We start from the raw sequence: 57,244 nt of genomic DNA, 5'->3' as shown, positions 1-57,244 counted from the left end.
GACCGACCACCGGGTTCCCCGCGGACGTGAAGGTCGACCTGCTGCGACCGTGAGGCGCGGGCGCTGCGCCCACTACCCTGCTGGAAGGTTCCGGCATCCGGGCGTGACGGGGGAGGGGTGGACGCCATGCGGCCGCTCGACGTGGACGAACCGACGGCCGTGGGCCCCTACCGGCTGCTCGGACGGCTCGGCTCCGGCGGCATGGGCCGCGTCTACCTGGGCCGCAGCGCCGGGGGCCGCACGGTCGCGGTGAAGATCGTGCACCCGCACTTCGCGCTCGACGAGGAGTTCCGCGCCCGCTTCCGGCGCGAGGTCGACGCGGCCCGCCGGGTCGGCGGCGCCTGGACGGCACCCGTCCTGGACGCCGACCCCGACGCACGCGTCCCCTGGGTCGCCACCGCCTACGCGGCCGGCCCCTCCCTCGCCGCGGCCGTCACCGACACCGGCCCACTGCCCGCCCACACCGTGCGGACCCTGGGCGCGGGCCTGGCCGAGGCGCTCGCGGCCGTGCACGAACTGGGCCTGGTGCACCGGGACGTGAAACCGTCCAACGTCCTCCTCACCCTCGACGGCCCGCTCCTGATCGACTTCGGCATCGCCCGCGCCACCGACGGCACGGCATCCCTGACCTCCACCGGCGTCTCGATCGGCTCACCCGGCTACATGTCGCCCGAGCAGATCCTCGGCAAGGGCGTGACGGGCGCGGCGGACGTCTTCTCGCTCGGCGCGGTGCTGACGTACGCGGCGACGGGCCGGCCGCCGTTCCCCGGTGACTCCTCGGCCGCACTGCTCTACAAGGTCGTGCACGAGCCGCCCGAACTGGGCGAACTGACCGGCGGGATACGCGAACTGGCCGAGGCCTGCCTCGACAAGGACCCGTCCGCCCGCCCGGCCCCCGCCGACGTGGCCCGCCGCCTCGCCCCCGAGGGCGCCTCCCGCCTGGTGGCCGGCGGCTGGCTGCCCGGCCCCCTGGTGGAACAGGTCAGCCGCAGCGCCGTCCGCCTCCTGAACCTGGAGACGACCACCGACGGCCCGTCGGGACCGGTGGGCTTCAGCAGCCCTTCGGTGGGGGAGGGGGTGCCGTCGGCCGAGCCGTTCCGGCCGCCGGTGACGCCGGTGACGCCGGTGCCGGGCGGACCGGGCGCCCCGCTCGTTCCCGACCCGCGCGCCGCAACGGAGTACCCTCACCCGCCGACCCAGCCCGCGGCCCCCCGCCCCGAACCCGTCTCCGCACCCGAACCCGGCTCCGCACCCGCACCCGAACCCGTCTTCGCACCCGCACCCGAACCCGTCTCCGCGCCCGGTCCCGGGAGGCTCTCCGTCTCCGTGGCGGCCGCGTCCACACCGGGCCGCGACGGCCGCGGCCGACGCGTGAGCTGCACCGTCGCCCTCGCGGTGGCGGGCGCACTGGCCGCGGTCACCGTCGGGTCGGCCTTCGTACTCGACCTGCTGCCCGGCAACGCGGACGGCCCGTCGGCCTCCGACGGCGGCCACCAGCCCGCGGCGCCGTCCACCGCCGCCGCCGTACCCACCGCGTACCTGGGCACCTGGGAAGGCCAGGCCGCCTCCCGCGACGGCATCTCCATCCCGCTCGGCACGTTCCGGGTGACGGTCGAACAGGCCGAGGTGGGCGAAAAGATCGGCACCCTGCGGCACACCGACATCTTCGGCGGCGTCTGCGACGACGTCCTCACCCTGAAACAGGTCACGAAGAAACAGCTCGTCACCACCTCGGTCGGCGCGAAGAGCAACCGCGACGTCTGCAACCAGGCACGCCACACCGTCCGCCTCACCCCGGTCGGCGACGACCTCCTCTACGAGTCCGACAGCAAGGCCTCCGGCCGCCCCAAGGCCCGCCTGTCGAAGCTCGACTGAGACCCCACGACCGCCGGTCGGCCGTCGCCGCCCGCCACTTACTAATGTGTCTGCGACAGCGAACGGCACCGGGCGTCAGCACCTGCCTCACGGGTGCCACCACGGGGAAGGGCATCATGGAAACACTGCAGCCGGACGATCCTCGCGAACTGGGCAGTTATCGTCTGCTGCGCAGGCTCGGCGCCGGTGGCATGGGGCGTGTCTACCTTGCCCGTTCGCCCGGCGGTCGCACCGTCGCGGTGAAGGTGGTCCGCCCGGATCTCGCGTCGGACGCCGACTTCCGGGCCCGTTTCCGGCACGAGGCGGAGATCGCCAAAGCGGTCTCCGGTCGTTTCACGGCCCCGGTCGTGGACGCCGACCCGGAGGCGGCGCTGCCCTGGCTGGCGACGTCGTACGTGCTCGGTCCCGACCTCACGGACGTCGTCGCCGCGCACGGTGCGCTGCCCGAGCGCACGGTCCGTGCCCTGGCCGCCGGTCTCGCCGCGGCACTGCAGGAGGTCCATGCGGCGGGTCTGGTCCATCGCGACCTCAAACCGTCCAACGTGCTGCTGGCCGCCGACGGCCCCCGCGTCATCGACTTCGGCATCGCCCGCGCCGTCGACGGAAGCCGTATGACGCAGACGGGAGTTGTGGTCGGGTCGCCCGGCTACATGTCGCCGGAACAGGCGCAGGGCCACGACGTCGGTACGGCGGGCGACGTCTTCTCCCTGGGGGCAGTGATTGCGTTCGCGGCGACCGGCCGCGGAGCCTTCGGTGACGGGTCCTCTTCGCACGCGTCGCTGCTCTACCAGGTCGTGCACGGCGAGCCCGATCTGACGGGCGTACCGCAGTCGTTGCTGGGCCTGGTCCGCGCCTGCCTGATGAAGGACCCGGCACAGCGCCCCACGCCGGCGCAGATCGTGGCGTCGCTGGCGCCGCAGGGCGTCGAGCCGGTTCTGCAGGACTGGCTGCCGTCGGCGGTCGCTTCGACCATCGCCACACACGCCGCGGGGATCCTCGACCTCGAAGCCCCCGACTCGGCCCCGGCCGCAGCCGCTTTCGGGCCGGCGCCGACCATCACGGCAGGACCCGCCGCGACGGGTAACGCGGCGCAGACACCCGGCGGTTACCCCAGCGGCCCACCGACCCCCGGCTACGGCAGCGCGCCGACGCCGGGTTACGGCCACCAGCCGGGCGCCCCGACCGCCCCGGCCGGCCCCGCTCACGGCGGACCGGGCACGCCCCTGTCCGGCACGGTGCGGCTCGGCGAGCCGGCCACCGGCCGGTCCCGCCGCCGCGTACTCGGCCTGGCGCTCGGTGCCGCCGCCGGCGTCGCCGCCGTCGGAGGCGGTACGGCCTGGTGGCTCGGGCAGAACGGAAACGGCTCCGACAGCCCGTCCGACGCGGCAGGACGCGGCGGAACGGGCGAGCCGGCCGGGGAGCGGTTCACCACGCCGCCACCCGGCGTCGCGCCCCAGCCCCTGTGGCACAAGACGGCCGCGGAGGACGGCACCAGCCCGCAGGTCCCCCTGCTCACCCACGACGGCCTCCTCCTGGTCAGCGGCGACCCGCTGGTGGCCTACGACGTGAAGACCGGTACGGCACGCTGGTCGAAGAAGGACGCCTGCCGCCCGGGAGAGCCGCTCCTCTTCCGCGGCGGCAAGGTGTACCTGGCGGACGGCGACTACGACGGCGTGCTCGTCGCGCTCGACGTCACGAGCGGCGAGGAGGTCTGGCGGAGCCGCCTGGGCAAGGGCGTCACCGTCGAGTCCACCATCGCCATCGACGACAAGAACGTCTACGTCACGGCGAACGACCACGGCGAGTCCAGGAGCGCCACGCAGTACCGCACGGCCGTCGCCGCCATCAGTCACACCACCGGCAAGAAGGTGTGGCTGCAGAAGCGGGACTGGGGCACCAGGGACTACGACGTCCAGGGCAGTGTCTCCGGCAAGTACCTGGTCTACGCCGACAGCAACGAGAACCTCACGGTGCGGGACACCGCGACCGGCGCACAACTGTGGACCAAGAAGATCGGCGACGACTGGAGTTGGCAGCCCACGATCGCCGGCGGTCTCGTCCTCCTGCCGGGCGAGGAACTGACGGCCGTCGACGCCGACACGGGTGACACCGTCTGGACCCTGTCCCCCGACGGCCGCCGCGGCTTCCGCAATCCCACGGCGATCGACGGCGTGCTGTACGTCAGCGACGACGACGACGGCGTCTGGGCCGTGAACGCCAGGACCGGCCGCCGGAAGTGGCTCTGCGACGACCTGGAGGTCGAAGGCCCGGAGACCTTCCTGCGGGTCGGCTCCTCGCTCTACGGGGCGACCGGCAGCCTGGGCGGAGGCATCGTCGCGCTGGAGGCCGCGAGCGGCACGGTCCGCTGGGTCTACGACGACAACAAGAACAACGGCGAACCGTGGCAGGTGGCCATCTCGGGCAACCGCCTGCTGGCCACCCACGGGCCCGAGGTGTACGCACTGCCGGCCGTCTGACGGCCGGCAGCCGGACGAGGCATCGACCGCATCGGGGACTGTCAGTAGTCTCCGTCAGCTGAAGCGACGAACGCGGCCCCAGGGGCCGACGGGGAGGAAGAACCGCCATGCAGACGCGGGTCACGGTCGTACTGGAAGGCGGTGAGCCGCATGACGTCGTCATCACCACCGAGGACACGGCCACGGCGGGCGACGTCGCCGAGGCGCTGACGACCGCCCTGCGGCAGGCCGGCCGTGCCGTCGGCATGCCCGCGAACGTGGTCGCCATGCCCGGCATGGCGCCGCCGCACACCCACTCGGCGACGGCCGGTGGAACACCGTCCCTGTGGGCCGACGGCAAGCTGTGCGACCCGTCCGCGCCGGCGACGGCCGTCCTGCAGGACGGCATGCGGCTGTCGGTGGACGACTCGATCGGCCCGCTGCTGCGCAAGGGCGAGCCGGTCGGACAGTACGAGCTGAGAGCGGCGGGCGGCCCCTCCTCCGGCCGGGTGATCCGGCTGGGCGTCGGCGCGGCCACCGTCGGCTCGGCCCCCACTTGTACTTTCCCGCTGACGGACGCGTCACTGCCGCCGGTCGCCCTGCGCATCACCATCGACATGAAGGGCGCCGTCACGCTCGCCCCCGAGGGCGGCGCCGATGTACGGCTCGACGACGAGACGGTGACGTCCGGCACGGCCTGGCCACTCGGCGGCGTCGTCCGGGCCGGTGACTCGCTGCTCGTGCTCGACCGGGTGAGCGAGCCGGACGCCCACCTGTCGGCGATGAGCGAGGGCGGTCTCGCCTACAACCGCCCGCCCCGCCTGTCCCCGCTGCGGCCCCGGCGGCGCCTGGTCGTGCCGGTACCGCCGACCAAGGGGGACCGGGCCCGCTTCCAGTTCATCATGGCGTTCATGCCCATGCTGTTCGGCATAGGCATGTACTTCCTCACCAAGCAGATCTACATGCTGCTCTTCTGCCTGATGAGTCCGCTGATGATGGCCGCCCAGTGGATCAGCGAGAACCGCGAGGGCAAGAAGAAGCACAAGACGTCCGTCAAGCAGTACAAGAAGGACCTCGCCGCCCACGAGGCCGAACTCGCCGCCCTCGGCAAGGAGGAGCAGCGCGCCCGGCGCGCCGACAGCCCCGACCCCGCCGAGATCCTGCTGTTCGCCACGGGCCCGCGCCGCCGCCTGTGGGAGCGCCGGCTCACCGACCCGGACGCCCTGCACCTGCGGGTCGGCTCGGGCAACCTCCCCTCCGACGTGGAACTCGTCCTGGGCCGCGGCGGTTCCCTCTACGAGGAGGAGCGGCCGGAGCCCCCCGTCCTGCCGGACGTGCCCGTCACCCTCCCCTTCACCGAGCTGGGAGTGGTCGGCGTCGCCGGCGACCGGGCCCGTGCACTGGCCACCGCACGATGGCTCGGCGTACAGGCGGCGGTACTCCACAGCCCACGGGACCTGTCCCTCGTCTCGCTCGCGTCCACCCCGAACGCCGGTGCCGACTGGCAGTGGGTGCACTGGCTCCCGCACACCAGCCCCGACCAGGGGCAGGACTGCGTCGCTCTGGTCGGGTTCGACTCCGAGGGCATCACCCGACGGGTCAACGAACTGCTCAACGAACTGGCCCGGCGCAAGGCGTCCCGCGAACAGAACAACATGACGGGACAGCTCTACCCGGACCCCAACGTCCTGCTGATCCTCGACGGGGCCCGCCTGCTGCGCCGCGTCCCCGGAGTTCCGCAACTGCTCGCCGAAGGCCCCCAGTACGGCATCCTCGCCCTGTGCATCGACGAGGACGAGCGCCTGCTGCCCGAGGAGTGCCGGGCGGTCGTCGCCTGGTCACCCGACGCCGCGCACCACGTCCGGATCCGCGGCTACGGACTGGAGGCCGCCGGGGACGTCCTGGCCGACCAGGTCACGCCGGAGTGGTGCGAACTGCTCGCCCGCTCCCTCGCACCCGTCCGGGACGTCAGCCGGGACGACGCGGGCAGCGCCCTGCCCACCTCCGCACGGCTGTTGACCCTGCTCGGCATGCCGGACCCGACCGGTGTCGACGTGGAGCGCATCTGGCAGGCCGGCGGCGCCACGACCGCGGCCCCCATCGGTATCGCCGCCGACGGCACCTTCGAGCTCGACATCCGCCGGGACGGGCCGCACGCGCTGGTCGCGGGCACCACAGGCGCGGGCAAGTCCGAACTCCTGCAGACGATCATCGCCTCGCTGGCCGTCGCCAACCGCCCGGACTCCCTGAACTACGTCCTGATCGACTACAAGGGCGGCAGCGCCTTCATGGACTGCGCCCGCCTGCCCCACACGGTCGGCATGGTCAGTGACCTCGACGCCCACCTCACCGAGCGTGCGCTCGCCTCGCTCGCGGCCGAACTGCACCGCCGGGAGAAGATCCTCTTCGACGCCGCGGCCAAGGACATCGAGGACTACAACGACACCCGCAAGCTCCGCCCCGAACTGGAGCCGATGCCCCGACTCGTCCTGGTCATCGACGAGTTCGCGTCCCTGGTCGCCGAACTCCCGGACTTCATCGCCGGTCTGGTCGACATCGCCCGCCGCGGACGCTCCCTCGGCGTCCACCTGATCCTGGCGACCCAGCGGCCCGCCGGCGTGGTCAGCGCGGACATCCGCGCCAACACCAACCTGCGCATCGCGCTGCGCGTGACGGACGCCTCGGAGTCCATCGACGTGATCGAGGCCCCGGACTCGGGCGCCATCGCCAAGTCCACACCGGGCCGCATGTACGTCCGTTCCGGCGCGCAGTCCCTGGTCGGCGTGCAGTCGGCCCGCATCGGTGGCCGCCGTCCCGCAACGGGCGGGACCGGCCCGAAGGCGACGCTGCTGCCCCTGCCCTGGACCGCCTACGGTCGCCCGTTGCCCAAGCGGGCCGAGGCCGAGGACGACGGCACCATGGTCACCGACCTCGCCGTCCTGGTCGACGCGGTGCGGGACGGCGCCCAGCGCATGGGCTTCGGCGAGCAGCGCAGCCCGTGGCTGCCGCCCCTGGCCGAGTCGGTCACGCTGGAGGAACTCGCCGCCTACGGCGCCGGCTCCGCCGACGACCGGCAGGACGTGGCCCCCATCCCCTACGGCCTCATCGACCTGCCGGCGAAGCAGTCCCGAACGCCGCTGGCCCTCGACCTGGTCCACGGCGAGCACACCATGCTGCTCGGCGGTGCCCGCTCAGGCCGCTCGACCGCCCTGCGGACACTGGCGGGATCGCTGGCCCGCACCACGTCCCCGCACGATGTGCATCTCTACGGCATCGACTGCGGCTCGAACGCGCTGCTGCCCCTGATGCGGCTGCCGCACGTGGGTGCCGTGGTGACGCGCGACGAACCGGACCGGGTCCGGCGTCTCATCGAGCGTCTGCTGACGGAGATCGCCCGCCGGCAGCAACTGCTCGCCATGGAGGGCGCGTCCAGCGCCGCCGAACAACGCGCGACAGCAGCCCCGGAGGACCGGCTCCCCTGGATGGTGCTCCTCCTGGACAGCTGGGAGGGCTTCGCCTCCACCTTCGAGAGCTACAACTACGGGCAGTTGCTGGAGTCCGCTCAGCGCATCTTCCGTGAGGGCTCCGCGGTGGGGCTCAAGGTCGTCATGACCGCCGACCGCAGCGGCCTGAGCGGCCATGTCTCGTCCGCCTTCGCCGACCGTCTGGTGCTGCGCTTCGCCGACCCGAACGACTATTCGACGGCAGGGCTCCAGCCCCGCGAGGTCCCGAAGAACATGCCACCGGGGCGCGCCCTGCGCATCACGGACACGGGCGTGGACGAAACCCAGATCGGCCTGCTCACGGCCGACCCCGCCGGCCAGGCGCAGGTGAGGGCGCTGCGCGAGATCGCCGAGGAGGCGGCGGCCCGTCACGGCCGGGTGCCGGCCGGGCGACGCCCGATGCGGGTGGACGCCCTGCCGTCGCGCATCACGGCGTCGGAGGCACTCGCCCTCGACCCCGACTTCGCACCGCCTTCTCCGCTCTGGGCACTCATCGGTGTCGGCGGCGACGAACTCCAGCCGGTCGGCATCGACCTGGAGGAGAACGGGCCGGGCTTCGTCATCGCCGGACCGCCCAAGTCGGGCCGTTCCACCCTCCTGGTGGCCGCCACCGAGACACTGCTGCGCTCGGGCACTCCGGTGCTGCTGGTCGCCCCGCGCCGTTCGCCGCTGCGGGACCTGGAGGGCCGTGAGGGCGTACTGGGCCTGCTGAACGCCGACAGTCGGGAGGACGACCTGGAGGAGCTGGTGGACAAGGCGCCCGACGGCTCGTACGTCGTGGTCGTGGACGACGCCGAACTCCTCTACGACACCCGTCTCGACGAGGCCCTGGAGGCGGTCGTCCGCAAGGGGGCGGACGGCGGGATCGGCCTCATCGCGGCCGGCTCCACCGACAGTCTCTCCGGCCAGTACCGCGGCTTCGCCGTCGAGGCCCGCAAGTCCCGGAACGGCATGCTGCTGACGCCCCAGAGCCCCTCCGAGGGCGAACTCTTCGGCATCCGGCTGCCGTCCAACAGCGGCGGCGGCCCGGCGGGGAGCGGGCTCTTCGTGGCGGGCGGCTCCTTCATGCCGATCCAGGCGGTCATGAACGGCTGACCGACCCGTACGACACGACAACGGGCCCCTGCCACGCCGGCAGGGGCCCGCTGTCATGCCGTGGCCTGCACGGCTAGGACTTGGACAGCCCCTTGCCCTTCGTACGGGGCTGTTCGGGGCTCACGGCGTCTGCGGCGGCAGCGGGCTCGCTCGGCCAGGTGCGAAGAATCCAACGACGGCGGAGCGCCACGGCTGTGGCCAGCGCCAGGCACAGCAGAGCGATGGCCGCGGTGCCGTAGGCGGGCAGATTGGCGGGAGGGTCGGTGACCCAACCGCGCGGCAGGACGCGCGACGGCTCTTCCGGGTCGTACGTCACCAGCAGCGAGTCGCCGGTACGGACGTCGGGGAGCATGCCCGCGTATTCGGACAGCCGGACGCGCGTGCCCTCGTCGGGACCCTGGACGAGGCGTACCTCGACAGACTTGGGCTTGTCATCGACACCGACGACCCGGGCGGCGACGGTGGTGCCGCCGGATCGCAGATCGTCCCGCAAGGAATGTGCCGGGAACCACAGGACTGAGGTCAGCCCGGCGCACACCAGGAACAGACCGGCAAGGGCCAGTACGACGCGCCGCTGCGGAACCACGGGACGCGGTCGGAAGGCGGCGACCCGCGCTGCGGACCGCTGCGCAGCGACCACCTTGGGCGGCAGCCGGTACTGGTCGGAAGGGCGCTTGTTCCTCTTCTTGCCCATCGCTCGGCCACCTCACGAGAACCGTCGCCAACTGTTGTCCTCCCGCTGGACGCGGCATCGCCGACAGCCGTACGCGCGAAGGGCGCCGGGACCGTGCGGTGACGGTTTCCGGCGCCCTGGGCGACTGCACGCTCCGCGTGGCCCTGGAATCAGGTGGCGCGCTCGATGTTGTCGGCGCTCGTGTTCGCGGACTTGCTGGCCTCGTTCAGCGTGTCGACCCACTTCTCGAAGGTCGGCTTCACGTCACGCCAGTCGTCCCGGAACCGGTCGGCCTTCGGGCCCTTCCAGTAGCCGGAGCTGTCAGCGGTCGCCGACTGCAGGTCCTTGATCAGGACCTGGAGGTCGTGCGCCTTGCGGGCGTAGAGCTTCGACAACTCCCGGAGCCGTGTGAGATCTGCACCGCGATCCATGGCGATCCTCCCCGTGTCATCAGGAACAAGCGGACTATCCGTTTGCAACAGTGGACGCTATCGCACCACGCCCAGTTCCTGCCCGGCACCAGGGAAGTTGGGATCGTCCGGTGAACAAGTCGTGTTCAAGCGCGCCGGGCTGGCCGTAGGGGGTGCCGGGGGCCGGGCGACGCATCGGCGGGTGTGACCGTATCCTGGCTGTCGAGACAGTGGGGGAGGCTGCTATGGCAAATCCTGACATTCAGGAACTCAACCAGCGCGCCAGTCAGTTGCGTTCGCTGGCCGACCACATCGACTCACTCGTCGACAGCGCCAAGAACCACAGCACGACCGGCATGAAGAGCTGGTCGGGCCCCAACGCGGACGACGTCCGGGGCAAGCTGAAGGGCTGGCAGACGAAGTGCGGCACGGTGGCCAAGGCCCTGCGTGACGAGGCACAGCAGTGCACCAAGGACGCCAAGGACCTCCAGGACAAGAAGAAGTAGGAACAGCGGGAGCGCCGACCGGTCCGTCACGCACTCGTCCGGGTGAGCCGTACCGCCCGCTCGGTGATCTGCGAGACCTCGAACAGCACACCCGCGAACTCCACCGGGTCACCCACCCGCACGTCCTCGTAGGTCGCGACCGGGACGGCGGCGCAGTTCGCGGCGACGCCGGCCGTTCCGGCGTCCGCGTCGAGGTACGAGACGGTGAGGGACAGGCCCGTCGGGAACCGCTGCACGCCGCCGTTGCCGACGAGGGCCAGCGTTTCGCCCTTCGCCGGGAAACCGTCCGCCGCGGCGGTGAGGACGTCCCGGTTGGTGGTGAAGCACAAGGGGTCGTCCGCGGGTCCGCCCGCCGACTCCATGGACGTGGGCGCCGCAGCGAGCGCGGCCTTGTCCTCGGCGGACTGCGGTTCGAGGACGACGCGGTAGGAGCAGATCTGCCGGACCGTGTAGGCGTGGCCGGAGACGGTGACCTCCGCTCCGGTCTTCACCTTCCACTCACGTTGGCCGGACTCGTGGCGCGCGCCCTCGCGCAGGGTCGCCGTGCGCGTCGTGCCGTCGGCCCGGGCGCCGGCGTACTGCACGCCCGTGTCCCCGGGCAGCCGGAAGCCGCCGCCGCGCAGCACATGCAGCCCGTCCGCCGGCGCCTCGCCCACACACACCGGGCCCTTGTCCCGGGCCGCCTGCGTGGTCGCGGGCGCGGTCGTCGGCTCCTCGCCGCCCCCGCCGGACGACGATCCGCAACCGGCCAGCGCGAGCAGCGCCAGGACAGAGCCCGCGACGCGGTACCTACTCACCGGCCTGTGCACCGGTCTCCTCCTTCATGTCGTCGGGAACGCGCTCCAGGACGACGCGGGTCCGGTACTCGACCTCCGTCACCCGCCACACGTCACCGGTGATCTCCACCTGGCTGCCGGGAACCAACTCGTCGTACTCGGCGACGAGCAGGCCCTCGCAGTTGACCTGGATCCGGCCGTGCACCGACGGCTGGGCGAAGATCGTCGCCACGATGCGGTGCGTACGGCCGTCGTGTTCGACGGTGTACGGGACGTGGTAGCGAAGCACCCAGCGGCCGTCGAACTCGAACGGGTACTTCACCTGCGGACGGTCGGTCGTCACTCCACTCACCTGCCGGGTGTCACGGACATCAGGGGACATCGAAGGCCTCGGGCCCCTGGAAGTACTTGTTGAACTGCTCCTGCGTCACGGTGATCGGCGGATAGCCGGAGGTTCCCCAGGGATTGCCGAGGATGACCTTGCCGTCGTCGGTGAAACCGCGGACGTAGTAAGCGTGATTGCTGTGGTAGGTGCTGCCCCACTCCTTGGGATGGTTCTTGTCCAGGCTCTCGTCGGCCGGAGTGGAGACGGTGACGACCTTGCCGGACTCGAACGCCTCCCGCAGGGAGTCGAGGTCCTTGTCCTCGTGCTCGCCGATGCCGAGGAAGCCACCCGTCGTCAGGTCCTCGCCCTCCTGGCCGGTGAGGTAGGGGGCGGACTTCTTCGGGTCGTCGCCCTCGATGCCGCCGTAGCCGCGCTCGTTGTCACCGTCGTCCGAGTAGACCATCGCGAAGGCCTTCTCGTAGTACGCCGGCCAGGACTCGCCGTTGCCGTAGGTGCTGATCGGGTTGCCGTTCTGGTCGGTGGGCAGGTCGGGCGTCATGGTGACCCAGTGGTAGTTGCCCTCCTTGTCCCAGACCCGGACGCTGACCGTCCCGTTCGGGTTCTCCTTGATGCCTTCCTGGATGAACCGGGGATTCTTCTGTGCCAGACCGGCCAGCGAGGCGACGTACCAGCAGTCACCGAACTGGTTCTGGTTGACGTCGTCGGACGACACACCGTTCTGGAACAGCGGGTCGCTCGGCGGCGCCCAGTGGATGCCGTTGTTGGTCTGCCCGTTCTGGTTGTTGCCGCCCTCCTCGTAGGCGCCGGTGTTGGTGAACGTCGGCTGCATGCCGGGGAAGGCCGCCTGGAACTTGGGGAGGTTCTCCGGGCTGATCTTCGACAGCATCAGGCTGAGCGTGTCCCGGCGCTTGTCCTCCGGCAGACCGTTGGAGTCGAACGGGTTCCAGCCCGAGTCGCCCGTGTCGGTGAGCAGCTCGTTGTAGAAGGCGAGATCCTTCGGGGACGCCTTGGACAGGAGGACGTCGATCTCGGCCGCGGTGAGCCCGTCGAGCTCCTTCGAGATCTTCTCCAGGTCGTCACGGTTGCCGTTGGTGCCGAAGTCCTTGCCCTGCAGCGCCTGGAGATTACGCAGGGCCTCGTCGATCTTCTTCGCGTCGGGCGCCTTCTCGTCGAGGAACACGCTGCCGTCGGCCACGGGATAGCCCTTGCGTGCCAGCTCCTGCACACCCTCCAGCTGTCTGATCCGGCGCTTCATCGACGACTGCATGTCGCCGAGTTCGCCGGTCAGGGAGCCGGGCAGCCGACGGCGTCCACCGAAGAACGACGGAATCGGGACCACGTCCCCGACAAGTGCCTGCAGGTCGGGGTCGCGGGAGGCGCTCTGCCCCGACGGCAGGTTCTGCTGGGCGGAGGTCAGCAGGGCGGCCAGCTGACTGTGCAGCTTGCCCGCGTTGCCGGCGAGGGTGTCCAGGTCGTTGGCGAGTGTGGTGAGCTTGGCGGCGTCGAATCCCCTGAACGACATCAGTTGCCGCCCGTTCCGGCCTTGGCCTTGTCCTTCTCCTTGGCCTGCCGCTCCAGTTCGTCGGCCTGGTTCTCCCACCGTGTGGCATCGGCCAGCAGGGCACCCCCCATGCCGTTGAGCGTGCGCTGCCGCTGCTGCAGCTTCGCGGTGCACTCGTCGGCGAAGGGCCCCTGCCATATCGCGTTCGCGTCGTTGCCCGCACGGAAGTCGCCGGCACGCGGGGCTGCCTTCTTCACCGCGCCGTCGAGATACGGGCCCAGCGAGCGGGCCAGGGTCCGCGCCTCACGCGCACATTCACGCAACCGCTCGGCTCGCTTCTTCAGCTCGGCGGCGTCGGCCGCGTCCTTCGCCCCCATGTGCAGTTCCTCTCCCCGTTGGCTGCCTGTCGTGCCGGGTCCGCAGGGCGGACCACGAAACCGCTGGTGCAGCATACGGGGGGCAGAGATCTACCCGTAATGAGATGCGATCGTCTCCATGGGTGACACAGAACCACCACAAGTGACGCCCTGCCGCACGAGGAGATCACCCGCGCCGCTGATCGTCGCGAGTAGCGCCCCGGAGGGGACGATCACGGCCCGATCACTACAAGGAAAGCTTGGACAGCTCATCCAGGAACCTGCCCGGAGCCGACACCACTGCACCGCGCAACGACAGGTTGCGCGTGTACACGGCCTCGAAAAGGATGGCCATGCTGATGTCCACGGAGTCCACAGCCCCGTAAGCGGTTCCGGAAATGCTCTTCGGATGCGAACCGCTGGAACGCGTCATGGAAATGCGGGATTCCGGACGTTCCAGCACGTGATGCCGCCGGTTCCCTTCCTCCCGGTACCGGTACTCTCGCCCCACTGCCCGGATCGTCAGAGCCCGGGCGCTTCTGCTCGTCCGCCAGGTCTTCCGAGCGAAGGACGCCTGCTGACCGGCCACAGTCAGCTTTCCTTCGGCGAGGCGTGGCAGCCCGCCGTATCGAATGCCTTTGAAGGAAGACATCGGAATGTTCTCGCCGGTCACCATGGCACCGATGAGCTCCCTGGGGTCGGACGTGGCTACGACTTCCAGGGCCGGCACGATCAGTTCAACGGAGCCCAGTTGCCCTACGGTGCCACGCCAAAAGGTGACCCTGGTCTGCTCCCGTGAAGTGACGGTGTTTGTGTGCCGTTGAAGATCGAACGCAAGTTGGGACATTCTCCGACCCTGACCTCTTCCGGTGTCAAGCACTAATCAAAGGGGTTGAGTGCACTGCCCAGCGCCTTGGCGCCGTCGGCGAGTTTCCCAGCTCCTTCGCTGATCTTCTTGCCCGCCCAGGCTCCGGCGTCGGCGACCTTGCCGGGAAACTTCTTGACGGTGTCCCAGTTGTCGACGATGGTCGCGACACCGTAGACGGCACCCGTGACCACCGCCGCGCCTATCGTGATCGGAGTGGGCGCGACCATGGCTGCTGTCAGGGAGGCGTTGAAGGCCACCCCGGAAGCCTTCGCCACATACCCGGCCTTGTCCCGCTTGAAGGCCTCGACAGGATTGCCTTCCTGCACGAGGTCGACGGCACCGATCACCGTGGAGACGGCGCTGCCGCCGATGCCGGCCGTACGCCAGAAGCCGCCCGTGCGCAGCGCCGTCCCGGCTCCCGAGGCGAAGGCACTCAGTCGGCTCGCTCCGGTTGCCCTGCTCAGAGCGCCGGCGTTTTTGCCGACCTTGAGCAGGTTCGCCTCCCACGCCCACTGCCTTGCCGAAAGCGCGGCGAAACTGTCTTTTCCGGTCAGTGCATCAAGGATCGGCGCAGGAGTGCGCGACCCGATGCTTGCAGCCAACGAGCGGATACTCGCCGGAATGAAGCGGGAGGTCGACTGTCCCTTCAGGAGCTGAGCGAGCGTGGTGCCGGGCGCCTTCAGGAAGTCGACATTGCCGGGTGTCTTCAGGCTCTTGAAGTACTTGATCAGATGGAGTGTGCCCATCGCGGTCATCTTGAAGGCACCCGGCACCGTGGAGACCATGGCCGTCAGGTTGATGTAGTCCCCGACGACCTCCCCGAGGTTCTCGTTGTTCGTCACCTTGGCGACTGCGTCGCCCTTGATGCGGTCGATCCAGTCCTGGAGCGTTTCGCCCTTCTGCCGCTCCAGCCACTTGGTGTCGAACTTGTCGCCGTTCGCCACGGAGGCATTCGCGATGAGCATGGCGTCGGGCGGAAGGTTAGCGCCCTTCAGTTCCTCGGGAGTGAAACCGGCGTACAGGGCTGCTGCCCTGGGATCGCCGTTCTCGGCCCGGAGAATGGCCGCACGCCGGCGCAGGTCGAGTGCCGTGTCGCCGGTCCAGCTCTGCATGGGTTTGAGAGGGCTCAGCTGTCCCGTCACACCCAGGCGGGCCGCCCGGGTGAAGGCTTCGTCCAACTTGTCCCGCAGGTTGCCCCTGCCGTCGAGGAGCTTGGCCAGGTGCTCCATGTCCTCGGGATTGGCCATGCGCTTGGAACCGTTGCTCATCTTTCCCCGTGATCAAGTCTGCGATGCGGACAGAAACTGGTGCCGGAAGGCGAGGACAGGGCGGCCCGGTCGACTCACGCCGCGCCGACACGCGCGTGCGGGCCTCAGGAGGCGGGCTGAGCCTGTGGTGCGGGAGCGAGTTGCGCTCCGTCGGGAAGCAGATCCGTGATCATCTGCCAGAGTTCCCTCGCCGTGGTGCGCCGTACCCTCAGCTCGCTGCTCCGGTCCACCTGCCCATCGGTGACCGGTTCCGCAGGCAGTTCCCTGAGCCAGTAGCCCTCGATACCGCAGTCCCAGACGGCGAGCGCCGCCACGGCCAGCCCGTTTCCGGGTGCGGCCTGCGCATCCCTGTCCTTCCAGGCCACAGTCATGCGCCACATGCAGTTCAGTTGGGACAGCACCTCCGCCAACCGCACCGGCGCGTTCGCCGCCTCGGCCACGGCCCCCGGCTCCTCGTACCGCCCCGTTTCGATGTGGGTGACCACGTCGTCGAAGGCCCCCATGGTCGAGACGATCACGTCGTCGCCCTGGAACTCGTCCGTGAAGTCCCGGTGCAGATCCACCATCCTGGCCAGGGCCCAGACCAGCGTCTCGGGTTCCGCGGGGACATACTCCGACTCCGTATCGCCGGGCCAGGTTTCGTGCGTGAAGATGAAGTCGTCGCCGATGACGGCTCCGCTTCGGGTGACGCCCTGCGAGCCACTGATTTCCACTTGCACGATGACACGCGGTTCCATGAGCGTCGCGACCAGCGGATAGAGGTCGGCCGAGATCTTTTCGTCGGTGTCGAGGATGCCCGACTCCCGCAGCTCTGAGCGGGCCTCGGACAGCTCCTCGGGAATCTGCTCCTCCTCCACGAGGAGTCCCAGCACGCTGATGTGGGAGTCGGAGAGTCGGAGCCTACGTCGGGCTGCGTCTACGGAAGGCATTGTTGAGGTCCCTCTGCCAGAAAAATCGTTGAAGAATCAGGGGCCACGGGCGTGACCGGCCGGCGAAGTACGACGAGACCGCTCCGCCGCAGCCGGCCTACCGGGTGGCCTGCGGGCGGTTCACGGTTGCCGGTTCAGACCTGCTGTGCCCTGGGCCAGCGCGGTGAGAAAGGCCACGCGGTCGCGGGTTGCGATGCGGAGCTGCTCTCCCTGGCGCGTGCGGATCACGACACTGTCCATGCCCATGGGAACGGACCAGCCACCGCCCACGAGACGGGGTTCGCCGCGATCGCCCGCCCGTAGTCCGGGCAGCGGCGCGTCCACCGCGTTCAGCGAGGCGGCGTACTGCTCAGCGGCGGTCGGGAGCGGCTGTTGGGAGGCCGTCTGGACGGAGACCGGGTCGATGGCCGTGAGCGGGATGCGCTCGCGACCGACGCGGAGGGTATCCGCGTCCATCCGGATGCGGTGGTAGACGAACTTGGAGAGGGGAACGGCGAGGCAGGGCAGCAGGAGCAGGAGGAACAGCCCGCACAGGCCGAGCCACAGGCCGATCTCGTCGGGGATCGTGTCGACTCCCATGTAGACGATTCCGGCCAGGTAGACGGCTATGCACACGGCCGACCAGGTCTTCGGGGTCTTCTCTACGTAGGACATGTTCGTCATTGAATCGCGCCTGTTCACCGGTTGATGGCCTGGATCTCCTGGACGGTGACCGCCTGGTCACTGCCGAACGTGCCGTCGGGCAGGTCGCCGCCCGCGCCGCCGGTGCCGGTCCATGCGATGTCCCAGGTGATGGTGGCCTGGAGGTTGTAGGTCCCGTTGCCGGAGGAGCGGAGGTACTTGATTCCGCAGGGCGGGGTCCGGTCGGCCTTGCCCTTGGCGTACGGCTCGCCGATGGAGCCGTCGTCGTTGATCGTGCACTCACCCGAGGCGGGGTAGGTCTCGGCGTCGGCCGTGCCGGGCTCGAGCTTGAGCGACACCGGCTTGGCGGTCGTCGTGGCCTGGAGGGCGAAGCCGGGGACGTTGATGGCCGCGGTGGCCTGGACCTCGTCGAAAACTGCCTTGTCGAGCCAGGCCCAGGTCGGCAGGTTGACCTTGGTGGTGCCTTCCGGGGCGAGGCTGACCTCGGTGTCGGGCAGCTGCATGTGCTGGTAGGCGAGGGCGGCGAGGATCTCCGGCGTGATGGCCTCTTCGTACTGGGGCGGCGGGGCCTCGCCGTTGTCGACCCAGAAGGGGAGGTCGTTGCAGGAGCTTCGCTTGAGCAGGTCGGGTTCGTCGGGGTTTTCGACGGCGGCCCAGAACATGCCCTCGCCGTCCTTGTCGACGTTGTAGTCCTTGTAGCCGGGGGTGTCGGTCCAGCCGTACTCGTCCTCGTAGTGGCGCTGCAATTCGCTGAGCGCCGCGCCTGCGTGGCCGCCCATGCCGGGCGCGTTCATCTGGCTCTCGATGTCCTTCGACATCTTCTTCTTGAAGTCCTTGGCGCCGAGGTACGGGGCGTACCAGCAGGGCGGTGGCGTCCAGTTGACGTCGGAGGAGGTCACATTGCCGGTTCCGCCGTCGCCGGCGACGGAACCGGAGTACGTGATCCGGGCGGCGGCGTAGATGCCGGTGGCGTCGCCGCCGCCGGTCTGCTCCGTGGTGGCCCCTTTGTCGGATCCGACAGGCTTCGCGGCGTAGGCAGGCTCGGTGAGGATGATGGTGCTGAGGGCCAGCGTCAGTGCCGTAGCGCCGATGAAAGCGCGGAGTGATCCCCTCACTGGCACTTCGCTGCCTTTGTCTCGACGAACACCTTGGATGCCTGCCAGAGGTCGTCAGCCGTGGGGTACTTGACCATGATGATTTTGTAGTAGTCGAAGTCCTCGATGCTGGGCTCGGTTTTGAGGACCTTCTCGGTTTTGACTTCCTTGCCGTAGAACTGGCCGGCGTCCGCACAGAACGCCACCTCTACCGACTTTCCGTTCGCAGCGGACCGAGTGGTGGCGTCGTAGTGGCGCAGTGTGCCGGTGGCCGTCCAGCCTCCGTCGATCCAGGCGTTGATCTGCGTTTCCGCGTAGTGCAGTCCGTCACCGGTGGCATAGGCGGTGACAGCCGCGTCCTCGGTCGTGCGCTTGTCCACACCTCGGTAAATGGCCCGGAAGAAGTTCGCGGCGTCCTCCATGGCGGCCGCCTCGTTCTTGTCCTTCGGCTTCTGCCAGTCGAAGACCAGGTTCATGTCAGCGGGCAGGGAGACGTCCACGCCGTCCGGCTTGCCCTCAGCCGGTGCTCCCGAGGGCTCTGCCGACTTGCTCGGCTTCGCCGTTCCCTGGTCGGCTCCGGCGATCTTGTCGTTGTCGTCGGGTTTGTCGTCCCCGCCTCCGCATGCCGTCAGGAGCAGGGCCGCCGTCGTGGCGAACGCGACGGCAACGGGCAAAGAGCGGCGCTTCACAGTGACTCCCCGTGAGACAGATATGCAGTCGAGGACAATGACGGTATCCGTGTGGTTCCTGGTTTCGCCACAGCGAACTCCGTGGCGGGCGCGGGTGGATGCGGTGGGCATGTCCGGTTGGTGGCCGTTCCGTTCAGCCGGTGCTCGCGCTCTCCCGGACCTTCGTCACCAGTGCCGCGTAGCCGCTCGACAGGGTCGACAGCAGGCCGTCCGCGGGCTCGTCGTAGCGGACGCGGGTGCCGGAGGGACGGGGGAGGGTGAGGAACTGGCGGGGGAGGTCGCCGGGGGCCGCTGTCGCCGTGTCGCGGCAGAGGGCGCAGACGGGCAGGAAGCGCCGGGTGGCGGCGTTGTCGGCGACGCGTATGTGGCGGCGGGTGGCGGCCGCGCCGTGGAGAGGGTTCACGGCACAGCAGCGGGCCGTGTTGTCGCCCTCCAGGGCCGCCCTGGTCGCGCGGGCCAGCACGGTGACCGCCAACAGGTGCGCCGTGGGTGTGCGGGAGTCGCGGAGGCGGGCGGAGTCGGTGCCGGCGAGGAGGAGGGCCGCCTCGTAGCGATCCTGGGCGGTCCGGGGTGGGGACGGCGCGGCCGCCTGGACGGCGGACTGCGCGGCGCGCAGTTCCGCCCGTGCGGTGCGGCGCAGGTACGCCTCCGACGGGGACGTCGGTGCCGTGCCGGGTTCGACCGGGAGCAGGGTCAGGCCGAGGCGGCGCCTCACAGCGCTGACGGTCCTCCACGCTCCGGCCACCAGGCACAGCAGCAGCAGGGCCGCGAAGCCGCCGACGAACAGGCCCGGCCAGAAGTCGGTGGCGAACAGCGGCGGGAGGGTGTGTTCCTTGGCCGGGTTGAGGGCCTGTGCCGGGCTTCCGGAACTGTTCGGCTCCTCGGTGCGGGGCGCCTCGTCGAGGTACGTCATGAGGGCGTCGAGGCGTTCGGCAAGGAGGTGGTCCTCGTCGTCGTACGCCTTCTCGCTCCCGTACGTGATCGACTCGGGCAGGTCGAAGAGGAGGTCGTAACTGTCCAGGCGGAGGCCGTGGTTGAAGACGTCGATGAAACCGCTCACGGGGTCGGCGGCGACGTACACGCCGTCCTTGTCCAGCCGGGCGTGGACGGCCGCCGAGAACAGTTCCTCGTCGCCCGCGGACTCGTCCTCCGAGCTGTGGGGGACGAGCGTGACGAAGACGGGGCCGCCGCCCTCGGAGCGCCGGAAGCGGTCGATGCGCTCGTGCAGGCGGGCGAGTTGCGCGGCGTCCAGTCGCTGCGGGCTCTCCGGGTCCTGGTAGACCGGGTCGCGCGTGAGGCCGGCGGAGACCCGCTCGACGCGGGCGGAGAGGTCCGCCGGGGTGGGCGTGGGGGCCGCGCTGCTGCGGGTCTCGTCGAAGAGCAGGGGCGCGCCGGCACCGATCGCTACGGCCGTGGCCAGGGCGGCGGCGGGCAGGGCGAGCCGGTGGAGGAGAGGGCGCGCGGGTGCGGGGGCGGAGGACTTGCTCTTCTTTTTCTTCCTGGCGGCCGCGGGCGGCCCGGCGCTCAGGCGGCGGCGTGCGTACGGGACCAGCAGCAGGATCGACAGGGGCACGCCGGTGAGCGCGATGCCCGTGAGGAACGACTGGTTCCGGCGGTCGGACGGGCCGATGTACATCTGCTCCGGTGCGCCGTCCCGGTATGCGGCGGACGCCGCGGACGCCCGCGCCTCGGCGTTCTCCGCGTCGTCGGAGACGATCTCCACGAAGCGCTCGAAGCTGCGCAGCGCGCCGGCGTCGTAGGGGAGTTCGAAGCGTGCCGCCCGCGCGGCGGCCTCGGCGGGGGCGCGCACACCGAAGGACCTGGCCGCGATGACCTCCGAGTCGTCCACCAGCACGTACAGGCCGTCACGGCCCAGCCGTTCGTGCACCGCGCCGAGCAGCTCGTCACCGTCGGTGTACGGAGCGGGCAGGACCAGCACGTACGTCGGTACGCCGGTGCGCTCGGCCAGGCGGGCGAAGTCCGGGGCCAGGGAGCGCGGGACCGCGCGCGGCAGCTGGTCGGTGACATGGACCGGGTGGTCGCGCAGGCGGTCGGCGAGATGGGCGGCCTGGGTGGAGAACGGGGAGGTGGACCGGGTACGGGGCTCGGGCTGGGCCTGGGCCGCGGGCGCGGTCGTCAACGCCGTCACGACGACGCAGAGGGCGACGACGCAGAGGGCCGGGAGCAGGCGGGTCGCCAGGCGGCGGATGGTCAGGGGCATGGTGGTCACTTCAGCTTGGCGTTCTGGGCCTTCACCACCGTCACCGGCAGCTTCGCGTCGCTCGGCCGGGTTTCCGCGATGGCCCTGCCGTCGACGGCGAAGTAGACGCCGATGACGTCGCCGCTGCGGACGACCTGGGTGTGGTGGGTGTGGGAGGCGCCGCGGAAGGTCATCGTGGTGGTGAAGCCGAGGGAGTCGTCGCCGGCCGGTGCGACCTTCTCCGCGGTGACGGAGTCGTACGTGCTGGTGCCGCCGCTCGCCTTGGCGGTGAAGCCGTCGCCGCAGGACGCCACCGCCTTCTTCAGGTCGTCCATGGCGGTCCCGGCGCCGCCGGCGGTGTAGGTGGCAAGGGTGACGTACGTGTGCGCGCCGGCGTCCTTCGACAGCACCCGGACGAGGTGGGCCTGCGGGTCGCCGAGCGGAAGCTGGTTGACGGCGTGGGCCAGCGGCGCGCAGACCTGCTTGTCGAGGGTGACGTCCTCGGGCGACTCGGCGAAGCGGTATGCGTCCGAGTGCGGTTCCACCCGGTAGCCGTCGACGTCGGCGGACGTGACCATGAGCCCGTGGAGCCGCTCGGCCGGGGTCGGCGGCTTCGTCTCGGTCGCGGAGGGCCGGGGCTCACCGGTCGTGCCGTCCGACTCCGTGCCCGAGCCGCAGGCGGTGAGCGCGGCGAGGGAGAGGGCGGAGAAGGCGGAGGCGGCCGCGAGCATGGCGACGCGCTTCATGGATGGCTCCTTGGTGGTCGGTCGAGTCCTGCGGCGAGCGGGAACGAGCGCGCGGCGCGCCTGCGGACTCATCTGTCCCCGTGTCCCCGTACTTACGTCCCGTCACCTTGCCCGGTCGAAGATCATGGCACGGACGGTCGGTGCCCCCGTGAGTGAACCGTGCAGGCCTCATGAGCGGTGGGTGATGAATCGTACGTACTGCGTGGCCGCCGGGGCGGGGCGGGGGTTCGCTCGCGCACAGGGGGCGGGGGTTCGCGGGGCCGGTCCCAACTGGGTTGTTCAAAGGTGAAATTGCAGATGAATAACGGTGTGCGGGGCCGTGCGGGCGGGGCGGGCTCCGCCTTGAGGGGCTTATGTGTGGCTGATACGGTGCGATGGCTTGACACTCACCCTCGCGTTGGTTATTCGCCCAGGTCGGGCGGGTAGGTCCGACGCGTCCCGCATGTCTGTGCACGGGTGGACGAGGGGGAAGTGTCCGGGATTTCAGGGAACTTGGCAGACTATTTCTTGGGTGTACGGGGAGCGGTTGCGTGAAGATCCAGGAGCGTACGGGGGCGGGCGCGGGTCGTTCCGCGGCTCCGGCTCAAGCATCGGTCGGTGACCGGCTTCCCACTCCGCCGCGCGAGCGCAAGCCGGCCCTGGCCGCGCTCGCCGTGCTGCTGATCCTCGTCGGCGCGCTCGGCGCGACGATGCTGGTGCTGCAGGCCGGTGACCGCATCGAGGTCATCAAGGTCGAGAAGGAGATCCCGGCCGGGGCGTCCGTCACCGACGCGGACGTGACCTCCGTGATGGTCGCCGAGGACGCGGGCATCAACTACATCCGGTGGGAGCAGCTGGACACGCTCAAGACCATGAAGGCGAAGACCACGATCTACGCCGACACGGTCGTGCAGGGCCAGATGTTCTCCGCGAAGAGCAGCCTGCCCGAAGGCAAGGCCTCCGTGGGCCTCGCCCTCAAGGAGGGCCAGTACCCGGCGGACATCAAGCCCGGCGACATCGTCGCGGCCTACCGGGTCGGCGGTGCCGGTTCAAGCTCGAACGACTCCGACGACACCGACTCCGGCGCGAGCGGTTCGTCCTCCGGTGCCCTCGTCGACGGCGCCCGGGTGAACACCGTCGCGGACGACAGCGACTCCACCGTGAGTACGGGCAGCAAGACGCTCACCCTCCTCGTCGACCAGGCCGACGCGGCAGCGCTCGCCTCGGCGGCGGCCGCGGGTGAGGTCGCCATCGTGCACGTCCCCGGCAACTGAGAAGGCGGCACCCCACCCATGGCCCTCATCGCCCTCGCCGCCGACAAGGGTTCCCCCGGCGTCACCACCGCGGCCGTCGCCCTCGCGGCGGTCTGGCCGCGGCGTGTCCTGCTCGCCGAGACCGACCCGGCGGGCGGCGACCTCGTCTACCGCAGCGCCGCCGCGCACGGCGGCCCGCTCAACCCCAACACCGGCATGCTGTCCATCGCGGCCACCGCCCGCCGCGGACTCGTGCCCGACCAACTGTGGGACCACGTACAGCCGTTGAGCGGCGGCCTGGAAGTGCTCGTGGGGCTCGGCATCGCCGAACAGGCCGCCGGGCTCGCCGGACTGTGGCCGACGCTCGGGCACGCCTTCGCCGCGCTCGGCGACTCCCCGCACGCGCCCGCCGACGTCATCGCCGACTGCGGACGCATCAGCGGCGACACCCCCGCCCTGGAACTGTTCGCCCACGCCTCGCTGGTGCTGCTCGTCTCGCGCACCGAACCGGAGGCGCTGGCGCGCGTGCGGGACCGTGCCGCCGCGCTCGCCGGCCGGCTGCACGGCGGCCCGCGCGGCGCCGCCACCCTCGGCAACCCGGTGATCGGCGTCGTCCTGATCGCCGACACGGGCGACGCCGCCAAACTGGCCTCCCAGGTCAACGACATGCTCGTGCACGCCCAGACCGGGGCCCGCGTCGTCGGCACGCTCGCCGACGACCCGGCCGGCGCGGAGCAGCTGGCCGGCCGCAGGCGCGGGCGCCTCGACAAGTCGCTGCTGATCCGCTCCGCCCGCAAGGTGACGGCCGACGTCTACCAGCAGTACGGCGCCGCCTGGGCCGCGTCCGCGCAGGCCCAGCACGCCCAGGTGCAGGCCCAGCAGGCGCAGCAGGCCCGCGGAGCCGGGCGATGACCGCTGTCGACCACCAGCTGGTCAAGCGGTTCCGTCAGGACGCCGGCGACCGGATCGCCGAACAGCGCCGCCTCGACCAGGTCAACGGCGTCACGCCGATGTCCACCGAGGACGAGCGGCAGTACGCGCGCGCCGTCATCGCCCAGATACTCGAGGAGTACGCCCGCGCGGAGATCAACGCGGGCCGTACGCCGCTCGACGCGGAGACCGAGGAGCAGTACGCGGCCGCCGTGCACGCCGCGCTGTTCGGTGTCGGCCGGCTCCAGCCGCTGCTCGACGACCCCGAGGTCGAGAACATCGACATCAACGGCTGCGACCAGGTGTTCGTCGGCTACTCCGACGGCCGCGAGGTGCGCGGCGAGCCCGTCGCCGAGACCGACGAGGAGCTCATCGAGCTGATCCAGGTGCTGGGCGCCTACTCGGGTCTGTCGTCGCGGCCCTTCGACTCCGCCAACCCCCAGCTGGACCTGCGGCTGCCGGACGGTTCGCGTCTGTCGGCCGTCATGGACGTCGCGCGGCGGCCCGCGCTGTCCATCCGCCGAGCGCGGATGGGCAAGGTGTTCATCTCCGACCTGGTCGGCAACGGGACGCTGACGCCGGAACTCGGGCACTTCCTCGCCTGCGCCGTCCGCGCCCGCAAGAACATCATGATCGCGGGCGCGACCAACGCCGGAAAGACCACGCTGCTGCGCGCCCTCGCCAACGAGATCCCGCCGCACGAGCGGCTCATCACCGTCGAACGGGCGCTGGAGCTCGGCCTCGACACCTTCCCCGACCTGCACCCCAACGTGGTGGCGTTCGAGGAACGACTGCCGAACTCCGAGGGACAGGGCGCCATTTCGATGGCGGAGCTGGTGCGCCGCTCGCTGCGCATGAACCCTTCCCGGGTCATCGTGGGTGAGGTGCTCGGCGACGAGATCGTGACCATGCTGAACGCGATGTCGCAGGGCAACGACGGTTCGCTGTCCACGATCCACGCCAACAGCTCCAGCGAGGTCTTCAACCGCATCTCCACCTACGCCCTGCAGGCGACGGAACGACTGCCCATCGAGGCCAGCCAGATGCTCATCGCCGGCGCGGTGAACTTCGTCGTCTTCATCCAGCGGCGCAACGACTACCAGAGCGGCGGCCGCCTCCAGCGCATGGTCACCTCCGTCCGCGAGGTCAACGGCGTCGACGGACGCGTGCTGTCCAGCGAGGTGTTCGCCGAGGCCCCCGACGGCCGCGTCGTCGCGCACGCCCCCATAGCCTGCCTGGAGGAACTGATGGCGTACGGCTACCGGCCCAGCGGAACGTGGGGGTGAGCCGGTGACCACCCCGACGACCACGACCCCGGACGTGGCCGTGAACACGGCCGCGACCACCGACCTCGCCGCGCTCGGCTCCCTGGGCTCCATGGGCGGCCTGTTCTCCACCACCGTCCTGTACGCGCTCGCCTCCGGCGTCGCCGTCGGCGGCGGCATCGCGCTGCTCGCCGTCGCCGTACGCGGACTGCCCGCCAAGCCCGCGCACGAGAAGCAGAAGGCGGGCGAGCGGGCGGGCGAGCTGATCCGGTTCGCCGGACGCCGCGGTTCGCTCGCCGCGATCGTCGGCCTCGTCGTGCTGCTGCTGACCCGCTGGGCGGTCGCCGGTGTCGCCGCCGCCGTGCTGGTGTTCTTCTGGGACCGGCTGTTCGGCGGCGCCGCCGAGGAACGGGCCGCGATGCGGCGCGTGGAGGCGCTCGCCTCCTGGACCGAGTCGCTGCGCGACACCATCGCCGGCGCCGTCGGCCTGGAACAGGCCATCCCGGCCTCCGCCCGCGCCGCCGCGCCGGTCCTGCGCCCGCACCTCGACGCGCTCGTCGACCGGCTGCGCGCCCGCACCCCGCTGCCCGAAGCACTCCAGCAGCTCGCCGACGAGATCGACGACGCCTCCGCCGACATCATCGTCGCCGCGCTCATCCTCAACGCGCGGCTGCGCGGCCCCGGTCTGCGGCAGGTCCTCGGCGCGCTCGCCAAGTCGGCGCGCGAGGAAGTGGACATGCGACAGCGCGTGATGGCGCAGCGCGCCTCGACCCGCCGCTCGGTGCAGATCGTCGTCGCCGTGTCGATCGCGTTCGTGCTCGGCCTGTCCATCTTCAACCGCGACTTCGTCGAGCCGTACGGCACGCCCGTCGGGCAGCTCGTCCTCGCCTGTGTCTGCGGCCTGTTCGCCCTCGGCTTCTGGTGGCTGCGCAAGCTGTCCACCATCGAGACGCCCGAACGCTTCCTGGTGCGCGACGAGTCGGCGGTCCAGTTCGTCCGGCCGCGCACACCCGGCAGCGGCGCGCCGCAGCAGGCGCCGATCCAGCAGGACGAGGGGGTACGCCGGTGAGTGACGACCTGACGATGCCGATGGTCGTCGGCGCGGTCATCGGACTGGGGATCTACGTCCTCGTCCGCGCGCTGATGCCCACCAAGCGCAGCGCGATCGCGCAGGTCGCCCGGATCGACGCGATGCGGGCCCGCGGCACGGCGTACGAGTCGGCGCGCACCGCGAAGGACAGCGGCCGCTTCGGCACCCTGCGCGCCCAAGTGGGCGCCCGCGTCGCCGAGTTCTACCTGCAGCAGGGCTGGGAGCAGCGGTCGCTGCGCGCGGACCTCGCGGTGCTGGACCGCAGCTGGGAGAAGTTCCTGGCGACGAAGGTGCTGCTGGCGGTGGCCGGCCTGTTCTTCGGGCCGTTCCTGTTCGCCATCGTCTGGACGCTCGCCCTCGCCGACAGCCCCGTCATCCCGGTCTGGCTCGCCCTGGCCTGCGCCGCGCTGTTCTTCTTCCTGCCCGACCTGGAGGTGCGCAGGGACGCCGCCGAGAAGCGGCGCGACCTGCGCCGGGTCATCGGCGCCTACCTGGACCTGGTGTCGATGTCCCTGGCCGGCGGCCGGGGCCTGCCGGAGGCGCTGATGGCGGCGGCCGAGGTGTCCGACGGCTGGGCGACCCACCGCATCCGCAACGCCCTCGCCGACGCCCGCATCACCGGCATCAGCCAGTGGCAGGCGCTGGGACAGCTCGGGGAGGAGCTGGGCGTGGAGGAACTGAAGGACCTCTCCGCCTCGCTGGCCCTCGTCGCCGACGACGGTGCCAAGGTGCGCGAGTCCCTCGCCTCCCGCGCCGAGACCATGCGGCACCGCGAACTCGCCGAGATCGAGGGCAGCGCGGGCGAGAAGTCCCAGTCGATGCTCGTGGCGCAGCTGCTGCTGTGCGCGGGGTTCCTCGTGTTCCTGATCTTCCCGGCGGCGATGCGGGTGTTCCAGGTGTGACATCCATGACCGGTGTATCGCGAACCGTCAACCGTGAGCCGTACGTCACAACTTCCGTGAACCGAATTCGAGAGGACAACGCGTCATGAACGGACGTACCTTCCACACCGGCATTCCCGCCGTGGACTTCCTGGTCACCTTCATGCGGGCCCGCGTGGAGCGCGCCCGCTCCGGCGAACTGGACCGCGGTGCCTCCGCGGTGGAGTGGGTCATCATCTCGGCGGTCGTCGTGGCGATCGTCGGTGTCGTGGCCGCCATCATCAACGCCGCGCTGAGCGAGGGCGCCAACAAGGTCGGCGACTGCATCAAGGGCGCGGACGCGGGCAAGACCTGCTGACCGCGGTCACTGCTGCTACGGGGATGTCGGTGCGCGTACGTCGCTGGGTACGCCGACGGGTGGAGGCCGCCTCCGCCCGCGGCGATTCCGGCATGACCGCGATCGAGTTCGTACTGCTCACGCCCGTCCTGTTCTTCATGATCTTCGCGACGGTGCAGTTCGCGCTGTACTTCTTCGCCGATCACGTCGCGCAGGCGGCGGCGCAGGCGGGTGCGCGCAAGGCGCGGGCGACGGCCTACGACCAGCCGGGCGGCTGGCGCGGCGAGGCGCAGGACGTGGTGGACAGCTACATCCGGCAGCTGGGACCGCAGCTGGTGCTGGGGCCCGATGTGCGGATGCTCCAGCCGGAGCAGGACACGGTGGGCGTGGAGATCACGGCACGCATCCCGACCGTGTTCCCGGGGCTGGACCTGACGGTGCACGCGCAGTCGATGGGACCGGTGGAGCGGTTCGTGCAGGAGGGGGAGAACTAGATGGACCTCTCCGTCTTCCGCGGCGCACGGAGGCCGGCGGACGGCGCACCGGGCCGGGACGGGAGCCGCGACCGGGACCGGGACTGGGACCGCGACCGTGGCCGCGACCGGGACCAGGACCGGGGCCGGGACCGGGACCGGGACCGGGGGTTGTCCACCGTCGAGGTGGTCATCCTCGCGCCGGTGATGATCCTGTTCATCCTGGTGCTGGTCGGCTTCGGTCAACTGGTCGACGGGCGCGGCGCGCTGGACGGCGCCGCGCGGGACGCGGCGCGCGCCGGCTCCATCCAGAAGGACCACGCCACCGCGATGGCCGAGGCACGGGCCGCGGCGGAGGCGAACCTGACCGACGTCTGCTCGGGCCCGGTCAGCGTCGTGCAGACCAGCCAGGGCTTCGAACCCGACACCATCTTCACCGTTGAGGTGAGCTGCGAGGTGCGGGGCCTCGCCATGCTGGGCCTGGACATCCCGACGACCCTGACCTCGAGCTTCAGCTCCCCGCTGGACCCCTACCGGAGGACGGCGTGAGCGCCCGCATCCGCAGCTGGGCGGCCCACCGCCGCACCCGCCTGGACGACCGCGGCTCGGGCGCCGGCGCCGTCATCATCTTCGCGCTGGTCTTCCTCTCCCTGTCGGCCTTCGTCATCGACGGCGGCATGTCCATCTCCAAGCGGGAGCGGGCGGCCGACATCGCTGAGCAGGCGGCCCGTTATGCCGCCCAGGACATCGACCGCGAGGCCCTCTACGACAACGAGGGCGGCCCCGCGCCGATCAACTACCAGAACTGTGACGCCCGGGTGAAGGCGTTCGCCCGTGAGATGGACATGTCCGGCCCGGACGTCGCGGCGACCCACTGCGTCGCCGCGAACGCCCAAGCCGTGGAAGTCGAGGTCCAGTTGACATACGCGCCCGTCTTCACGGGCATGTTCTACGGCGGCGACGTGGCGGTCCGCGGGCAGGCCGTCGCGGAGAACGAGGTGGGCTGACGCCCCCGGGAGTGTCACAGTTGCACCGTCCCGAAAAAATCCCTCGGACCTGCACACCGTTCACCGGGAGGTCGTACGGAAAGGGAGGGAAATCGGGAGGAAGTCACGGCGTGCGGTGAGCGGCGGCCCGGAAAGCCGCCCGGCGGTGGCCGGTGCCTTCGTGAACCGGTGGGTAGCGTGAAGGCGCCGACCCGATTCGTGACCGGATTGCCACAACAATGAATTCGGTGACGCTGAGGCAGCGTCGATCAACTCCGCGCCACTGGTCGGCTGTTCGCATGCGTGCTTTGATCAGTGGGCACGGCTCGTCGGAGTGAGTCCCGATTCCGGGCTTCCGGCGAACTCCCCGCCGCTGCATTCCTTGCTACGAATGGAAAGGCCAGCCATGAACTTCGCCTCGCAGGTCGAAACGGCCGAGATCTCCGACGCCGACCTGGACAACGTCTCCGGCGGTCACGCGATCGCCGCCGGCGTCGACGCCGCCGTGGCCGTCACCACCGCCGGTGGCTCCGCCGGTGTCGGTGCGTACGCCGAGGTGGGCCCGCTCTCCGTGTGCGCCGGTCTGGGCGGTTCGGTGACCCCGGGTGGCATCGCGGGCGACGGCCACGTGCACACCACGTCTGCCTGAGCAGCGCCGCTGACATTCACTGACAGCGCCTGAACGGCGGGCCCCGGACATTCCCCGTCCGGGGCCCGTCGTCGTCATTTCGTGAGGGCGGCTCACTTCCCGCCCTTTTCCCATTTGTTCCCCCGCTTGTCCTCGACCTTCATCTTCTCGTCGACCTGCTTGGTGAGTTCGTCCTCCAGCTTCTTGAATTCACGCACCACGGCATCCGACATACCGGCGAGCGCGTCGAGTTGCTGGGTGATGTCCTCACGTCCGTCCTCCCAGTTGGACTCGAAGTCGGACAACGCGTCATACGCTTCCGTCCCCGATGTCGTCCTTGTGGGACTCGAAGAGTTTTTTGGTGTGGTTCATCCGCGTCTTGAGCGACCGCAGTCGCCGCCCGTAGTCCTCGAGATCGCTCAGCGGAAGCGCGAGATCGCTCTTGCCGTTGCCCATGCCTCGTTCCACCCGTGGAGCACCCGACCGTACGCGGCCCCGCTCGCGCACACTGAACACCCGCCCACGCACAGGAGGTTCCTCACATGCTGCTGCGCGATGTGACACCCGACGACCTCGACGCGTACGTGCGGATGCGCTGCGACCCGGTCATGATGCGGGACCTCGGCGGCCCGCTGCCGCGCGAGGGCATGCGGGAGAAGGTCGAGCGCGACGTCCGTGACGCCGTCCGGGACACCGCCTGGACGAAAATGATCGTCCCCGACCCGGCCGACCCCGGCACCGTCGCCGGAACCGTGACCCTGTGGTCCCACGACGACGGCGGGCAGCGCATCTCCGAGATCGGCTGGATGGTGCTGCCCGCCCACCAGGGCCGGGGCCACGGCAAGCGGGCCGTGCGCGCCCTGCTGGACCTGGCCGCCGAGGACGGCCGCTGGGGCCTCGTCCACGCCTTCCCCGCGGTCGGCAACGCGGCCTCCAACGGCATCTGCCGCACCCTCGGCTTCACCCTCGCCGGCCAACGCACCGTGACGTTCGCCGACCGCCTCCTGCACACCAACCACTGGACCATCGACCCGCGCCCCGGTCCGGCCTGACGGCCGTCACGGGGCGGGCGGGTGAGGGGGCGCGGTCAGCGGTTGATCGACTGGATTTCCTGGACCGTCATGTCCTGGGTGGTCTCGAAGGTGCCGTCGGGGAGGTCGCCGCGGGCTCCGCCGCTGCCCTCCCAGGAGATCTGCCAGGTGATCGACGCCGTCAGCTCGTACGGGTCGCCGGCGCTCGCCCGCAGGTACCTGATGCCGCACGGCGGGGTCTTGTCGGCGCTGCCCTTCGTGTACGGGGTGCCGATGGAGCCGTCGTTGTTGATCTCGCAGTCGCCGGAGGCCGGGAAGGTCTCCGCGTCGTCCGTGCCCGGCTCGAGGTGCAGGGCGACCGGCTTGGCGGTGGTCTCCGCCCACAGCCCGGTACCGGGGAGCTCGGCGCGGACCGTGATGTCCGTGAAGGTCGCCTTGTCGAGCCAGACCCAGGTCGCAAGATTCACCGTGGACCTGGCTTCGGGCTTCAGTTCGATCTCGGTCTCGGGAACCTTCACCTTGTCATAGGCGTACTCGGCCAGGGTCTCCGGGGTGGGTGCCTCCGGCTCATCGGGGATTTCGCCCGCCTCCACCCAGAACATCAGCCGGTTGCACAGCGAGGTGTCGAGGTTGGTCAGGTCCGGCGCGACACCGCGCCAGAAGTAACCGTCCTTGCCGAGGTTGTAGTTCTTGTACCCCTTCACGGAGGAGGGAGTGCCGAAGTAGTTGGTGGCGTCCTTCTCGTCCCTGTAGTGGTCGGTCCAGAGCCCTTCACCGAACCATGCCTGCCGCACGCTCACATCGCCGTTGCCGTCCTTCTCCGAAAAATTCTTCAACTGTTCCGGAGTGAAGACGGGTTCGTACCAGCAGGGGGGTGGCTCCCAGTTCGGGTCCACCGCGGACAGACTGCCCTTGCCGTCGGTGGGGCCGCTCACCTGAGTGACTTTGATCCGGGAAGTGCTGACCGAGGCGGTCAGTTCGTTGCCCTTGGTGTCACCGAAGGTATCGCCCTCACCGATGGCGTGGGCGGGCGTGGGAGCCAGAAGCACGGTGACGAGGGACGCGATGGTCAGTGGCAGGGCCGCGCGCTGTTTCATCGCGAGCAACCGCCCCTCTCGGAACGGGCGGACACGGTTTGCCACACCCCCTGGGAGTTCCTGGTCAGTGAGATCACGTAGAAGACCTCGGGATCCGTGCCGGCCGGATTTCCAACCACTTTGCCGGTGTTGCGATTCTTCGTCGCGGCATCGGTCTCGTCCGTGCAGTACGACAGCGAAGCGTTCTTCTTGCCGTCGCCGATGGTGACCTCGGGGTCGAAGACGGGCAGCTTCCCGATGACCGTGACGTTCTTGTCCGTGTAGCTTCTGATCCACTCCCGAGCCTGCGAGAGGCCTCCCTCGGTGTGGTAGAAGGCGAGGGCCTCGCTGTCGGGGTCGTTCTCGATGATCGCTGCGTAGCCGGAGCGCAACTCCTCCTTGCCGTCGTTGAGGACGGCCTGCTCGTCCGGGTCGCTGCTCTTCCAGTTCTCGAAGGTGAGCTGGAAAGTGCTGGGGAGGGCGATCTCCGGGCGCTTGACGTCGGGCGAGGACGACGCCGACGCCGAGGCCGACGGGCTGCTCGACCCGGTGTCCGCTCCCTTGATGTCGTCGGACGACGACTCTTCCCCGCTTCCGCCGCAGGCGGTCAGCAGCAGGGCCGCCGTCGTGGTGAGGGCGGCTGCGGTGATGGGCAGGGCTCTGCGGGCCACGGACTTCCCCCTGTGTCGGCTGTCTGCAACTGTCTGCAACGGAGAACGAAGCTATCAGGGGCAGGTCAGGGGCACTTGTGAGGTAGCGGCGGATTGTGTGGGGAAGGTGAGGAGTGTGCCGTCGGCGCAGCGGACGGCGGAGATGCTGCGAGGGGGAGAGGGGGTCGCGGGTGCGGGACGGACGCGTGCGGGACGGAACGGCTCGGGGCTTCGACTGCGTCCGTACGAGTCAATAAGATCTCTGTAGGCTCAACAGACCCTCCTTCCGACACCCAGGACTCCCGCCATGCCGCGACGCCGCAGTGCAAGCTCGTCAAGCTCGACGGCTCCGAGGAACCGGACGCCGCAGCCGGTGCGGGTGCGGCGGCGGACCTTCGGCGACTTCGTCAAGGCGTTCCTCGCCTTCGTGGCGCTGCTCGTGCTGCTCGTCGGGGTGCCGCTCGCGCTGGCGATGACGGCCGGCTGGCCGTTCCCGGACACGTTCGAGCCGATGGAGTGGCTCCGGCAGGACATCTCCGTCCAGACGTTCCTCGGCATCCTGACGTTCGTCGTCTGGCTGGCCTGGGCGCAGTTCACCGCGTGCGTGCTCGTGGAGATGAAGGCCGCGCTGTCGGGCGTCGGCGTGCCCGGGCGGGTGCCCGGCGCCGGGCCCAGCCAGCTGCTCGCCCGGCAGCTCGTCGCCGCGCTGCTGCTCGTCGGCGCCACCGCGGCCAGCTTCACGCCGGGACTCAGCCAGCTCGGGCAGGGCCTGGACGGCAACCAGCGGCCCACCGTGGCCGCCGCCCAGCAGACGCCCGGCTTCTTCGCCCAGCAGCAGGAGCAGGCCGCCGGGGCCGCCGCCGCCCTCGCCGAGCAGGCCTCGCACGCCGAAGCGGCGAGCGGCAGCAGCGCCCGGCAGGAGGGCGACACGAAGTTCTACCGGATCCAGCCGCCCGAGGGCCGCCACCACGACTCCCTGTGGGAGATCGCCGAGCGGCACCTCGGTGACGGTCGCCGCTACAAGGAGATCTTCGAACTCAACAAGGACCGTACCCAGCCCGACGGTTCGAAGCTGTCCGAGGCCAGCCTGATCCGGCCCGGCTGGATCATGGAGATGCCCGGCGACGCCCGCGGCGGCGACCTCGTCGAGATGCCGGACGAAGCGCCCCAGGTCTCGCCCGAGGTGCAGCAGCAGATCCACGACTACGCCAGGACCGGCCAGGGCGGGGACCACGCCCAGGGCGGTGGCGGCAGCGGTGCCGCGCAGGTCTCCGTGCCCGAGCAGCGGCCCGCCCCCGACCCGGGCCACGCCGGACACCAGCAGCAGCCGGACCGGCAGCACGCCACGCCCGCCCAGGAGTCGTCCTCCTTCGGCCTGCCCGAGGCCCTCCTCGCCGCTCCGCTGCTCGCCGCCGGTCTTCTCGGTGCCCTCGGGCACCGCCGCCGGCAGGCGCTGTGGCAGTCGGCGTTCGGCGGGGTCGGCGGCCGGCGCGGCATGGAGCCGCCCACGCCGACCGGTGACGCCCAGGACGCCCAGGACGCGCTGCTCGTCGGCGCCGACCCCGAGGGCGTACGGCTGCTGGACCGGTCGCTGCGCGGGCTCGCCGCCGACCTGGCCGCCGAGTCCCGTCCGCTGCCCACCGTCTACGCGGCCTGGCTCAGCAACGGCGACCTGCACCTCCAGCTCGCCCAGCCGTCCGGCAAGCCGCCCGCGCCCTGGCAGCTCGGCCAGGACCAGACGTTCTGGATGCTCGCCAAGGACGACGCCGGCCGGTACGAGGACGCCGACACCGCCGCCCCCTACCCGGGCCTGGTCAGCCTCGGCACCATGGACGACTCGCGGCTGCTGCTCAACCTGGAGGCCGTCCCCGGCATCGTCTCGCTGAGCGGCAGCGAGGCCGACCGGGCCGCCGTGTTCGCCTCCGTCGCCGCCGAGCTGGCCACCAACGGCTGGTCGGACCGGATGACCATCACGCTCGTCGGGTTCGGCGAGGACCTCACCCCGCTCGCCCCCAACCGGCTGCGGCACCTCGACGACATCGAGGCGCTGATCGAGACCATGGAGGCCGAGACGCGGCAGCGGCGCGGCGCGCTCGGCGCCGCCGGGCACGACTCCGTGCTCACCGGGCGCACCGGCCCCGCCCAGCACACCCGTTGGGCCCCGCACCTGGTGCTGCTCGCCGCCGAGCCGTCCGCCGAGGACGCCGTCACGCTCGCCGAACTCGCCGCCGACGCGAGCCGTCTGGGCATCGGCTACCTCGTCGGCACCGACAGCGGTGATCTGCCCGGCGCCGCCTGGGAGATGGAGATCACCGGCGAGGGCAAACTGCTCGCGCCGCTGCTCGGCCTCGAACTGGACGCCCAGCTCCTGCCCGCCGCCCAACAGCGCGCCGTGGTCGAGCTGTTCGTGGACGCCGACCCCGATCGCGGCCCCGACGGGCCCGCCAACACCCCGCCGTTCCTCGTCGACATCAGCGAGCAGGGACGCCCGGCCGTGTACGCGCGGCTGGTCGGCCCGTACGAGATCATCGGGCTGGACAGCCCGGACGACGAGCGCAGTGCGCTGCTCCACGAGGCGCTGGCGCTGCTGCTCCTGCACCGCGAGGGCGTGCACCCGCGGGTGCTGTCGTCCGCGCTGTGGCCGCGCGGCGTCACCGACGACGTGCGCGAGGCGCTGATCGAGCGGCTGCGTTCCTGGCTGGGCACCGACCCCGACGGCACGCCCCGCCTCGGCACGGACGCCACCGGCCGGCTCACCCTCGCCAAGTCCGTCGTCTCCGACCTGGACGTGCTGCGGTCGCTGTACCACGAGGCCACCCAGGGCCGCGGCGTCGACAGCCGGGCCGTGCGCGGCCGGCTGCTCACCGACGCGCTGGTGCTGGTGCGCGGCCCGCTGCTCGCCGACCGGCCCGAGGGCCGCTACCGCTGGCTCACCCACGAGATCGTCGACGCCCAGCTGCCGCTGCTCGTCGCCGACACCGGACTGGCGCTGTCCGCGTTCCACATGGAGAAGAACCGCGCGCCGAAGGCCATCGAGGCGATCGAGGCCGCGCTGCGCACCGCCCCGGCCGACGAGCGGCTGTGGAACGAGCTGCTGCGCGCCACCCACGCCCTCGACGACCCCGCCCGCCTCACCGCCCTCGCCGCCGACCTCGTCGCCCGCAGCGGCGCGCGCGGGCTGCCGCCGCGCACCGAGGCGCTGCTCGACGAGTTGCTGCCCGCCTGGCGCGACGCGGTCGCGGCGGCCGGATGAGCGGCCCGGCGGGATGAGCGACGGCCTGTACGCGGCGCTGGTCGCCGCGGCCGCGCTGTGGGGCGCGGCGGCCGGCGCGGTGCTGCCGCGCGCGGCGTACCGGTTCTCCGCACCGGCCGGGCAGGAGTGGCGGACGGCCTGCCCGGCGGGGCATCCGGTGACCGGCTGGCTCGGACGGGCCAGGTGCGGGTCCTGCGCGGGCCCGTCGTACGGACCGGGCGCGGCCTGCGTCGTCGTCACCGCCCTGGTCTGCGGCGCGCTCGCCGCCGCCACCGGAACCCGGCCGGAGCTGGGCGTGTGGCTGCTGCTGGCGCCCGTCGGCGTGCTGCTCGCGGTGGTCGACCTGCGGGTGCAGCGGCTGCCCGACCCGCTGACGCTGCCGTTCGCGGCGACCGCGCTCGTCCTGCTCGGCCTGGCCGCGCTGGCCCCCGAGCACGCGGGGGAGTGGACGACCGCCCTGCTGGGCGCGCTCGCCCTCGGCGCCGGCTACTTCGTGCTGTTCCTCATCAACCCGGCCGGCATGGGCTTCGGCGACGTGAAGCTGGCCCTCGGCGCTGGCGCCGTCCTCGGCTGGTACGGCTGGCCGACCGTGATGCTCGGCACCTTCGCCGGGTTCCTGTTCGGCGCGCTGTACGGCGGTGCCCTCGTCGTCGCCCGCCGGGCGGGCCGCAAGACCGCCATCCCGTTCGGGCCGTTCCTGATCGGCGGCGCCCTCACCGGCCTGCTGATCGGCGCCTACGCGGCCTGACGTCGGCCGTTCGCAGGCCCTGGCGTAGGCTGGACCGGTCCGTCCACACCCTTACGAAAGGGACACCGGTGACCGAGAAGGCCGACCTTCAGCCCGTCCTCGACCGCGCCGCCGCCGGTGGGCGGATCACTCCCGAAGAGGCCCTCGACCTCTACCGCGACGCGCCGCTGCACGCGCTGGGCGCCGCCGCCGACGCCGTGCGCCGGCGGAAGTACGCCGGGACCGAGCACATCGCGACGTACATCATCGAGCGGAACATCAACTACACCAACGTGTGCGTCACGGCGTGCAAGTTCTGCGCCTTCTACGCGGCGCCGAAGGACACGGCGAAGGGCTGGACCCGCGACCTCGACGACATCCTGCGCCGGTGCGCGGAGACCGTCGAACTGGGCGGCACGCAGATCATGTTCCAGGGCGGCCACCACCCGGACTACGGCGTCGAGTACTACGAGAAGCACTTCGCCGCCATCAAGAAGGAGTTCCCGCAGCTCGTCATCCACAGCCTGGGGGCGAGCGAGGTCGAGCACATGGCGCGGATCAGCAAGGTGGGCGTCGAGGAGGCCATCTCCCGCATCCACGCGGCCGGTCTGGACTCCTTCGCCGGCGCCGGCGCCGAACTCCTGCCCGCCCGGCCGCGCAAGGCGATCGCTCCGCTGAAGGAGTCCGGCGAGCGCTGGCTGGAGATCATGGAGATCGCGCACAACCTCGGCGTCGAGTCCACGTCGACCATGCTGATGGGCACCGGCGAGACCAACGCCGAGCGGATCGAGCACCTGCGGATGATCCGCGACGTACAGGACCGCACGGGCGGCTTCCGCGCCTTCATCCCGTACACCTACCAGCCGGAGAACAACCACCTGAAGGGCCGCACGCAGGCCACGATCTTCGAGTACCTGCGGATGATCGCCATCGCCCGGATCTTCCTCGACAACGTGGCGCACATCCAGGGCTCCTGGCTGACCACCGGCAAGGAGATCGGCCAGCTGTCCCTGCACTACGGCGCGGACGACCTCGGCTCGATCATGCTGGAGGAGAACGTGGTGTCCTCCGCCGGTGCCAGGCACCGCTCCAACCGGCTGGAGATCATCGACCTGATCCGCAAGGCCGGACGGGTCCCGGCCCAGCGGTCGACGACGTACGAGCACCTGGTCGTGCACGACGACCCGGCGAACGACCCGGTCGACGACCGTGTGGTCTCCCACATCTCCTCCACGGCCATCGAGGGCGGCACCGCCCACCCGGAGCTGAAGCTCCTCACCTCCAACTGACCGGCCCGTGCTGACGATTCACGCGGCGGACCGGCTCCGCCTGGACGACGCGACGCTCCTCGACGGCGGTGCCGTCGCCGTCGAGGGCGACCGGATCGCCGCCGTGGGCACACTGGCCGAGGTACGGGAGCGGTTCCCGGCGGCGCGGGTGCGGCAGTGGCCCGGTGTGCTCGGGCCCGGGCGGGTCCACGAGGGTCCGCTGCCGGACGCGCCGAGCCCGCGCGAACGCGTCCACGCCGTGCTGAAGACCGGCGCGGTGGCGGTGCTGACGCAGCACGCCGGCACCCCCGAACTCCGGTCCGCCGCCGCGCGCAACGACGTGCTCGTCCTGGACCGTTCCCGCCCGGCGGCCGTGGTCGTCGCAGGCCGCGCCGACCTGGCGGTGTTCGACGACGGCGGCGCCTGCCTGGCGACGGTGTGCGCGGGCCGGCTCGTGCACCGCCGCCGCTGAGCGTCCCGGCCCACCCGCCGCCGGTTCCACGCCGCCACGCCGCCGCGCGCGGCCGTCGCCGCACACGCCGCAATGGGCCCCGGGAGGGGCCGCCGACGGGCCCGTCTTCGTCGACTCCTCCGGACGCCGGCCAGGGCGCTGCGCCGGATCGGTGTCCTCCTCGGCATCGTGTGCGCGGGGCGGCGGGGCGGCATGCCGCTGGTGGTGCGCTAGCAGGTGGTGACGCCGGTGTGCGCGCCGCTCATCGACGTGTTCACCGTGTACTCGATGGTCTTCGTCGACTCCCGGGCGTCCCTGCCGTCCTGGTGCGCCGTGCTCGGCGTGCAGCTCGCGTGCGCCGCGTACGCCTTCCGGCTGGACGGGGAGAGGTACCGGTACCTGCTGATGACGCCGGTGCCGCAGCTCGCCCACCGGCGGATGCTGCACCTCGCCCTCATCCACTCCTGCGTCACCGCCCTGACCGGCGGCCGGCTGCGCCGGCAGAGGCTGAAACGGACCGGCGAGGTCGGGATGCCGGCGGGGACGTGCTGATGGCCAGGCACCGCGGACGGCCGGATCCGTCCGGCCGCGACGGGCACGTCGACGTGCCGCGCGTCGGAAGCCGGCGCTCCTGCCGCGGGCGGGGGCTGCAAGAATGGGCGGGTGACCCGCGCATCCCTGGACAAGCAGCCGCACGAAGTCGCCTCGATGTTCGACGACGTCGCGGAACGGTACGACCTGACCAACGACGTGCTGTCCCTGGGGCAGGCGCGGCTGTGGCGCAAGGAGGTCGCGAAGGCGCTCGACGCGCGGCCCGCGCAGAAGGTCCTCGACCTGGCCGCCGGAACGGCGACCTCCTCCCTGCCGTACGCCCGCACCGGCGCCTACGTCGTCCCGTGCGACTTCTCGCTGGGCATGCTCCGGGTCGGCAAGAGCCGGCACGGCTGGCTGCCGTTCACGGCGGGCGACGCGACACGGCTGCCGTTCCGGGACGACGTGTTCGACGCCGTCACCATCTCCTTCGGGCTGCGCAACGTGCAGGACACCGACGCGGCGCTGCGCGAGATGCACCGGGTGACCCGGCCCGGCGGGCGGATCGTCATCTGCGAGTTCTCGCATCCGACGTGGGCGCCGTTCCGCACCGTCTACACCGAGTACCTGATGCGCGCGCTGCCGCCGGTCGCCCGGGCGGTGTCGTCCAGCCCGGACGCCTACGTCTACCTCGCCGAGTCGATCCGCGCCTGGCCCGACCAGCCCGCGCTGGCCGAGCGGCTGAAGGGCGCCGGCTGGTCGAAGGTGGCGTGGCGCGACCTGACGGGCGGCGTGGTGGCGCTGCACCGGGGCTTCAAGGAGAGCTGAGGAGCACCGCCGGGGCGGTGCGCGGTTCCTCCAGTTCCCGCCCGAGCCCGCCCGTGGGCGGACGTGGCCCGCGCGGCTCGCGCACTCCTCCGCCGCCCTCGCCCTCCCCGAAGTCGAACCACACGTGGACCACGGAGTCCCGCGGCACCTCGGCGCCGGGCTGCGGGTACTGGCGTACGACGTGGTCGACGACGACGAGAGGGAAGTCCGGCCGGTCGGGCGCGTGGACGAACAGGCCCCGCGCGCGGGCGGACTCGCGCGCGTCCACGGCCATCAGACCGACCAGGCGCGGCACGCGCACGTCGGGCGTCTGGCGTCCATCGGGCGTCATGTGCACGGATGTCACCCCCAGCGGTACCGGCAGAGTAGCCCCGTGCGGGGGCCGCCGGAAGCACCAAGTGGCTTTCCGTGACAATCGATTACGGTGAGTGACGGAACGTGCGGGTGTCAGAGGTCCAGCCGGTAGCAGTGGGCCACCCGCGGGTCGGGCGGGAGCGTGAACGTCTCGGCGAGCCGCATCCCGAGCCGCCGGGTGACCGCTATGGAGCGGGCGTTGCGGGCGTCCACCATCGCCACCACGCCGTTCAGGCCCGTCGCGCGCACCCGCTCCAGCGTCTCGACGGCCGCCGCGGTGACGTACCCCTTGCCCCAGTGCTCGCGCGCCAGCCGCCAGCCGATCTCGATCTCGCCCGTCGGGCCCCAGTCGCGCTCCCACGGCTGGGCGCCGGTGAAGCCGATGACCCGCCCCGACTCGTCGAGCATGCTCCACAGGCAGAAGCCCAGTTCGGCGTCGTGCCGGCGCTGGCGGGCGGTGAGTTCCTCGTAGACCGACAGCTCCGCCGGGGCGCCGCCGTGGAACTCCATGACCTCCGGGTCGGCGAAGATCCGGTGCCAGGCGACCGCGTCCTCGTGCGTGGGCACACGCAGCCGTACAGCGGGGAGAGCTCGGTTCACGGGGCAGCCCTTCAGCCGGGTGATCAATTCTGCTGAATAGACTGCCCGTGTCCAGTGCCCGTCGGCACGCAGATTTCGAACTTGGGGAGATCCCGCCGTGACCGAGCCCCTCTCCGACAACACCGCCGATGTGATCGTCGTGGGCGCGGGGCCAGCCGGCTCCACCACCGCGTACCACCTGGCCCGGTCCGGACTCGACGTGCTCCTGCTGGAGAAGACCGAGTTCCCGCGCGAGAAGGTCTGCGGCGACGGCCTCACCCCGCGTGCCGTGAAGCAGCTGGTGTCCATGGGCATCGACATCTCCGAGGAGGCCGGCTGGCTGCGCAACAAGGGTCTGCGCATCATCGGCGGCGGGGTCCGCCTCCAGCTGGACTGGCCGGATCTCGCCTCCTTCCCCGACTACGGCCTGGTCCGCAAGCGCGACGACTTCGACGAGCAGCTCGCCCGGCAGGCCCAGAAGGCCGGCGCCCGGCTGTACGAGCGCTGCAACGTGGGCGCGCCGATCATCGACGACCGCACCGGCCGCATCACCGGTGTGCGGGCCAAGCTCGGCGAGGAGAAGCGGGAAGTCACCTTCCACGCCCCGCTGGTGGTGGCCGCCGACGGCAACTCCACCCGGCTGTCCCTGGCGATGGGGCTGCACCGCCGCGAGGACCGCCCGATGGGCGTCGCGGTCCGTACGTACTTCACCTCGCCGCGCCACGACGACGACTACCTGGAGTCCTGGCTGGAGCTGTGGGACCGCCGCGGCCCGCAGGACCGGCTGCTGCCCGGCTACGGCTGGATCTTCGGCATGGGCGACGGCACGAGCAACGTCGGCCTCGGCGTGCTCAACACCTCGGAGGCCTTCAAGGAGCTGGACTGGCGGGAGGTCCTCAAGGCCTGGTGCGCCTCGATGCCCGAGGACTGGGGCTACACCCCGGACAACATGACCGGCCCGATCCGCGGCGCCGCGCTCCCCATGGCCTTCAACCGCCAGCCGCACTACACGCGCGGGCTGCTGCTCGTCGGTGACGCGGGCGGCCTGGTGAACCCGTTCAACGGCGAGGGCATCGCCTACGCGATGGAGTCCGGTCAGATCGCGGCCGACGTGATCGTGCAGGCCCAGGCGCGGGCCACGCCGGCCCAGCGGGAGATCGCCCTGCAGCGCTACCCGCGCGTGCTGAAGGACACCTACGGCGGCTACTACACGCTCGGCCGTGCCTTCGTGAAGCTCATCGGCAACCCGAAGATCATGCAGATCGCGGCCCAGCGCGGCCTGACGCACCCGCTGCTGATGAAGTTCACGCTCAAGCTGCTCGCCAACCTGACCGACCCGACGGGCGGCGACGCGATGGACCGCATCATCAACGGTCTGAGCAAGGTGGCGCCGAAGGCGTGACCCCGGCCGCCGTGAGCGGCGCTGTGGGCGGCCGGGGTCCGGGGGACGGACCTCGGCCGTCTGCGTGGGCGGCGAGGCGGCGTGAGGGGCCGCCAGAGGGCAGCACGGCGTGGCGGCGGTGCCGTCCGGCACGCGCAACACACGCCCGGCGAGGGATGATTCGGGCAATCGGGAGATCTTGCCCGTGGTGAACGAGGGAGGGCCGCTGCCCGGACGGCAGCGGCCCTTCAGCCCGTGAGGGCGCGGCTCAGAGCACGCGCACGGCGCCCGACGCCGGGTAGCCGGAGAGGTCCTGGATCACGACGCCCTTGGCGGAGTTGGCGGCGTCCAGGTACTGGCCGTTGCCGATGTAGACACCCACGTGGTAGGCGGAGCCCTTGCCGCCCCAGTACAGGATGTCGCCGACCTGGATCTGCGACAGCGGGATGTCGGTGCCGACCATCGACTGGTCCTGCGAGACGCGCGGCAGGTCGACGCCGACCTGGCGGAACGCGGCCTGGACCAGGCTGGAGCAGTCCCAGGCGTTGGGGCCGGTGGCGCCCATGACGTAGGCGTCGCCCACCTGCGCCCGCAGGAAGGCGACGACCGCCGCGACGCTGCCGCTGGCCGGCGCGGAGGCGGTCGTCGTGGTGGTGGTGGCGGAGAGGGTGGCGCGCTCGGCGTCGCGCGCGGCGCGCTCGGCGGCGGCCCTGCGGGCCTCCTCGGCGGCCTTCTTCTTCGCCTCGGCCTTCTTCTTGGCCTCGGCGAGGTCCGCCTTGGCCTCCTTGGCGGCCTGGGCGGCGGCCGCGTCACGCTCGGCCTGCAGCTGGTAGCTCGCGGCGGCCTGCTGGGTGGCGTCCGCGGACTGGGCGACCTGGGCGGCCAGGTCGGCCGTCAGGGTGGGCAGTTCGAGGGTCTGCGTCACGGGCTCGGCCGCGTTCGCCGAACCCGACGCCCCGGCCACTGCCAGGGTGCTGAGGACGCCACCGGCAACTCCGGCCCGCATCGCGATCGTGGACGACGCGGTACGGCGGGGCTTCCGGTGGCTGCGTATGTGAGCGGTGTGGGACATGGGAACAACCGGTATCAGGGGCTGCTTCATATCTTCAAGAAACGTGTGCTGCGCCACAGTTGTTCAATCGGGGCTCCGAATCCCGGGCGTGTCGTTCTTTATTGACGCCGTAACGGACATTGCGGGCGCCCGTGATCGGCCCGTGATCACGCACTTTCATCGTTACGTCCGAATTGCCCTCCGCTTACCACCGGTTGGACCGATTGGCCAATCCCTCCTCTCATGCGGCTCTCATGAATGTGGCGGAGGTCACGGAACGATTACCCCTGCCCCCACGTCCCCCGCCCCGGCCGCGCCCCGGTCGACGGTGGTGATCGATGGCCGGAACGTGACGCCACGACTTCGTGAACGCGTGCACACGTCCACACCGCGCCTCGCGTCCCCCTGATGTGTGAACGCGCCCTCTATCAAGAGATCCGGTCCAGCACCAATTTGCATGCAAGGGAACCATCTTGATATTGAGACGGGCCTTCTGAGCTGCAATGACGAGGTAAAATGTCACGGTTGGTGATCACGCGAACGCTTCGCGTGTGAAGATCTCCGCTCATCCGACTTCATGATCGTTCGTCAGGTGGTGGAGATCACAAAGCTTGTGCAATACCCCGTGTCGCAGATCACAGACTCGCGGGCATAAGATGCGGAGCGGTTGGGCTTGTGACCTGCTTCACATGTTCTCGATCTTCGCCGGGGCGGGCGGGGTTCGGGGGACTGGCGAGGCGGACGTGAGCCCGACGCAAACCGCCAGCAGTCAGTGCCGACTGAGAGGAGCGAGGAGCGGTGAACGCGTATGCGCCCATCCTCGTACTGGGAGCCCTCGGGGCAGGCTTTGCGATCTTCTCCGTGGTCATGGCCACGCTGATCGGTCCGAAGCGGTACAACCGCGCCAAGCTCGAAGCCTACGAGTGCGGTATCGAGCCGACCCCCACGCCGGCCGGCGGCGGGCGCTTCCCCATCAAGTACTACCTGACGGCGATGCTCTTCATCGTCTTCGACATCGAGATCGTCTTCCTCTACCCCTGGGCCGTCACCTTCGACGCCCTGGGGCTTTTCGGGCTCGTGGAGATGCTGCTCTTCGTGCTCACCGTCTTCGTCGCGTACGCGTACGTATGGCGGCGCGGCGGCCTGGAATGGGACTGAGGGGCCTTTAGCCATGGGACTCGAAGAAAAGCTGCCGAGCGGATTCCTGCTGACCACCGTCGAGCAGGCCGCGGGCTGGGTGCGCAAGTCGTCCGTCTTCCCCGCCACGTTCGGCCTCGCCTGCTGTGCCATCGAGATGATGACCACCGGCGCCGGCCGTTACGACCTGGCGCGCTTCGGCATGGAGGTCTTCCGCGGCTCGCCGCGGCAGGCGGACCTCATGATCGTCGCCGGGCGGGTCAGCCAGAAGATGGCGCCGGTGCTGCGGCAGGTCTACGACCAGATGCCGAACCCGAAGTGGGTGATCTCCATGGGGGTCTGCGCCTCCTCGGGCGGCATGTTCAACAACTACGCGATCGTCCAGGGCGTCGACCACGTCGTCCCGGTCGACATCTACCTCCCGGGTTGTCCGCCCCGCCCCGAGATGCTGATGGACGCCATTCTCAAGCTCCACCAGAAGATCCAGGGCTCCAAGCTCGGCGTGAACGCCGAGGAGGCGGCCCGCGAGGCGGAGGAGGCGGCGCTCAAGGCCCTGCCCACGATCGAGATGAAGGGGCTGCTGCGATGAGCGACGCGAACGGCAACGGCACCAACCCGGAGAAGGAGCTCTCCGCGGAGAACCTCCCGGGCCAGCGCGGCCAGGGCGGCGAGGAGATCCGCGTCCAGCGCGGCATGTTCGGCGCCGCGGGCGGCGGCGACACCTCGGGCTACGGCGGACTGGTCCGCTCGGTCCGGCTCCCGGGACCGGCGGCCCGCCCCTACGGCGGCTGGTTCGACGAGGTCGCCGACGAACTCGAGGGCGCCCTGGAGGAGCAGGACCTGCTGCCCGACAACGCCATCGAGAAGACCGTCGTCGACCGCGGCGAGCTCACCTTCCACATCGCCCGCGAGCACCTGGTGCGCGTCGCGAAGACCCTGCGCGACGACCCCGCACTCCGCTTCGAGCTGTGCACCGGCGTCAGCGGCGTGCACTACCCGAACGACAAGGGCCGCGAGCTGCACGCCGTCTACCACCTGCGCTCGATCACCCACAACCGGCTGATCCGCCTGGAGGTCAGCGCGCCCGACAGCGACCCGCACATCCCGTCGCTGTTCCCGGTCTATCCCACGAACGACTGGCACGAGCGCGAGACGTACGACTTCTTCGGCATCGTCTTCGACGGTCACCCGGCGCTGACGCGGATCATGATGCCGGACGACTGGCAGGGCTTCCCGCAGCGCAAGGACTACCCCCTCGGCGGCATCCCCGTCGAATACAAGGGCGCCCAGATCCCGGCTCCGGACCAGCGGAGGTCGTACTCGTGAGCACACAGTCGGCATCAGCACGCGAGACCACCGAGGGCACCGTCTACACGGTCACCGGTGGCGACTGGGACGAGGTCGTCGAGACCGCGGCCCGCGCCGACGACGAGCGCATCGTCGTCAACATGGGGCCGCAGCACCCGTCCACCCACGGAGTGCTCCGCCTGATCCTGGAGATCGACGGCGAGACGGTCACCGAGGCCCGCTGCGGCATCGGCTACCTCCACACCGGCATCGAGAAGAACCTCGAGTACCGGACGTGGACCCAGGGCACCACGTTCGTGACGCGCATGGACTACCTGACGTCGTTCTTCAACGAGACGGCGTACTGCCTCGGCGTGGAGAAGCTCCTCGGCATCGAGGACCAGGTGCCCGACCGCGCCTCGGTCATCCGCGTGCTCCTGATGGAGCTGAACCGGCTCTCCTCCCACCTGGTGTGCATCGCCACCGGCGGCATGGAGCTCGGCGCCACCACGATCATGATCTACGGATTCCGGGACCGGGAACTGATCCTCGACATCTACGAGCTGATCACCGGCCTGAGGATGAACCACGCCTACATCCGCCCCGGCGGACTCGCCCAGGACCTGCCGCCCGGCGCGGTGGACCGGATCCGCGAGTTCGTGAAGAAGATGAAGAAGAACCTCCCGGAGTACGACAAGCTCGCCACCGGGAACCCCATCTTCAAGGCCCGCATGCAGGACGTCGGCTACCTCGACCTGGCCGGCTGCATGGCCCTCGGCGCCACCGGCCCGATCCTGCGCTCCACCGGCCTGCCGCACGACCTGCGCAAGGCCCAGCCGTACTGCGGCTACGAGACCTACGACTTCGAGGTCCCGACCGCCGACAGCTGCGACGCCTACGGCCGCTTCCTGATCCGCCTGGAGGAGATGCGCCAGTCGCTGCGCATCGTCGAGCAGTGCCTGGACCGGCTGGAGCCCGGACCGGTCATGGTCGCCGACAAGAAGATCGCCTGGCCCGCCCAGCTCGCCCTGGGACCGGACGGACTGGGCAACTCCCTCGACCACATCAAGAAGATCATGGGCACCTCCATGGAGGCCCTGATCCACCACTTCAAGCTGGTCACCGAGGGTTTCCGCGTCCCGCCGGGACAGGCGTACGCGGCGGTCGAGTCACCCAAGGGCGAGCTCGGCGCGCACGTCGTCTCCGACGGCGGCACCCGCCCCTACCGGGTCCACTTCCGCGACCCGTCCTTCACCAACCTTCAGGCCATGGCGGCGATGTGCGAGGGCGGCCAGGTCGCCGACGTCATCGTCGCCGTCGCGTCCATCGACCCCGTGATGGGAGGCGTCGACCGGTGACCACCTCTTCTTCGGAGCGGGGCGTCAGCCTGGGCATGCCCGAACTGCCCGCGCCCGCCTACCCGGACGACGTCCGGGCCCGGCTGGAGACCGACGCGCGCGAGATCATCGCCCGCTACCCGGACTCCCGGTCCGCCCTCCTGCCGCTGCTGCACCTCGTGCAGTCGGAGGAGGGCCACGTCACGCGCACCGGCATGCAGTTCTGCGCGGACGTGCTCGGCCTCACCACGGCCGAGGTGACGGCGGTCGCCACCTTCTACACCATGTACCGGCGCCGGCCGAGCGGCGACTACCAGGTCGGGGTGTGCACCAACACGCTGTGCGCCGTCATGGGCGGCGACGCGATCTTCGAGGAGCTCCAGGAGCACCTCGGCGTCGGCAACGGCGAGACCACCGACGACGGCAAGGTCACCCTGGAGCACATCGAGTGCAACGCGGCCTGCGACTTCGCGCCCGTGGTGATGGTCAACTGGGAGTTCTTCGACAACCAGACCCCCGAGAGCGCCAAGCGCATGGTCGACGACCTGCGCGCCGGCCGCCCGGTGTCGCCGACCCGCGGTGCGCCCCTGTGCACCTTCAAGGAGACCGCCCGGATCCTGGCCGGCTTCCCCGACGAGCGGGAGGGCGCCGTCGAGGCGACCGGCAGCGCCGGGCCCGCCTCCCTGGTCGGCCTGAAGCTGGCCAAGGGCGAGGCACCCGCGCGTGTGGTCCACCCGCGCGGTGAGGCCCCGCGGGACACCGCGCCGCACGAGCCGTCCCCGGCGGAGCACCTCAGCTCGCACGACGCGCCGCAGGACACAGCGGCCTCCGATCCCTCCCACCCGTCGCCCACCACCGCCCGTGAAGGAGAGGCCGCGCCTCGCCCCTCCGACCCGGCCGGGCCCACTGCCGAGGAGGGGGAGTGATGACCTTGGCACCCGAACTCAAGGACACCAGCCCGGAGAAGCTGCTCGCGCCGGTGCTGTCGGCCTTCTGGGACGAGGACGAGTCCTGGACGCTGGACGTCTACCGCAGGCACGACGGGTACGAGGGGCTGCGCAAGGCGCTCGCGATGTCCCCGGACGACGTCATCGCCTACGTCAAGGAGTCCGGTCTGCGCGGGCGCGGCGGCGCCGGCTTCCCGACCGGGATGAAGTGGCAGTTCATCCCGCAGGGCGACGGCAAGCCCCACTACCTCGTGGTCAACGCCGACGAGTCGGAGCCGGGAACCTGCAAGGACATCCCGCTCCTCTTCGCCAACCCGCACAGCCTCATCGAGGGCATCGTCATCGCGTGCCACGCGATCCGGTCGTCGCACGCCTTCATCTACCTCCGCGGCGAGGTCGTCCCCGTACTGCGGCGACTGCACACGGCGGTGCGCGAGGCCTACGAGGCCGGCTTCCTCGGCGAGAACATCCTGGGCAGCGGACTCGACCTCGAACTCACCGTGCACGCGGGCGCGGGCGCGTACATCTGCGGTGAGGAGACCGCACTGCTCGACTCGCTCGAAGGCCGCCGGGGCCAGCCGCGGCTGCGTCCCCCCTTCCCCGCCGTCGCGGGCCTCTACGCGTGCCCGACCGTGGTGAACAACGTCGAGTCGATCGCGTCGGTTCCCGCGATCATGCACCGGGGCAAGGAATGGTTCCGCTCGATGGGCAGCGAGAAGTCCCCGGGCTTCACGCTCTACTCCCTCAGCGGCCACGTCGCCAGCCCCGGCCAGTACGAGGCGCCCCTCGGCATCACCCTGCGCCAGCTGCTGGAGATGAGCGGCGGGATGCGGCCGGGCCACCGGCTGAAGTTCTGGACGCCGGGCGGCTCCTCCACGCCGATGTTCACCGACGAGCACCTCGACGTCCCGCTCGACTACGAGGGCGTGGGCGCCGCCGGATCCATGCTCGGCACCAAGGCCCTGCAGTGCTTCGACGAGACGACCTGCGTGGTGCGCGCCGTCACCCGCTGGACCGAGTTCTACGCCCACGAGTCCTGCGGCAAGTGCACGCCCTGCCGCGAGGGCACGTACTGGCTGGTGCAGCTGCTGCGCGACATCGAGGCCGGCAAGGGCCGGATGTCCGACCTCGACAAGCTGAACGACATCGCCGACAACATCAACGGCAAGTCCTTCTGCGCCCTCGGCGACGGCGCCGCCTCGCCGATCTTCTCCTCGCTCAAGTACTTCCGCGAGGAGTACGAGGAGCACATCACGGGCCGCGGCTGCCCCTTCGACCCCGCGAAGTCGACGGCCTGGGCCGACCACCGCACGGAGGTGAACGCATGACTGTGACCACCAGCGCTCCCTCCGGCGGGGGAGAGGCGGCGGTCCCGCCCGAGGACCTCGTCACGCTGACGATCGACGGCGCCGAGATCAGCGTGCCCAAGGGCACCCTGGTCATCCGGGCCGCCGAGCAACTGGGCATCGAGATCCCCCGGTTCTGCGACCACCCGCTCCTCGACCCGGCCGGCGCCTGCCGCCAGTGCATCGTCGAGGTCGAGGGCCAGCGCAAGCCCATGGCGTCCTGCACCATCACCTGCACCGACGGAATGGTGGTGAAGACCCACCTCACCTCGCCGGTCGCGGAGAAGGCCCAGAAGGGTGTGATGGAGCTGCTGCTCATCAACCACCCGCTGGACTGCCCGGTCTGCGACAAGGGCGGCGAGTGCCCGCTGCAGAACCAGGCGATGTCGCACGGCAACGCCGAGTCCCGCTTCGAGGGCAAGAAGCGCACCTACGAAAAGCCCGTACCGATCTCCACCCAGGTGCTGCTCGACCGCGAGCGGTGCGTGCTGTGCGCCCGCTGCACCCGCTTCTCCAACCAGATCGCCGGCGACCCGATGATCGAGCTGGTCGAGCGGGGCGCGCTGCAGCAGGTCGGCACCGGCGAGGGCGACCCGTTCGAGTCGTACTTCTCCGGCAACACCATCCAGATCTGCCCGGTCGGCGCGCTCACCTCGGCCGCCTACCGGTTCCGCTCCCGTCCCTTCGACCTGATCTCCTCGCCGTCGGTGTGCGAGCACTGCTCCGGCGGCTGCGCCACCCGCACCGACCACCGGCGCGGCAAGGTCATGCGGCGGCTCGCCGCCCACGACCCCGAGGTCAACGAGGAGTGGATCTGCGACAAGGGACGCTTCGCGTTCCGGTACGCGCAGCAGCGGGACCGGCTCCAGACGCCGCTGGTGCGCAACGCGGAGGGCGAGCTGGAGCCGGCGTCCTGGCCCGACGCGCTGCAGATCGCGGCGCAGGGACTGCTGGCCTCGCGGGGCCGCACCGGTGTCCTCACCGGCGGCCGGCTCACCGTCGAGGACGCCTACGCGTACAGCAAGTTCGCGCGGGTGGCGCTCGACACCAACGACATCGACTTCCGCGCGCGCGTGCACAGCGCCGAGGAGGCCGACTTCCTCGCCGCCCGGGTGGCGGGCCGCGGCCGCGACCTCGCGGGCACGGGCGTCACGTACACCGTGCTGGAGAAGGCGCCGGCCGTCCTGCTGGTCGGGTTCGAGTCCGAGGAGGAGGCGCCCGGCGTCTTCCTGCGGCTGCGCAAGGCCTGGCGCGGGCACGGGCAGCGGACCTTCGCCCTGGCCACGCACGCCACCCGCGGCCTGACGAAGGCCGGCGGCACGCTGCTGCCGGCCGCGCCCGGCACCGAGACCGAGTGGCTGGACGCGCTCGCCAGCGGCGTCGGCCTGGAGGGCGACGGGGCCGCCGCGGCCGAGGCGCTGCGGGCCGACGGCGCGGTGATCGTCGTCGGCGAGCGGCTCGCGGCCGTACGCGGCGGTCTGACCGCGGCCGTACGAACGGCCACCGCGACCGGTGCCCGGCTGGTGTGGATCCCGCGCCGGGCCGGGGAGCGGGGCGCGGTGGAGGCGGGCGCGCTGCCGTCGCTGCTGCCGGGCGGCCGCCCGGCGACCGACCCGCGCGCACGGGAGGAGGTCGCCGCCGTCTGGGGCGTCGCCGACCTGCCGCACCGCTACGGCCGCGACACCGGCCAGATCATCGAGGCGGCGGCGCGCGGTGAACTCCAGGCGCTGCTGGTCGCGGGCGTGGAGGTCGCCGACCTGCCCGACCCGGCCCGCGCGCGTGCGGCACTCGCCGAGGCCGGGTTCGTGGTCTCGCTGGAGCTGCGGCCCAGCGAGGTCACCGCGCTCGCCGACGTCGTCCTGCCGGTCGCCGCGGTCGCCGAGAAGGCCGGCACCTTCCTCAACTGGGAAGGCAGGGTCCGCCTGTTCGAGGCGGCGCTCAAGCCCGACCAGATGACCCGGCGTCTCGCGCCCACCGACGCGCGCGTGCTGCAGATGCTGGCCGACGCCATGGACGTCCACCTGGGGCTGCCGGACCTGCGCACGGTCCGCGCGGAACTCGACCGGCTCGGCGCCTGGAGCGGCCCGCCGGCCACCGACCCGCTGGAGACCGCGGGCGCGCTGCCCCGGCCGGCCGCCGGAGAGGCGGTCCTCGCCGGACACCGGCTGCTGCTCGACCAGGGCCTGCTGCAGGTCGGCGACGAGGCGCTGGCCGGGACCCGGCACGCCGCGCACGCGCGCGTGTCGGCCGCCACGGCCGCCGAGGTCGGCGTCAAGGACGGCGACCTGCTCGCGGTGACCGGCACCGCCGGCACGGTGCAACTGCCCGTGGAGATCACCGAGATGCCCGACCGCGTGGTGTGGCTCCCGCTGAACTCCACCGGCGGCGGCGTCGCCTCCGACACCGGGGAACGGCCCGGATCCCTCGTCCGCATCGGACCGGCGACGCTCGCCGCCGAGGCCCCCAAGGAGGTGGAGGCATGAGCCCGTACCTCGCCGCTGAAGACCTCTCGATGTTCGGCCGCGACCCCTGGTGGCTGGTCGTCGTCAAGGCGGTGTTCTGCTTCGCCTTCCTGATGGTGACCGTGCTGATCTCCATCGTGATGGAGCGCAAGGTCGTCGCCTGGATGCAGCTGCGCATCGGCCCCAACCGGCACGGCCCCTGGGGCATGCTCCAGTCGCTCGCCGACGGCGTGAAGCTGATGCTCAAGGAGGACGTCGTCGTCAAACGCGCGGACAAGGCGGTGTACGTCCTCGCGCCGATCGTCGCGGCCATCCCGGCCTTCATGGCGATCGCGGTGATCCCCTTCGGCCCGGCCGGCAACGAAATCTCGATCTTCGGCCACCGCACCACGATGCAGCTCACCGACCTGCCGATCGCGGTGCTCTACATCCTCGCGGTCGCCTCGGTCGGCATCTACGGCATCGTCCTCGCCGGCTGGAGCTCGGGGTCGACGTACCCGCTCCTCGGCGGCCTGCGCTCCTGCGCGCAAATGATCTCCTACGAGATCGCCATGGGTGCCGCCTTCGCCTCCGTGTTCCTCTACTCGGGGTCGATGTCGACGTCCACGATCGTCGAGCAGCAGACCGACCGCTGGTACGTGCTGCTGCTGCCGGTCTCCTTCATCATCTACATCGTCACCATGGTCGGTGAGACCAACCGCGCCCCGTTCGACATGCCGGAGTCCGAGGGCGACCTGGTCGGCGGGTTCAACACCGAGTACTCGTCGATCAAGTTCGCGATGTTCATGCTCGCCGAGTACATCAACATGGTGACCGTCTCGGCCGTCGCCGTGACGCTCTTCCTGGGCGGCTGGCGGGCCCCGTACCCGATCAGCACCTTCTGGGAGGGCGCGAACCACGGCTGGTGGCCGATGCTCTGGTTCACCGGCAAGCTGTTGACGCTGCTGTTCGGCTTCGTCTGGCTGCGCGGCACGCTCCCGCGCGTGCGCTACGACCAGCTGATGAAGCTCGGCTGGAAGGTCCTCATCCCGGTCTCCCTGGTGTGGCTGATGCTCGTCGCCACCGTGCGGGCCCTGCGGAACGAGAACTACGACTTCGCCGACATCGCGCTCTACATCGGCGGCGTCGTCCTCGCCCTGCTGCTGCTCTCCTTCGTGGCCGACATCTTCCGGGCCAAGTCGAAGGAGGCCGAGCAGCCCGCCGAGGGCACGCCCGGCTTCGACCCCATGGCGGGCGGGTTCCCCGTACCGCCGCTGCCGGGGCAGGAATTGCCACCGGTGCCGCGCCGCCGGCCGCGCCGTGAGCGCGAGCTGATTGTCAGTGGTGGGCCCGATACTCAGAGTGACGGACCGCTGGGTGGGTCCACGGAGGGAAAGGAGGCGCACGATGGCTGAGGAGCCCAAGGAGACCAAGCCCGGTTTCCTGAACCCCGTGGCCGGCTTCGGCGTGACCTTCAAGGCCATGTTCAAGAAGCGGCTGACCGAGCAGTACCCGGAGCAGCAGAAGACCACCGCTCCCCGCTTCCACGGACGGCACCAGCTCAACCGCCATCCGGACGGCCTGGAGAAGTGCGTCGGCTGCGAACTGTGCGCCTGGGCCTGCCCCGCCGACGCGATCTACGTCGAGGGCGCGGACAACACCGACGAGGAGCGCTACTCGCCCGGCGAGCGGTACGGCCGCGTCTACCAGATCAACTACGCCCGCTGCATCCTGTGCGGCCTGTGCATCGAGGCGTGCCCCACGCGCGCGCTGACGATGACCAACGAGTTCGAGCTGGCCGACTCCAGCCGTGCCAACCTCATCTACACCAAGGAGCAGCTGCTCGCCGGTCTGGAGGAGGGCATGGTCGACTCCCCGCACGCCATGTACCCGGGCACCGACGAACAGGACTACTACCGGGGCCTGGTCACCGAGGCCGCGCCCGGTACGGAGCGGCAGGTCGCCCACTCCAAGGGCGAGGTGGTGCAGGAGGCCGAGTCGACCTTCGGTCCGGAGGAACCGGCGTCGGAGAAGGTGATCGGGCGATGACCGAGCAGCTCGCCGCCTACTCCACCTCCACCGGAGAGGCCCTGCAGTTCTGGGTCCTCGGCACCGTCGCGGTGATCGGCGCCCTGTGCACCGTCTTCATGAAGCGGGCCGTGCACAGCGCGCTCTGCCTCGCCGGCACCATGATCATCCTGGCGGTGTTCTACCTGGCCAACGGCGCCTACTTCCTGGGCGTCGTGCAGATCGTCGTCTACACCGGCGCGATCATGATGCTGTTCCTGTTCGTGGTGATGCTGGTCGGCGTCACCGCGGCGGACTCCCTGAAGGAGACCATCAAGGGGCAGCGCTGGCTGGCCCTGCTGTGCGGTCTCGGCTTCGGCATCCTGCTGATCGGCGGCATCGGCAACGCCTCGCTCAGCGAGTTCAACGGCATCGGCGACGCGAACGCGGGCGGCAACGTGGAGGGCCTCGCGGCCCTCATCTTCACCAAGTACGTCTTCGCCTTCGAGATCACCGGCGCCCTGCTCATCACGGCCGCCGTCGGCGCCATGGTGCTCACCCACCGGGAGCGCACCGAGCGCGCCAGGACCCAGCGGGAGCTGGCCGAGCAGCGCGTCCGCGAGGGCAGGTACCTGCCGCCGCTCCCGGCGCCCGGCGTGTACGCCCGGCACAACGCCGTGGACATCGCGGGCCTGCTGCCCGACGGCACCACGTCCGACCTCACCGTCAGCAAGACGCTGCGCGAGCGCGGCCAGGTCCGTGACGTCTCCCGGGAGGCGATCAACGACCTGCGGGCGATGGAGCAGCGCGCGGAGGAGCGCCTGGAGCGCCGCGCCATCGACGCGCCGACGTTCAAGCGGGCCGAGGAGGCGTCGAAGTGAACCCGGTCAACTACCTGTATCTGGCGGCCCTGTTGTTCACGATCGGCGCCACCGGCGTGCTGATCAGGCGCAACGCGATCGTCGTGTTCATGTGCGTCGAGCTGATGCTCAACGCCTGCAACCTCGCCTTCGTCGCCTTCTCCCGGATGCACGGCAACCTCGACGGCCAGATCATCGCGTTCTTCACGATGGTCGTCGCCGCCGCGGAGGTCGTGGTCGGACTGGCGATCATCGTGTCCCTGTTCCGTTCCCGCCACTCGGCCTCGGTCGACGACGCCAGCCTGATGAAGCTGTGAGGGGCTGCTGAATCGTGGAGAACCTGATTGCGCTGCTGGTGGCGGCGCCCCTGCTCGGAGCGGCGGTCCTGCTGTGCGGCGGACGCCGGCTGGACGCCGTCGGCCACTGGATCGGCACGGTGCTCGCCGCCGTCTCCTTCGCGCTCGGCCTGGTGCTGTTCACCGACCTGCTGGGCAAGGGCGCCGACGAACGCACCGTCACACAGCACCTGTTCAGCTGGATCCCGGTGGAGGGCTTCCAGGCCGACGTCGCCTTCCGGCTCGACCAGCTGTCGATGACGTTCGTCCTGCTGATCACCGGCGTCGGCTCGCTGATCCACCTGTACTCCGTCGGGTACATGGAGCACGACGAGCGGCGCCGCCGCTTCTTCGGCTATCTGAACCTGTTCCTCGCGGCGATGCTGATCCTCGTCCTCGCCGACAACTACCTGCTGCTGTACGTCGGCTGGGAGGGCGTCGGTCTCGCCTCCTACCTGCTGATCGGCTTCTGGCAGCACAAGCCCAGCGCGGCCACGGCCGCCAAGAAGGCCTTCCTGGTCAACCGGGTCGGCGACATGGGCCTGTCCATCGCGATCATGCTGATGTTCCTGTGGTTCGGCACCTTCGCCTTCGAGCCGGTGCTCGGCACGCACGGGGAGGCCGGACTCGCCGGCGCCGCCGGTGAGGACAAGCTCACCGCGATCGCGCTGATGCTGCTGCTCGCCGCGTGCGGCAAGTCCGCCCAGGTGCCGCTGCAGTCCTGGCTCGGCGACGCGATGGAGGGCCCGACCCCGGTCTCCGCGCTGATCCACGCCGCGACCATGGTGACGGCGGGCGTCTATCTGATCGTCCGCTCCGGAGCCATCTTCAACGGCGCGCCGGACGCACAGCTCGTCGTCACCATCGTCGGCGCGGTCACGCTGCTGTTCGGTGCGATCGTCGGTTGCGCGAAGGACGACATCAAGAAGGCGCTGGCCGGCTCGACCATGTCGCAGATCGGCTACATGGTGCTGGCCGCGGGCCTCGGCCCGATCGGCTACGTCTTCGCGATCATGCACCTGGTGACGCACGGCTTCTTCAAGGCCGGGCTGTTCCTCGGCGCCGGTTCCGTCATGCACGGCATGAACGACGAGGTCGACATGCGCCGCTACGGCGGCCTCAGGAAGTACATGCCGGTCACCTTCGTCACCTTCGGCCTCGGCTACCTCGCGATCATCGGCTTCCCGGGCCTGTCCGGCTTCTTCTCCAAGGACAAGATCATCGAGGCGGCGTTCGCCAAGGGCGGCACCGAGGGCTGGATCCTCGGCGCCTGCGCCCTGCTGGGCGCGGCCATCACCGCGTACTACATGACGCGCGTGATGCTGATGACGTTCTTCGGCGAGGAGCGCTGGCGCCACGCGCCGACGCCGTCGCCGGCCCCTCCCGGCGTGGAGCCCGCAGCCAAGACAGGTGGCGAGTACGAGCCGCCCCATCCGCACGAGTCGCCGAAGGTCATGACGGTCCCGATGATCGTGCTGGCCGTCGGATCGGTCGCGGGCGGCGCGTTCTTCAGCATCGGGGACCGCTTCCTGCACTGGCTGGAGCCCGTCACCGGACACGACCACGGGCACGCCCCGATCAGCGCCCTGACGGTGACCGCCGCCACGGTCGCCGTGATGGTCATCGGCGTGGCGGTCGCCTGGGCCCAGTACGGGCGCCGGCCGGTCCCGGCCGTCGCCCCGCGCGGATCGCTGCTCACCCGGGCCGCCCGGCGCGACCTGCTCCAGGACGACTTCAACCACGTGGTCCTGGTGCGCGGCGGCGAACACCTCACGCGCTCGCTGGTGTACGTCGACCACACGCTGGTCGACGGGGTCGTCAACGGCACGGCGGCCTCCATGGGCGGCCTGTCCGGGCGGATGCGCAGGCTGCAGAACGGCTTCGCGCGGTCCTACGCGGTCTCGATGTTCGGCGGCGCGGCCGTCCTCGTCGCCGCGACCCTGCTGATGAGGGCGGTCTGATACCGATGTCCTTTCCTCTGCTGACAGCGACGGCGGCGCTCCCGGCCATCGGGGCGATCGCCACGGCCGCCGTACCGGCCGCGAAGCGCACGGCCGCCAAGTGGCTGGCCCTGCTGTTCTCGCTCGCCACGCTCGTCCTGGCGATCGTCGTCCTGGTGCGGTTCGACCCGGACGGCGACCGCTACCAGCTCACCGAGTCCCACGCCTGGATCGCGGACTTCGGCGTCCGCTACGAACTGGGCGTGGACGGCATCGCGGTGGCGCTGATCGCGCTGACCGCGCTGCTGATCCCGTTCATCGTCCTCGCGGGCTGGCACGACGCCGACCCGCTGGAAACCGGTAGCAGGCGGTGGCGGCCGACGCAGGGCTTCTTCGCCCTGATCCTGGCCGTCGAGGCGATGGTGATCCTCTCCTTCGAGGCCACCGACGTCTTCCTCTTCTACATCTTCTTCGAAGCCATGCTGATTCCGATGTACTTCCTCATCGGCGGCTTCGGGGACCGTGCCCACGAGCACGGCGAGCAGGCGGCGGCGACACAACGCTCGTACGCGGCCGTGAAGTTCCTGCTCTACAACCTGGCCGGCGGTCTGATCATGCTGGCCGCGGTGATCGGCCTGTACGTGGTCGCCGGGAACTTCTCGCTCACCGAGA

At 70.7% G+C, this 57,244-nt stretch carries 54 protein-coding genes and 2 pseudogenes (2 of these 56 only partly in view); 36 read left to right on the top strand and 20 right to left on the bottom strand.

From position 1 onward, the window contains the following. The 4 genes from FGW31_RS14420 to FGW31_RS14405 form a co-directional block, all read left to right on the top strand. Positions 1–53 carry the 3' portion of a menaquinone biosynthetic enzyme MqnA/MqnD family protein gene (locus FGW31_RS14420; RefSeq protein ID WP_142193811.1) on the top strand. It extends 796 nt beyond the left edge of the window, so the window shows 53 of its 849 coding nt (coding positions 797–849); the start codon falls outside the window, past its left edge; its stop codon occupies positions 51–53. A 73-nt stretch (positions 54–126) separates the two neighbouring features. Next, positions 127–1,875 (top strand): serine/threonine-protein kinase, encoded by a 1,749-nt coding sequence (locus FGW31_RS14415; protein WP_142193810.1) that lies wholly within the window; start codon positions 127–129, stop codon positions 1,873–1,875. Between the two features lie 116 nt (positions 1,876–1,991). Then, positions 1,992–4,352: a protein kinase domain-containing protein gene (locus FGW31_RS14410; RefSeq protein WP_142193809.1), complete on the top strand. Its 2,361-nt coding sequence runs from the start codon at positions 1,992–1,994 to the stop codon at positions 4,350–4,352. A 107-nt stretch (positions 4,353–4,459) separates the two neighbouring features. Then, positions 4,460–8,929 carry an FtsK/SpoIIIE domain-containing protein gene (locus FGW31_RS14405; RefSeq protein WP_142193808.1) on the top strand — a complete coding sequence of 1,490 codons (4,470 nt, stop codon included), beginning with the start codon at positions 4,460–4,462 and terminating at the stop codon, positions 8,927–8,929. 73 nt (positions 8,930–9,002) lie between these two features. Here the strand turns inward: FGW31_RS14405 and FGW31_RS14400 are convergent, their stop codons facing one another. Together FGW31_RS14400 and FGW31_RS14395 are read right to left on the bottom strand one after the other, a co-directional pair. Next, positions 9,003–9,623, bottom strand: coding sequence for a hypothetical protein (locus tag FGW31_RS14400; protein ID WP_142193807.1), 621 nt, complete (start codon positions 9,621–9,623; stop codon positions 9,003–9,005). 149 nt (positions 9,624–9,772) lie between these two features. After that, a complete protein-coding gene (locus FGW31_RS14395; protein WP_142193806.1) occupies positions 9,773–10,033 on the bottom strand; it encodes a WXG100 family type VII secretion target in 261 nt (86 codons plus the stop codon). Between the two features lie 224 nt (positions 10,034–10,257). Here FGW31_RS14395 and FGW31_RS14390 point away from each other — a divergent pair, with 224 nt between their 5' ends. Next, positions 10,258–10,518, top strand: coding sequence for a WXG100 family type VII secretion target (locus FGW31_RS14390; protein WP_142193805.1), 261 nt, complete (start codon positions 10,258–10,260; stop codon positions 10,516–10,518). A 26-nt stretch (positions 10,519–10,544) separates the two neighbouring features. On the opposite strand, the gene FGW31_RS14385 is transcribed toward FGW31_RS14390, so the two are convergent. From FGW31_RS14385 to FGW31_RS14330, 12 genes are all read right to left on the bottom strand, one after another. Next, complete coding sequence (locus FGW31_RS14385) at positions 10,545–11,315, bottom strand: hypothetical protein (protein ID WP_233288638.1); 771 nt, start codon at positions 11,313–11,315, stop codon at positions 10,545–10,547. After that, positions 11,308–11,637: a hypothetical protein gene (locus FGW31_RS14380; protein WP_233288639.1), complete on the bottom strand. Its 330-nt coding sequence runs from the start codon at positions 11,635–11,637 to the stop codon at positions 11,308–11,310. The genes FGW31_RS14385 and FGW31_RS14380 overlap by 8 nt, the downstream gene beginning before the upstream one ends. 28 nt (positions 11,638–11,665) lie before the next feature. Further along, entirely contained in the window at positions 11,666–13,162 is a 1,497-nt protein-coding gene (locus tag FGW31_RS14375; RefSeq protein ID WP_142193802.1) for a C2 family cysteine protease, read from the bottom strand. Continuing rightward, positions 13,162–13,518 carry a hypothetical protein gene (locus FGW31_RS14370; RefSeq protein ID WP_142193801.1) on the bottom strand — a complete coding sequence of 119 codons (357 nt, stop codon included), beginning with the start codon at positions 13,516–13,518 and terminating at the stop codon, positions 13,162–13,164. The genes FGW31_RS14375 and FGW31_RS14370 overlap by 1 nt, the downstream gene beginning before the upstream one ends. Positions 13,519–13,744: 226 nt before the next feature. Then, complete coding sequence (locus FGW31_RS14365) at positions 13,745–14,344, bottom strand: hypothetical protein (RefSeq protein WP_142193800.1); 600 nt, start codon at positions 14,342–14,344, stop codon at positions 13,745–13,747. 32 nt (positions 14,345–14,376) lie between these two features. Next, on the bottom strand, positions 14,377–15,633 hold the full coding sequence (locus FGW31_RS14360; protein ID WP_142193799.1) for a mucin-2: 1,257 nt from the start codon (positions 15,631–15,633) through the stop codon (positions 14,377–14,379). A 104-nt stretch (positions 15,634–15,737) separates the two neighbouring features. Further along, positions 15,738–16,490, bottom strand: a complete 753-nt coding sequence (locus FGW31_RS14355) for a hypothetical protein (RefSeq protein WP_233452487.1) — start codon at positions 16,488–16,490, stop codon at positions 15,738–15,740. Positions 16,491–16,682: 192 nt separating this feature from the next. Beyond that, positions 16,683–17,216 (bottom strand): DUF3093 family protein, encoded by a 534-nt coding sequence (locus FGW31_RS14350; protein WP_142193797.1) that lies wholly within the window; start codon positions 17,214–17,216, stop codon positions 16,683–16,685. Between the two features lie 23 nt (positions 17,217–17,239). Beyond that, positions 17,240–18,319 (bottom strand): hypothetical protein, encoded by a 1,080-nt coding sequence (locus tag FGW31_RS14345; RefSeq protein ID WP_142193796.1) that lies wholly within the window; start codon positions 18,317–18,319, stop codon positions 17,240–17,242. Then, positions 18,316–18,987, bottom strand: coding sequence for a hypothetical protein (locus tag FGW31_RS14340; RefSeq protein WP_142193928.1), 672 nt, complete (start codon positions 18,985–18,987; stop codon positions 18,316–18,318). The genes FGW31_RS14345 and FGW31_RS14340 overlap by 4 nt, the downstream gene beginning before the upstream one ends. A 133-nt stretch (positions 18,988–19,120) precedes the next feature. After that, entirely contained in the window at positions 19,121–21,208 is a 2,088-nt protein-coding gene (locus tag FGW31_RS14335) for a hypothetical protein (RefSeq protein WP_142193795.1), read from the bottom strand. Positions 21,209–21,213: 5 nt separating this feature from the next. Then, entirely contained in the window at positions 21,214–21,933 is a 720-nt protein-coding gene (locus tag FGW31_RS14330) for a hypothetical protein (RefSeq protein ID WP_142193794.1), read from the bottom strand. Positions 21,934–22,463: 530 nt separating this feature from the next. Between FGW31_RS14330 and FGW31_RS14325 the strand changes: the two genes are divergently transcribed. The 10 genes from FGW31_RS14325 (at position 22,464) to FGW31_RS14280 (ending at position 29,776) form a co-directional block, all read left to right on the top strand. Next, the gene (locus FGW31_RS14325) at positions 22,464–23,186 is read left to right on the top strand and encodes a hypothetical protein (protein ID WP_142193793.1); all 723 of its coding nucleotides are present in this window, start codon (positions 22,464–22,466) and stop codon (positions 23,184–23,186) included. An 18-nt stretch (positions 23,187–23,204) separates the two neighbouring features. Then, positions 23,205–24,077 carry a hypothetical protein gene (locus FGW31_RS14320; protein ID WP_142193792.1) on the top strand — a complete coding sequence of 291 codons (873 nt, stop codon included), beginning with the start codon at positions 23,205–23,207 and terminating at the stop codon, positions 24,075–24,077. Then, entirely contained in the window at positions 24,074–25,381 is a 1,308-nt protein-coding gene (locus tag FGW31_RS14315) for a CpaF family protein (protein ID WP_142193791.1), read from the top strand. Before FGW31_RS14320 ends, FGW31_RS14315 begins: the two co-directional genes overlap by 4 nt. A gap of 91 nt (positions 25,382–25,472) precedes the next feature. Beyond that, positions 25,473–26,429, top strand: a complete 957-nt coding sequence (locus tag FGW31_RS14310; protein ID WP_142193927.1) for a type II secretion system F family protein — start codon at positions 25,473–25,475, stop codon at positions 26,427–26,429. Between the two features lie 14 nt (positions 26,430–26,443). Continuing rightward, entirely contained in the window at positions 26,444–27,352 is a 909-nt protein-coding gene (locus FGW31_RS14305) for a type II secretion system F family protein (protein ID WP_142193926.1), read from the top strand. Positions 27,353–27,437: 85 nt separating this feature from the next. After that, positions 27,438–27,689 carry a hypothetical protein gene (locus FGW31_RS14300; protein ID WP_006133157.1) on the top strand — a complete coding sequence of 84 codons (252 nt, stop codon included), beginning with the start codon at positions 27,438–27,440 and terminating at the stop codon, positions 27,687–27,689. A 23-nt stretch (positions 27,690–27,712) separates the two neighbouring features. Next, positions 27,713–28,162: a TadE family protein gene (locus tag FGW31_RS14295; protein ID WP_142193790.1), complete on the top strand. Its 450-nt coding sequence runs from the start codon at positions 27,713–27,715 to the stop codon at positions 28,160–28,162. Further along, a complete protein-coding gene (locus FGW31_RS14290; protein WP_233288641.1) occupies positions 28,163–28,690 on the top strand; it encodes a TadE/TadG family type IV pilus assembly protein in 528 nt (175 codons plus the stop codon). Next, positions 28,687–29,148 carry a TadE/TadG family type IV pilus assembly protein gene (locus tag FGW31_RS14285; RefSeq protein WP_142193789.1) on the top strand — a complete coding sequence of 154 codons (462 nt, stop codon included), beginning with the start codon at positions 28,687–28,689 and terminating at the stop codon, positions 29,146–29,148. Before FGW31_RS14290 ends, FGW31_RS14285 begins: the two co-directional genes overlap by 4 nt. A 385-nt stretch (positions 29,149–29,533) precedes the next feature. Further along, positions 29,534–29,776 (top strand): hypothetical protein, encoded by a 243-nt coding sequence (locus FGW31_RS14280; RefSeq protein WP_142193788.1) that lies wholly within the window; start codon positions 29,534–29,536, stop codon positions 29,774–29,776. A gap of 92 nt (positions 29,777–29,868) precedes the next feature. Here the strand turns inward: FGW31_RS14280 and FGW31_RS14275 are convergent. After that, positions 29,869–30,211 (bottom strand): annotated as a pseudogene (locus tag FGW31_RS14275) (hypothetical protein). 86 nt (positions 30,212–30,297) lie between these two features. Here FGW31_RS14275 and FGW31_RS14270 point away from each other — a divergent pair. Further along, positions 30,298–30,807 (top strand): GNAT family N-acetyltransferase, encoded by a 510-nt coding sequence (locus FGW31_RS14270; protein WP_142193787.1) that lies wholly within the window; start codon positions 30,298–30,300, stop codon positions 30,805–30,807. A 35-nt stretch (positions 30,808–30,842) separates the two neighbouring features. On the opposite strand, the gene FGW31_RS14265 is transcribed toward FGW31_RS14270, so the two are convergent. Then, positions 30,843–31,883: a hypothetical protein gene (locus tag FGW31_RS14265; protein ID WP_142193786.1), complete on the bottom strand. Its 1,041-nt coding sequence runs from the start codon at positions 31,881–31,883 to the stop codon at positions 30,843–30,845. Continuing rightward, on the bottom strand, positions 31,880–32,533 hold the full coding sequence (locus FGW31_RS14260) for a hypothetical protein (protein WP_142193785.1): 654 nt from the start codon (positions 32,531–32,533) through the stop codon (positions 31,880–31,882). Before FGW31_RS14260 ends, FGW31_RS14265 begins: the two co-directional genes overlap by 4 nt. Positions 32,534–32,819: 286 nt before the next feature. On the opposite strand from FGW31_RS14260, the gene FGW31_RS14255 reads away from it, so the two are divergent. From FGW31_RS14255 to FGW31_RS14230, 6 genes and pseudogenes are all read left to right on the top strand, one after another. Beyond that, positions 32,820–35,765 (top strand): BTAD domain-containing putative transcriptional regulator, encoded by a 2,946-nt coding sequence (locus tag FGW31_RS14255; protein ID WP_142193784.1) that lies wholly within the window; start codon positions 32,820–32,822, stop codon positions 35,763–35,765. 13 nt (positions 35,766–35,778) lie between these two features. After that, positions 35,779–36,513, top strand: coding sequence for a prepilin peptidase (locus FGW31_RS14250; RefSeq protein WP_142193783.1), 735 nt, complete (start codon positions 35,779–35,781; stop codon positions 36,511–36,513). Positions 36,514–36,581: 68 nt separating this feature from the next. Beyond that, positions 36,582–37,781: a cyclic dehypoxanthinyl futalosine synthase gene (gene mqnC, locus FGW31_RS14245; RefSeq protein WP_142193782.1), complete on the top strand. Its 1,200-nt coding sequence runs from the start codon at positions 36,582–36,584 to the stop codon at positions 37,779–37,781. Between the two features lie 7 nt (positions 37,782–37,788). Beyond that, the gene (locus tag FGW31_RS14240) at positions 37,789–38,232 is read left to right on the top strand and encodes an imidazolonepropionase-like domain-containing protein (RefSeq protein ID WP_142193781.1); all 444 of its coding nucleotides are present in this window, start codon (positions 37,789–37,791) and stop codon (positions 38,230–38,232) included. A gap of 183 nt (positions 38,233–38,415) precedes the next feature. Then, positions 38,416–38,763, top strand: a pseudogene (locus tag FGW31_RS14235) (bi-functional transferase/deacetylase); the annotation flags it as partial. A gap of 111 nt (positions 38,764–38,874) precedes the next feature. Then, positions 38,875–39,570 (top strand): demethylmenaquinone methyltransferase, encoded by a 696-nt coding sequence (locus tag FGW31_RS14230; RefSeq protein ID WP_142193780.1) that lies wholly within the window; start codon positions 38,875–38,877, stop codon positions 39,568–39,570. Here FGW31_RS14230 and FGW31_RS14225 read toward each other — a convergent pair. Both FGW31_RS14225 and FGW31_RS14220 read right to left on the bottom strand, forming a co-directional pair. Beyond that, positions 39,557–39,901 (bottom strand): PASTA domain-containing protein, encoded by a 345-nt coding sequence (locus tag FGW31_RS14225; RefSeq protein ID WP_142193779.1) that lies wholly within the window; start codon positions 39,899–39,901, stop codon positions 39,557–39,559. The genes FGW31_RS14230 and FGW31_RS14225 overlap by 14 nt on opposite strands. A 116-nt stretch (positions 39,902–40,017) precedes the next feature. Then, positions 40,018–40,524 carry a GNAT family N-acetyltransferase gene (locus tag FGW31_RS14220; protein WP_142193778.1) on the bottom strand — a complete coding sequence of 169 codons (507 nt, stop codon included), beginning with the start codon at positions 40,522–40,524 and terminating at the stop codon, positions 40,018–40,020. 97 nt (positions 40,525–40,621) lie between these two features. On the opposite strand from FGW31_RS14220, the gene FGW31_RS14215 reads away from it, so the two are divergent. Then, positions 40,622–41,905 (top strand): geranylgeranyl reductase family protein, encoded by a 1,284-nt coding sequence (locus FGW31_RS14215; protein WP_142193777.1) that lies wholly within the window; start codon positions 40,622–40,624, stop codon positions 41,903–41,905. 247 nt (positions 41,906–42,152) lie between these two features. Here the strand turns inward: FGW31_RS14215 and FGW31_RS14210 are convergent, their stop codons facing one another. Next, positions 42,153–42,956 (bottom strand): C40 family peptidase, encoded by an 804-nt coding sequence (locus tag FGW31_RS14210; protein WP_373303478.1) that lies wholly within the window; start codon positions 42,954–42,956, stop codon positions 42,153–42,155. 777 nt (positions 42,957–43,733) lie between these two features. On the opposite strand from FGW31_RS14210, the gene FGW31_RS14205 reads away from it, so the two are divergent. The 13 genes in view from FGW31_RS14205 to FGW31_RS14145 are tightly spaced (at most 14 nt apart) and all read left to right on the top strand, a layout consistent with a single transcriptional unit that may run on beyond the window. Further along, a complete protein-coding gene (locus FGW31_RS14205) occupies positions 43,734–44,093 on the top strand; it encodes an NADH-quinone oxidoreductase subunit A (protein WP_030494815.1) in 360 nt (119 codons plus the stop codon). Positions 44,094–44,106: 13 nt separating this feature from the next. After that, a complete protein-coding gene (locus FGW31_RS14200) occupies positions 44,107–44,661 on the top strand; it encodes a NuoB/complex I 20 kDa subunit family protein (RefSeq protein WP_031035164.1) in 555 nt (184 codons plus the stop codon). Beyond that, the gene (locus tag FGW31_RS14195; RefSeq protein ID WP_142193775.1) at positions 44,658–45,398 is read left to right on the top strand and encodes an NADH-quinone oxidoreductase subunit C; all 741 of its coding nucleotides are present in this window, start codon (positions 44,658–44,660) and stop codon (positions 45,396–45,398) included. Before FGW31_RS14200 ends, FGW31_RS14195 begins: the two co-directional genes overlap by 4 nt. Then, the gene (locus FGW31_RS14190) at positions 45,395–46,717 is read left to right on the top strand and encodes an NADH-quinone oxidoreductase subunit D (RefSeq protein ID WP_142193774.1); all 1,323 of its coding nucleotides are present in this window, start codon (positions 45,395–45,397) and stop codon (positions 46,715–46,717) included. Before FGW31_RS14195 ends, FGW31_RS14190 begins: the two co-directional genes overlap by 4 nt. Then, entirely contained in the window at positions 46,714–47,622 is a 909-nt protein-coding gene (gene nuoE / locus FGW31_RS14185; protein WP_142193773.1) for an NADH-quinone oxidoreductase subunit NuoE, read from the top strand. The genes FGW31_RS14190 and nuoE overlap by 4 nt, the downstream gene beginning before the upstream one ends. Next, a complete protein-coding gene (gene nuoF / locus FGW31_RS14180; RefSeq protein ID WP_142193772.1) occupies positions 47,622–48,971 on the top strand; it encodes an NADH-quinone oxidoreductase subunit NuoF in 1,350 nt (449 codons plus the stop codon). The genes nuoE and nuoF overlap by 1 nt, the downstream gene beginning before the upstream one ends. After that, positions 48,968–51,472, top strand: a complete 2,505-nt coding sequence (locus FGW31_RS14175; protein ID WP_142193771.1) for an NADH-quinone oxidoreductase subunit G — start codon at positions 48,968–48,970, stop codon at positions 51,470–51,472. The genes nuoF and FGW31_RS14175 overlap by 4 nt, the downstream gene beginning before the upstream one ends. Continuing rightward, entirely contained in the window at positions 51,469–52,845 is a 1,377-nt protein-coding gene (gene nuoH / locus FGW31_RS14170; RefSeq protein ID WP_142193770.1) for an NADH-quinone oxidoreductase subunit NuoH, read from the top strand. Before FGW31_RS14175 ends, nuoH begins: the two co-directional genes overlap by 4 nt. Continuing rightward, complete coding sequence (gene nuoI, locus FGW31_RS14165) at positions 52,838–53,479, top strand: NADH-quinone oxidoreductase subunit NuoI (protein WP_142193769.1); 642 nt, start codon at positions 52,838–52,840, stop codon at positions 53,477–53,479. The genes nuoH and nuoI overlap by 8 nt, the downstream gene beginning before the upstream one ends. Then, positions 53,476–54,318 carry an NADH-quinone oxidoreductase subunit J gene (locus FGW31_RS14160; protein ID WP_142193768.1) on the top strand — a complete coding sequence of 281 codons (843 nt, stop codon included), beginning with the start codon at positions 53,476–53,478 and terminating at the stop codon, positions 54,316–54,318. The genes nuoI and FGW31_RS14160 overlap by 4 nt, the downstream gene beginning before the upstream one ends. Then, positions 54,315–54,614: an NADH-quinone oxidoreductase subunit NuoK gene (nuoK, locus tag FGW31_RS14155; protein WP_004927567.1), complete on the top strand. Its 300-nt coding sequence runs from the start codon at positions 54,315–54,317 to the stop codon at positions 54,612–54,614. The genes FGW31_RS14160 and nuoK overlap by 4 nt, the downstream gene beginning before the upstream one ends. 14 nt (positions 54,615–54,628) lie before the next feature. After that, positions 54,629–56,593, top strand: coding sequence for an NADH-quinone oxidoreductase subunit L (gene nuoL / locus FGW31_RS14150; RefSeq protein WP_142193767.1), 1,965 nt, complete (start codon positions 54,629–54,631; stop codon positions 56,591–56,593). 5 nt (positions 56,594–56,598) lie between these two features. Further along, a protein-coding gene (locus FGW31_RS14145) for an NADH-quinone oxidoreductase subunit M (protein WP_142193766.1) crosses the window boundary here: on the top strand, positions 56,599–57,244 show its start. Its footprint extends 926 nt past the window's final position; only the first 646 of its 1,572 coding nucleotides appear in the window; it begins with the start codon at positions 56,599–56,601; the stop codon falls past the right edge of the window.

The organism is Streptomyces calvus (assembly GCF_006782915.1).
GTDB classification, from domain to species: Bacteria; Actinomycetota; Actinomycetes; order Streptomycetales; family Streptomycetaceae; genus Streptomyces; species Streptomyces calvus.
This window is presented reverse-complemented; position numbering and strand designations above follow the sequence as displayed.

Bases quoted from the DNA above. Each gene is read 5' to 3' on its own strand.
- FGW31_RS14300 (WP_006133157.1), top strand. From the start codon at position 27,438: ATGAACGGACGTACCTTCCACACCGGCATTCCCGCCGTGGACTTCCTG.
- nuoH (WP_142193770.1), top strand. From the start codon at position 51,469: ATGAGCCCGTACCTCGCCGCTGAAGACCTCTCGATGTTCGGCCGCGAC.
- FGW31_RS14400 (WP_142193807.1), bottom strand. From the start codon at position 9,623: ATGGGCAAGAAGAGGAACAAGCGCCCTTCCGACCAGTACCGGCTGCCG.
- FGW31_RS14350 (WP_142193797.1), bottom strand. From the start codon at position 17,216: ATGTCCTACGTAGAGAAGACCCCGAAGACCTGGTCGGCCGTGTGCATA.
- FGW31_RS14415 (WP_142193810.1), top strand. From the start codon at position 127: ATGCGGCCGCTCGACGTGGACGAACCGACGGCCGTGGGCCCCTACCGG.
- FGW31_RS14365 (WP_142193800.1), bottom strand. From the start codon at position 14,344: ATGTCCCAACTTGCGTTCGATCTTCAACGGCACACAAACACCGTCACT.
- FGW31_RS14290 (WP_233288641.1), top strand. From the start codon at position 28,163: ATGGACCTCTCCGTCTTCCGCGGCGCACGGAGGCCGGCGGACGGCGCA.
- FGW31_RS14195 (WP_142193775.1), top strand. From the start codon at position 44,658: ATGAGCGACGCGAACGGCAACGGCACCAACCCGGAGAAGGAGCTCTCC.
- FGW31_RS14320 (WP_142193792.1), top strand. From the start codon at position 23,205: ATGGCCCTCATCGCCCTCGCCGCCGACAAGGGTTCCCCCGGCGTCACC.
- FGW31_RS14335 (WP_142193795.1), bottom strand. From the start codon at position 21,208: ATGCCCCTGACCATCCGCCGCCTGGCGACCCGCCTGCTCCCGGCCCTC.
- FGW31_RS14225 (WP_142193779.1), bottom strand. From the start codon at position 39,901: ATGACGCCCGATGGACGCCAGACGCCCGACGTGCGCGTGCCGCGCCTG.
- FGW31_RS14295 (WP_142193790.1), top strand. From the start codon at position 27,713: ATGTCGGTGCGCGTACGTCGCTGGGTACGCCGACGGGTGGAGGCCGCC.
- FGW31_RS14310 (WP_142193927.1), top strand. From the start codon at position 25,473: ATGGGCGGCCTGTTCTCCACCACCGTCCTGTACGCGCTCGCCTCCGGC.
- FGW31_RS14270 (WP_142193787.1), top strand. From the start codon at position 30,298: ATGCTGCTGCGCGATGTGACACCCGACGACCTCGACGCGTACGTGCGG.
- FGW31_RS14405 (WP_142193808.1), top strand. From the start codon at position 4,460: ATGCAGACGCGGGTCACGGTCGTACTGGAAGGCGGTGAGCCGCATGAC.
- FGW31_RS14330 (WP_142193794.1), bottom strand. From the start codon at position 21,933: ATGAAGCGCGTCGCCATGCTCGCGGCCGCCTCCGCCTTCTCCGCCCTC.
- FGW31_RS14390 (WP_142193805.1), top strand. From the start codon at position 10,258: ATGGCAAATCCTGACATTCAGGAACTCAACCAGCGCGCCAGTCAGTTG.
- FGW31_RS14280 (WP_142193788.1), top strand. From the start codon at position 29,534: ATGAACTTCGCCTCGCAGGTCGAAACGGCCGAGATCTCCGACGCCGAC.
- nuoF (WP_142193772.1), top strand. From the start codon at position 47,622: ATGACCTTGGCACCCGAACTCAAGGACACCAGCCCGGAGAAGCTGCTC.
- FGW31_RS14375 (WP_142193802.1), bottom strand. From the start codon at position 13,162: ATGTCGTTCAGGGGATTCGACGCCGCCAAGCTCACCACACTCGCCAAC.
- FGW31_RS14305 (WP_142193926.1), top strand. From the start codon at position 26,444: ATGCCGATGGTCGTCGGCGCGGTCATCGGACTGGGGATCTACGTCCTC.
- FGW31_RS14370 (WP_142193801.1), bottom strand. From the start codon at position 13,518: ATGGGGGCGAAGGACGCGGCCGACGCCGCCGAGCTGAAGAAGCGAGCC.
- FGW31_RS14250 (WP_142193783.1), top strand. From the start codon at position 35,779: ATGAGCGACGGCCTGTACGCGGCGCTGGTCGCCGCGGCCGCGCTGTGG.
- FGW31_RS14200 (WP_031035164.1), top strand. From the start codon at position 44,107: ATGGGACTCGAAGAAAAGCTGCCGAGCGGATTCCTGCTGACCACCGTC.
- FGW31_RS14265 (WP_142193786.1), bottom strand. From the start codon at position 31,883: ATGAAACAGCGCGCGGCCCTGCCACTGACCATCGCGTCCCTCGTCACC.
- FGW31_RS14360 (WP_142193799.1), bottom strand. From the start codon at position 15,633: ATGAGCAACGGTTCCAAGCGCATGGCCAATCCCGAGGACATGGAGCAC.
- FGW31_RS14210 (WP_373303478.1), bottom strand. From the start codon at position 42,956: ATGTCCCACACCGCTCACATACGCAGCCACCGGAAGCCCCGCCGTACC.
- FGW31_RS14175 (WP_142193771.1), top strand. From the start codon at position 48,968: ATGACTGTGACCACCAGCGCTCCCTCCGGCGGGGGAGAGGCGGCGGTC.
- FGW31_RS14315 (WP_142193791.1), top strand. From the start codon at position 24,074: ATGACCGCTGTCGACCACCAGCTGGTCAAGCGGTTCCGTCAGGACGCC.
- FGW31_RS14160 (WP_142193768.1), top strand. From the start codon at position 53,476: ATGACCGAGCAGCTCGCCGCCTACTCCACCTCCACCGGAGAGGCCCTG.
- FGW31_RS14395 (WP_142193806.1), bottom strand. From the start codon at position 10,033: ATGGATCGCGGTGCAGATCTCACACGGCTCCGGGAGTTGTCGAAGCTC.
- FGW31_RS14410 (WP_142193809.1), top strand. From the start codon at position 1,992: ATGGAAACACTGCAGCCGGACGATCCTCGCGAACTGGGCAGTTATCGT.
- nuoI (WP_142193769.1), top strand. From the start codon at position 52,838: ATGGCTGAGGAGCCCAAGGAGACCAAGCCCGGTTTCCTGAACCCCGTG.
- FGW31_RS14255 (WP_142193784.1), top strand. From the start codon at position 32,820: ATGCCGCGACGCCGCAGTGCAAGCTCGTCAAGCTCGACGGCTCCGAGG.